Genomic DNA, 57,671 nt, shown 5'->3' on the forward strand with positions numbered 1-57,671 from the left:
TAGAGGTGGACAATGATAATCCGGAAGCCACCTTTACAGCTACAGGCATTGCCGCAGAGCCTATGCCTATCAATGTAACACCTTTCCCAGCGTCTGAATTTATGAGCTGGATGAACACCAGCTTAGATAAATCCTGGATCAACAATGGATGGTTTGCATCTGCTGATGGTCGATTAATAAGTGCTAGGATGGGCAATGGAGTGCATAGTAAATTCTCTTTGCCTATAGGAGCCGAAAATATGGATCTTGATCCAAAGGAGATTAAATTACCGTACGGTGGGGCCATGCCATACTATTATTTGGGTCAAGGAGAATATGTAAGTAGCGCGACATCTGCAGATACAAATTATGGTGTGCATTATCTTCTATCTGATACGCACGATCCAATATCACTTAGCCCCTATGCAGTTAATGGTAGCGCTCCATCGATGTATGTGCGCAAAGATTTAGGAGAAATTATGTTCCGAACTACAGTTGCACCGAGAAATGTAGCTGGGGATAGGTATCTATATAATGAATATTGGTGGAGGTACCGTATTGATGATCTGCTTGCATTGAAAACATCGGCATCGGCATCTGGAAGTTTTGTGATAGAAATCAATGCAGGTAGACCAACTTATACGGGCGCACGAGGCACATTTAGTAATGGGGATGAGCTTGGTCGCTATGCCCGTATGCGGTTTAATTCAGATTTTAAGGAAATTAATCTTACTACCAGGAAAATAAAATCGTTTAAGCCTGACAATATGGCGGTTCCTTATAAGACGGAATCATTTGACAATATTCCTGCTGAGCCCAGATCAATTCCAGCTAACTTGTCACAGAATGGCTATATCGCGTATCTACCTGACGGCTTGGATGCTATCTTAGGAACGTACAGTGGGGCTAAGCGAAGTTTTGATGACGAGGATATCGGGTATTGGGCACCTGCTGGAGATCCGAAAGGCAACTATTATACTTTAAGCAGTATTAACAATAAACCCCACTTAATTAGATGGGATGCTGAAACTGGATTTCCTTCTATTGTTAAACAAATTGTAGCTCATGATAAAATCAATGGATTTATCAGTGGTGGAGTGTCAGCTGATCAAAAATATATCGGTTTATCCTATTGTTGGCCATATGATTCTGAATATGAGACACCTGCTGGATGTAATTACTACTACGAAAATCTGAGTACAAGTGCGGTAACGACAACCAAGCCTGCAGATTTCTTCGAATGGTCGGAAGGCACAAGTACCTCTGATGGTTACAAAGACTATACAACCTATAGGAATGGCTATGGAACAAACCAGATTACTAGCAAGACAATTGACCTTCTTTCTGGAGTTGAAATTAATCCACAGCCACGAAGCAATCAACTGCCTACTAGCAGCACAAGGTATATTGGAGGTTCCACGACTAAAGCTGGAGTCACATATTCGATATCCTACGGCTACAAGCCAAGCACAGGACAATCTCCATACAGCAACGAACCTATTACATTCGGCCAACTGTTCAATCCTTCATCTCAACAGGTGATCAATGGTACGATTTCATGGACGATGAAATTTGCCAAGCTGGACGGTCCCGATTATCATGCGGGTTTGGGATTCCGAATTCAAAATCACCAAAATATGTATCGCGTCGAAGTATATAAAGACACTGTACAGTTAATCCGTATCGTAAACGGCAGGAAAACCTTAATTTCCCCACCCGCGAGTCATTACCTGACGAATGAACAGCAGGTAGCTTTCAAAATTAAAATAACCGGCACAAATATCAAGGTCTATGAAAAAAATGGACTCATCATCGATGCGGTAGATAACACGTTTACATCCGGTACGCTCGGTCCCTACTCAACAGCCGACAATACCGAATTTAAAGGCATTAGTTATATGTGGTCAGATTCGGATCTGAGCTACGATACACCGGGGGCTGCGATCGTCAACACGCCCATTATCTATGAAACCACTTATGATGATCCGGAAAGGGATGTGATGTTCGCACCCGGAACACAGTGGTACATTGACCACGTAGATCCTAATCGATTCCTGCCGTACACCTGGGCACCTTATGATGCGGATTATGGCTTATCTTCGATGCACGGTCAAACCGTCACCAATCCCGTTCCACAGTTCGATAAGGTTGGTTTATATAAACTCAAATACCGGGTACCGGATAATCCAAGGCCCGACAATGCCGCTTTTGATTCGTACCGCAAGTATTCGGAGGATTACGAGCAGAATTTAATTGTCCATCGAATACCGGAAGGGCCATTTACCCTCTATATCAATCCTGATGGAACGGTAGGCTGGACGGACCTGAGCTTTGATCCGGATCGCTGCTACGCACACGGCAATTGTCAGGCACCCTTTGCAGCCAACAACGGCATTTATGCCAAGAAGTTTTATTATATCACCCCTTCGGGTGTGAAAAAGGACAGTAAGCTTGTCAAACCTTTAGAGAGTGGGGAATATACCGTTGCTATGGCCGTACAAGACGAGAATAAAGCATGGTCAGACTGGTACGTTCAAACCATCGATATCGACCAGCCAGTAGCGCCAAATCATCCACCGACGGTATACCTAACATTCCCGAACGGATCTTATGCGGAGCCTTCACACGTTTCGCTGCAGCCTACCTTGACTTGGAATCAGGCCGATATTGATCCGAACACGATATTTTCTACATTCAATTTATGTGTATACGATGTATCGAACAATCCGGTAGAATGCGTCAAGAATCGTGACATGAGCACGCCTTTAACAAGCTGGGCATGGACAATGGAAACCGAACTCTCGATGGGTCAAAAATATTGGGTACAAGTACAAATCAATGATGGAGAAGATTGGTCGGATTGGAGCAATATTGGCTGGATGTCAACGAACAGCCCACCATCTGCCTATATGACCTTTCCCTATGGAACGCAAGCTGCTCCAAACATCATAAATACGCTGCGGCCCGAGCTAACGTGGTATCAAACCGATCCAGATATCGGGTACGTGCTGTATTGGTATGAGATCCAGATTACCAATGAGGCCAATGATGTGATGATTTACGATTCAGGGAAAACATGGCAGAATACGACCTCTACAACCGGGAGAATGACGGTTCCCGTTGATCTGCCAACCGGACAGAAGATGAGAGTGCGCGTGAAAATTTGGGATCAATATGGAGCTGAATCGAATTGGTCGCCGCAAACATGGTTCATGATCAATCGGCCGCCACATGCAGATTTCGATTGGACACCCAAGCCAGCTTTTGAAGGGGATACCGTTACACTGATTAACCAATCGACCGATCCTGATGGGGACCCGCTCACTTTTCAATGGCAGATCGCGGGACCAGATTACCATTCCATCCAAGTCACAACGAATGCATTGATTCCAGCCGTTGTTACGGATAATCATCCTGGCGATTATGTGGTGACGCTGACAGCAACAGACCCTTATGGCGCTTCCGATACAGTGACCAAAATTGTGCAGGTTGGCGATTTGACCGTGGAAGGATTTGTTCGTCATACCGCGCAGTGGGAGCTGAACCGCAAAGCCTATAACCGGTTGAAATCTGGAGAGGATGAACGTCCTCGGCCGGTGGAGGTGTTTTGGTCAGGAGAGGCTTTTGTGCTGGAAGCCAAGACGAATGAAAAAGCATCGCAGGTTCATGCGTCTATGACCTATACAGAATTGCAAAGCGTGCTGACATCTACTAATTTAACCGATTGGACAGCACAAATATATCGGAGTGATTTTGAAAGCTTGCCTGATCAGGAATATATATTTCAATTCAGGGCGGTTTGGTCGAATGGACATGTGGAAACAGCAGCTCGTACAATTAGGGTGAGCAATCCATGGACGGAATTCACCAGCAGTGTGAGGAAAGAATAGACCCTAAAAGTTATTGTAGTCGGAAGTTCATTTTGTTGCGTTGTACCGTATGAAATTGAAATGATGAAGCTTAGTTCCAGACAGGTGTATGGTGTATAATGGAAAGAGCGCGATTGACGGAGGGAAACAAGATGCCACTGCCTGCCCAAAGACACGTATACGAACAAGAATATGCTTTATCACGAGACAAAGTGTGGGAGCTGCTGAGCAACACAGAACATTTAAATCGGGTCATTGGACTCTTTCCGATTCGTTCTACCTCTTTTCATTTTCACAATACCGATTTTTTTCAGGAGTTGTCTGCCAAGGTAGCAGGGGTTGTCCCCATGCGCTGGAAGGAGCACCCCTTTCAATGGGTGAAACATGTTCGTTACGATGTAGTCCGCGAATATCGCGGCGGGCCGCTGAAGCGGTTTTGGGGTGGTATTGAGCTGGAGGATGCGGATACTGTGCTGCCTGATGGCTCGAGGGCTACCAAGGTTAAGCTGTTTGCTGAATTTATACCTGCGAATGTGCTTGGACTTGCAGCTATACCGATTGTAGGAGTCAGCTCGATGCGCAAAACATTAAAATATTTACAAAGCTACTTGCAGTTAAAGGAGCACGAAAAGGACCATTTGCTGCCCCAGCAAGCTGCAGGCTATAAGGTAAATACGGAAGAGCTTGACCGTCTGCTCACTGAGCTTCAGAAGGTATCAGGGGATTTCGTTATGAATGAGCGCCTTCGGGAGCATCTGCTGCTTAGCGGAGACGATCAGGTAATAGATATGCGTCCCTTCGAGCTGGCGAAGAGCTGGGGTATGGAGCGGGAAGCGCTGCTGCGCATGTTTCTTTATGCGACGAAGCTCGGCATTACCAATCTAAGCTGGCACCTGATCTGTCCGAATTGCCGAGTATCCAAAGCTGGTGCAGAAACGATGTCAGGAATCAAGCCTCAATATCATTGCGATTTTTGTGGAATTAATTATGAGGTTAATTTTGACAAATATGTGGAGCTGTGCTTTTCCGTACATCCTAACCTGCGTCGTGCGTATAAACAAATATTTTGCGTTGGCGGTCCGTCGATTACGCCTCATATTCATGTACAACTGGAAATAGCTGCTGGTGAGGACGCCGTGTTCGCCTTTCCTGAGGTACCTGAGCTGTTAAGACTGCGGGTATTACGCTCGAATCAAATGGTCTCGATGGTTCGTCAACAAGTGCGATCACAAGGGAAGCAGACCAACATTGCCTATACGGAGTCTCATGAAAGTTGGAGGGAGCATACAACCAATCTGGCTAGCCGTCGAGCGGCTGCTGCTCGTACTGATGATGGACCTGCTCAATCGCCGCTGCAGATAGAGCTTCAGTATGACGAACATGGTTGGGCGATTTCGACCTTAGAGCAGCCGCTACCAGGTACTCCAATAAAGCTTGTAAATCGCAGCAGTGAAAATGTGATCGTTGCGTTGGAAAAGGCTGATTGGGAGGACACTACAGTAACGGCATCCAAGGTGACGACCATGCACGAATTTCGCAGTATGTTTTCATCAGAGGTTTTGGCTCCTGGTCAGCAGGTCGGGATTGAAAACGTAACGATCCTGTTCAGCGACCTGCTGGGCTCAACAGCATTTTACGAGCAGGTCGGGGATGCGCATGCTTATGGACAGGTTAGAGATCATTTTGATTTTCTGATAAGCTGGGTTAATGAAAACAAGGGTACGCTCGTAAAAACGATTGGTGATGCAGTGATGGCTGTGTTCGAGTATCCGGAGAATGCCGTCAAGACGGCACTCGATGTTCAGACACATGTGGACGAATTTAACAGGAAGCACCCTTCGGAAACACCGATTATCATCAAGATGGGCTTATATCAAGGCCCGGCAATCGTCGTGAACTCCAACCAGCTGCTTGATTATTTTGGTCGGACGGTCAATTTGGCAGCAAGAACTCAAGGCCTGAGCGTAGGGCGAGACGTCGTCATCAGCAAGGAATGCTCGGAACGACCAGGTGTACAAGCGTTACTATCCTCTTATCAGGTTCAAATGGAGCAGTTCGAGCAAAAATTGAAAGGGATCGATGAAGTCATCCAGCTCACGCGTGTGCAAATTAAGGCAAAAGCGTTGGAGGTCTAGAGGCTTACGTTGAAAATGTAGCCTACATACGTAATACCTTATATGGAGATAAAAGCTAAAAAAGTGAGTTGAATGTGATGTCCTTTGGCAAGCTAAAGCTATTGGCGATTATGGTGCCACCGCTAATTATCGGCAGCTTTGAATATATTCGTCATGATTTTTTATTGTCCGAATTATCGATGGAAGCGGGCAACCTATATATTACGTTCCTGACGCTGCTGCTATCCTATCTATTCGCCACGTGGATGTTTCACCGTATTGACCGCACCAATGAGCGTTTGGCTGCCGAGCAATCGCGGCGGGCTGTTTATGAGGAGCGTGAACGGCTTGCGGAAGAACTGCATGACAATATTGCGCAAATATTGTTTTTTCTGAACGTACAGCTGAAACAAGGCAATGTTCAGGAGGCACGATCGGCTGTCACGGAAATCGATCAGCATTTGCGTCAGGCTATTTACAATCTTCGTACGACACCAGAGGAGGGGGCCACCTTCATTCAGCGTTTGAGTACGTGGCTTGAAGAATGGAGTGCGCTGAGTGGTATCCCCGTGGAGCAGCTTGTCGATATACAGGAGCAAAGTGTGCCCCCATCCGCGGAAGTGCAGCTGTTTGCGATCATTCGCGAAGCGTTTACGAATATTCGCAAGCATTCACAGGCTGATCATGTGGTGATCGATTTGCGAATGACGGGCCGCGAGCAAGGCTGGAAGCTGGAGATTCGTGACAATGGGATCGGAATCAGTCAAAATTACGACGATACGGACAATCTGCAGCAGGAACAGAATCGTTATGGAATTAGCCTTATGCGTAAGCACGCGGGAGAGTTGAACGCGGAATTGAGCGTAAGGAAGTTGGAGCAGGGAGGAACGGAGCTGTGTGTCACCGGACCTCGAAGACGTGGGGGTAAAGCTGAATGAACTATCGTGTATTGATTGCTGACGATCATCCGTTGGCGCGTAAAGCGATTCGTTTGCTGTTGGAGCAGGAGGCTGGTTTTGAGATTGTAGCTGAGGCGCTGGATGGTGAACAAGCCATTGAAATGTGCAGTAAGCATCAGCCTGACCTTGTTCTGATGGATATTCGAATGCCCGTAATGAGCGGTTTGGAAGCAACCCGTAAAATCAAACAGCTGTATCCGCATACGCGAATTGTGATGCTGTCCGTTTCCGATGATGTAGCAGATCTATTCACGGCGATCCAGAATGGTGCACAGGGCTATCTATTAAAAAATATGGACCCGGATGAATGGATGGTTTATTTGAAGGGGCTGTTGGATGACAATAGTGAAATTTCACGCGGGATGGCGGATCGGTTATTTCAATTGTTTCGTTCCTCCTCCAGACAGGCGGAATCCTTGGCTAAGCCAAGCGGCCTTTCACCTCGGGAAGTAGAGATCTTGTCCTGCGTATCAAGCGGGCAGAGCAATAAGCAAATCGCCGAACAGCTCATCATCACTGAAAATACAGTCAAAAATCATATCAAAAATATATTGGCCAAGCTGGAGCTGGACAACCGGGTACAGCTAACGGCTTATGCGATCAGGCACGGACTGACACAGTTTAGCCAAAATAATGATAACAAATAGCCCAGTTGAGTCATACCCAGGATATCTTAGATAGATTACATTGATACTAAGACAAATGATGCCTGAGGGGACGATACGAATGATGAAAAAATGGAATGTCATGCTATTAACCGGACTGTTGATCTCAATGCTGGGAGGCGGGGTTGCGAGCGCTCATGTAACCGTACAACCACCTACTGCCGTACAGGGCAGTTACGAAAAGTTTGCCGTGCGAGTGCCTTCCGAGGATAAAGAATCGCCAACCACCAAGATTGAAGTCAGATTTGCAGTAGATGCGGTGTCGATCTCTCGATTTGAGCCAAAGCCTGGCTGGAAGTATGATTTGGCCAAGGATGCATCCGGTAAAATTACAGGCGTAACCTGGACGGCAACAGGAGATGGATTGTCTCCTACGGAATTCAGTGAGTTTTATATGCAGGGTAAGGTAGCCGACAATGCCACCCAAATCGTATGGAAAGCCTATCAAACCTACAAAAACGGTACCGTTGTTGAATGGATAGGTGCTGAAGGTGCTGACAAACCGGCTTCGATCACCAAGGTTAGTGCCAAGCCGTCCGGAGCGGCTGCAGATAGTCATGGGAATACGACGGCAGCTCCAGAAGCGAATAGCACAGCGGCTCCGGCTGCTGCAAGCCCGGCTGTGGGTGCTTCACAAGCACCGCTGTATGTATCCATCGCAGCACTGGTGCTTGGACTTGTCGCATTGATTCTTGCCGTATCGAAAAGAAAAGCTTAATTACTTCCAAATAAAAAGCGAATAATTAACCATTATATGTAAATAAACTCCCAAACCACTGAATAAGTAGTTTGGGAGTTTATTGTTTATGGGGCTGTGGTCATATACATCCTGAGTTTCTCTGTAGGGTGGTCTCAATCAGAGATTGCTCGACCTTCCACGAAAAATCAGTTATGATAAAGAAAAATGTCGTGGAATGAGGAATACGTAAATGGCATCCAAAATTATTAAAGAATTTAAAGAATTCGCACTAAAGGGGAATATGATTGAACTGGCGATCGGGGTCATTATTGGGGGTGCTTTTGGTAAGGTAGTCACTTCCATTGTGAACGATATTGTCATGCCGCCTATAGGACTATTGCTAGGCAGAGTAAACTTTAGCGATTTGTTTATCAGCTTGAATGGCACTCATTATGAAAACTTGGCCAAGGCGAAGGAAGCGAGTGCGCCTACTTTAAATTATGGACTTTTCATCAACAATGCGCTAGATTTTCTTATCGTGGCAGCAGTGATTTTTATAGCTGTGAAGCAGTTAAACCGTCTTCGCAAAAGGCAGGAGAATCAGCCCGCACCGAAAAAGCAGACTAAGGATTGCCCTGAATGCTTATCGGAAATCCCCGAAAAGGCTGTTCGCTGTAAGTACTGTACGGCTAAACAGGAAGTACCTATGTCCGATAGAAGACCCGAGCTAACCAACTGATTGCGATCCCCTTTGAACTTCGATTCCTATAGGAGGAACGCGCAGAATGATTAGTTTAAGAGATTCTCAGCTGCAGCTGCTGTGGACGGCACGGATTGATTACGCCGAGGGCAGTCGGGTGGATGCTCATCAGCATGCGGATTATGAACAGTTGTTTATTGTACTTTCGGGAGCGGGAGTTGTCCAAACTGGTGCTGAAAGCAGCGTGATCAAGGAGGGTTCGGCTTTTTTGTTCAGGCGGGGCGTTTCGCACAGCTTTCAATTTACGGATGAGACCGTTACTCTCGACTTTAAATTCAGGCTGCTGGACCAGGCAATACTCGATGCCTTAAGGAGTGTACAAGCCTGCTGCTTATGCCAGGGAACTCATTTGTCAGAGATCAAACAATGGTACAAAATGTCGCTGCAACGACTCAAATATCCGGATTCGGTACTGCCGCTGCGGATCGAAGCTGGTTTTAAGAGCACATTGGTGTCACTATTATTGGGGAATGCAACGGCGCAGCCTCTTGATTCCACAGTGCTGGCGAATATAGATGATGATGAACCGATAGCCGCTTATTTGCGATTAAATCTTGCCGAGAAAATAACGCTTGAACAGCTATCCCGGCGTTTTGGCTATAATCCTAATTATTTAATCCGCGTTTTCAGTGTCAAAACAGGTCTCACCCCGATCCAATATTTACAGGAAATTCGTTTGGAGAAAGCTACCGAATATTTGGAATTTACAGCGCTGCCGATAACCGAAATCGCCGAGAGGGTCGGCTGGTCGCTGCCTTATTTCAGTAAAATGATTAAACAACGCGTAGGACTTTCACCCTCACAATACCGCAGGTCCTTGTTGAATGAGGTAGGTAAGGATATTGTTCTGGAGCAGAATTTTGAAAATATTTGGCGAGTTGAACACTAATCATCAATCATCGCTCCTTCCGTCTAAGACGGAAGGTTTTTTGTGCAAAAGTGAGGATTGTTATAAAACTGCTGAGGATCTGCCATATTCGATCTGAGTGGACTGCTCTATAATTTATAAGAGAAGTAGAGGTGAATCTGCAAGACAAAAGGAGAATGGACAGATGGTTAGAAAAATGACGGTTCCACCAATGAAGCTGGTCGATTATGAAGGCGAGGGTACACAGCTGTGTGCTGTTGTAGAAGAGATTGGCAATATTACGCTAAAGAGAGCGTTGATCCCGGAGCCCGCAGAGGGAGAAGTCAGGGTTAAAGTGAAGTGGGTCGGGATTTGCGGCAGCGATGTGGAGGTGTTCCGCGGAGCCCGTGAGCCTGAATTTATATCGTATCCAACTCGGCTTGGACATGAGGTTGCAGGCGTAATTGATAAGGTAGGCCCAAATGTAATCGGTCTCAAGGTTGGTGACCATGTAGCGCTGCGCTATATTTGGGGTGCTTTTGCCGAATATGTATGCTGCACGCCATTTTCGGTAAAGTCGCTGCCCAAGGAGCTGCCTTTAATCGAAGGCTCTTTAATTGAAGTGCTGCCAGGTATCCTTCACGCAGCAGAGCTTGGGGATATATCCCCGCACAAAAACGTATTGATCACCGGTCAAGGAGTCAGCGGCTTGGTAATGACACAAATTATCAGTTTGTACAGTCCTCGTAATTTGGTCGTAACCGATCTGTTTGACGAAAAGCTGGCACTGGCGCGCAAATATGGAGCGACTCACACGTACCGAATTCCTTCGCCGGATACGAATACGATGGATATTGTCGGCAAGGATTTCCCTGATGGCTTTGATGTTGTGATTCCTTGCCTGCTGGAGGGAGATGGGATGGTGGACGCCATTAATGCTGCAGGTCAGAACGGGCGTATCGTGATGTATGGCTGTATCGGTACGTGCCACAAGCCGGTCGACTTTTTCAAGGTCCACAAGAAGCGGCTGGACATCCTTTCGACGGAGCCTAAGCGGGATATCGATAACCGAAATTATTTTGACAGAGGCCTTCAGTTAGTGCTGGATGGATTGGTGAATACGGAGGAAATGATCACGCATGTCGTGAAGCTGGAAAATATAGCGGAGGCTTTCAAGCTGCGCAATGAGCATAAGGGTGATACGATTCATGTGATGATTGACTGTGAAACATCACCCCAATAACACAGAGGTCGGCTGGATGCTGAGCTAGCTCATCTTATTTAATTACTAAGGAGTGAACAAAAGCATGACGATAAATAAGTTAAGTGCTTCGGCTGCCACCAAGAGTGAGCGACTCTCCCTGTTTGATCTTGCATGGATTACGCGGCATGCCGATCAATCTTTACAGGCTGACCCGATTCATCTTACAGCTGCTGTTGCCGAGAAGAGTGAGGGCAGCATTCATGATTATTATTCGAATGGCGACTATTGGTGGCCAAACCCTGAGACTGCGAACGGGCTCCCTTACATACGACGTGACGGAGAGAGCAACCCGGATAATTTTGATGCGCACCGGTTGTTACTGCGTCAGATGAGAACCCATACTGCCAATTTGGCTGCAGCCTACGCGGTGACGGGTAACGAAGCTTATGCAGTGAAGGCGGTTCAACTTCTTAAGGAATTTTTTCTCGATGAAGCTACACGTATGAATCCTAATCTCTTGTATGCACAGGCCATTCCCGGGATTTGTTCAGGTCGAGGGGTGGGGATTATTGATACCTTGCATATCATCGATATTCCGCCTGCGATCGAAGCTTTGAAAGCTTCACCTGCAATGACGGATTCCATTTACGAGGGTTTGAAACAATGGTTCGCGGATTATTTGAACTGGATGACCACACATGAGAACGGCATTCAGGAAATGAATGCAGATAATAATCATGCGGTATGCTGGTTTGTACAGGCAGCAGCTTTCGCATGGTTTACCCACAATGAAGAAGTGCTGAACTTTTGCAGACAAAGCTTCAAGGAATCGCTGCTTCCCGATCAGATGGCGCCAGATGGGAGCTTTCCACGCGAATTGGCCAGAACGAAGCCTTATGGATATGCGATTTTTGTGCTGGATAACCTCGTAACCCTGTGCCATATTCTTTCGACACCGGAGGATAACCTGTGGTCCTTTAAGTTATCTGACGGACGTGGAATCAGCAAAGGATTGTCCTACTTATATCCATATCTGAATGACAAGGCATCATGGCCATATCCTCCGGATGTCGAGCATTTCGAAGGCTGGCCAGCCAAGGTCTCATCGCTCTTGTTCGCTGGACTTGCACTTCATGAGCCCGCATATATTCAGCTGTGGGACCGTTTTGATCCTGACCCGACCGACATGGAGATCCGCCGTAATATTGCCATTCGCCAGCCGCTGTTATGGTTGATATGATAAACATGTGTCTGCAACTCGGTGTGTATATGGGTTGAATGTAACCACTAAATATGTAAAAATAGCGATCCTTGCAGCCACTTTGGCTCAGGGTTCGCTTTTTTGTGACAAATTTATTATTTATAGCCGAAAATATAAACTTTATTTCGAGTTCATTCGTCATATGAAGGGATCACATTATGGCCGGTGAACGGTTGAAGGAAGGTTTATTCGAATGGCAGTGTCGCTTTTTAAGGAACGCAAGCAGCAGTGGATTGTCGGTATATCTGTTTGCAGTATGTTTAGTATGGCTCTTATTAATTTTACCGTAACCGGCAGTGTGCTGCCCATGCCTGAGAAGAACAAAATGAATCAGGTGGAAGAGGCGCCCGAAGCTCATTTGAAAGCGCAGCAGTCGTCATTATCCTATGATCAACCGAAAACGGCTGACGAACAGCCGGCAGTTATTACAGTTCAACAACCAACACCACTTGTTAGTCAAGCGACATTACCTGCCAGTGATCAGCCAGTACGGACAGAATCGAAGAATCCGCTTCCTGACACCCAGCAAAAGCAGCAGTCGGAAATCAAACCAGAGCCTGTCCCAGCAGCAGCCCCCAAAACGGTTCCTGTCACTTCCAAACGGATAGCACTTACATTTGACGATGGGCCTGACGAGCTGTATACGCCGCGTATTCTGGATATTTTGAAGGAGAATCAAGTCAAAGCGACCTTTTTTGTAGTTGGCATTCAAACTGCCAAATACCCGCACATCTTAAAACGGATTCACGAGGAAGGACATGCCATTGGCAATCACTCCTGGGATCATGCAGATTTATCCAAGCTTTCTCTGGAGCGTATTCAGCAGGAAATCAAAGATACGGATGTGTTGATCGAAAAGACTATTGGGGTCCAATCGACGATGGTTAGAGCACCCTATGGTGCCGTATCGGACAAGCTGAAAAAGCTGCTCGCGCAATCCAATCGGCCCTTAGTTGGCTGGAACATCGACCCCAGGGATTGGGCAGGGACCAGTGCAGCCGATATTTTGCAAAATGTAAAGTCGCATACGAAGCCAGGTGCAATCGTGTTACTGCACAGCTTTGGCGGTAAAAACGGTAATCTGGATCATACAGTTGAAGCACTTCCCGAGATGATAGCCCAATTGAAGCTGGATGGCTACCAAATGGTTACTGTGCCGCAGCTGAACGAGACTCGTTGAAGAAATCCTTTTCCATTTGCCCACAAAACTGTAAACTGATAATAAGAGTGGACGTCGGGATGCTTCACTAGGAACCGAACGGTGAGAGCAGATCGTCTAATAATTGAGGTGGCAGTAGTGGACTCCAAAATGAATTTCGAATACTTAAAATATTTGTCCGAAAGCTCGGATAAAAAAGCGATTTTGGAAGAACTGATGACGGCATATGGGAAAGATGTATGGAATTATGCTTTCAGTATGACCCGGCAATGGGATCAGGCAGACGATATTACACAGGAAGTATTTATTAAAGTATATCGTAATTTGTATACATTTCGCAGTGAGGCATCCGTGAAAACCTGGATACTCACGATTACCCGCAATATGACATTGGATTTCAAACGAGCTGCCTTTTATCGCAAGGTGACCTTAATGGAATTTATTCCATCAAAGGGGGAACAGCCTTCTACGGAACAGATTGTAATAGACAAGCTGGCGACCAGCGATATGTGGAAGCTGGTGCTCAGATTGCCTGCCAAGTACCGTGAGGTGCTGCTCCTGTTTGCCCATCATCAGCTTTCGATGAAGGAAATGGCACATATTCTCGGGGTAAGCGAAGGCACGGTAAAGTCAAGATTGTTTCATGCCCGCAATAAAATATCCAAGTTAAAGGAGACTTTAGAGCCATGAATCCGATGGATGACGAGTTGAAAAAAAGCTTGGCTGACGGACCGCTCATCAGGAATGGGTTCTCCGATAAGTTGCAAAAGCGTATTGTGGATCGCTTGGAGCAAAAGAATAGCAACGCAAAAAAAACGATGCTTGTGTTCGGATGTGTGAGTACGCTGCTTATTGCTGCTTCTATTTTATTGACAGTGGATGGGGTGCCGTCTGTCGGGCACGATGAAATCGTTGTACATAAGAACGAGATGACGGCCTTTGACGCAGAAGCTGCACAGCCCTATTACAAGAATCAAGCTGAGCATGGAGTCCGTTCAGCCGTTCTGATTGGTCTTCGCGAGGATCATCCGGCGGCCGGGAGCAGCCCTGCTCACAGTACTTACCGTACGCTGCTGCTTGCGCCAGAGGATGGGGAGCTGCGGACTGCCTCTGAAGGTGATGGAATATTAATGCCCTACAAGACAGGTTTCATGAGGATTGCATCCGTCACCCCGCTGAACGCTAATGAAGATTCACAGACGCTTCAGGCCGTGACTGCCGAGGGGGCAATGCCCTTAACGCAGCCATCCTCCTATTATAACAAGTCATTGAGAGTGGCGGAGAAGCTTCATTTTGCAGGTAATCGTTATGTAGCGTTATCACAAACCATTCGGCAGCTGGATCAGAATAAACCTTCTGTCTATGAATATACCTGGGTTAAGGAAGTGGAGGAATTAGCTTCCTCCTCAATAAATAGTACGGGCATCATACGCCCTGTGCAGGATCCGCACATAACCTTGAAGCGATTATATGGGGAGTCGATACAGTCTTCACTGAAATCACTCAATACCAAAGTTCCGCAGAACCCGGGCTCGCGTCTTACTGCTGCCGAACCCATGGATGATAATGGAGAAAGCTGGACGATTGCCCGCAAGAACGGCGAATGGACTCCGCAAATCGCTTCATATAGTGAACGGGCCGCAGATAGTAGTTATGGATATCAGCTGAAGGCGCTTCCGTACAAGCTTCCCCAGTCCGTAGTTAGCTACGACTTGCTCCCGCTGAGCTGGGATGAAATTCGCAAGCTGCAGCCAAATGCCAAGGATGCATTCTCTTCACCCAATAAAGAAATCGTGGGTGTCGTATCTAACGACAACATTGTCATATTTCCGTTTGAAGGCAGTTTGATTCCCAGACCGCTGTTGAAAATTAAGCTGGCGCCGGATGAGTCGATCGTCATGCTGCAGTGGGCAGTGAATGAACCCTATATTGAACAGTGGAAGCAAAAAGGCAAGCTGCTGCTTGGAGAAAGCTGAATTTCCACTCTTAAAAACGACAAATCATACACATGTGACTTGCTGCTCTTCTTCCCAGTAAGACGTAGAAGGGCAGTAACTTCACAGGAGCATGTTTACGACAAAAAAGTTGCTAAATGATGGATTACAAGGTACAATAATTTAGCAGAAGTAAGCGCTTCCTCGATATGTTTACATTGCTTGAAAATATATGGAATCAGCACAACAGCAAATACATAATCAGGAGGTGAGCGAGTGAGCTATACCATCATTGATGTTGCCCAAATCGCGAACGTGTCCAAATCTACCGTTTCACGTGTTATTTCAGGTAAAGGTTATACGAGTCCCGAAACCCGGGAGAAAGTCATGAACGTCATACAGGAATTGAAGTACCGACCGAATGCAGTGGCCAGGGCAATGGTATCGCATCGAACGTACAATATTGGCGTCATTATTTATCGAAAGGATTTCCCGATTGTATCGCACCCGATTTATGGTAAAATACTCGATGCTATATTGGCAGCGGCGGAAAGCCTGAATTATTCGGTATTCGTCTCGACGGATAAAGAGATGTCGCTCCGTTCTGCTGATTACATGCTGGAAAAGAGAGTTGACGGACTTGTGTTAGTCAGCCGGCTGAGCCAGGAAATGATCGGATACATAGACAGCTTCGATATTCCTTATCTGATGGTCAACGGCACCGCTGAAAACAATCAAGTGATTCAACTCGTGAATGATGATCGAAAAGGCGGAAGGCTCGCTGCAGATCATTTATACAAATTAGGCCATAGACAGATCGGTGTTATTGCCGGGCCGCAGGAGCACAGGAGTCATCATCTTAGATATGAAGGTTTTTATCAACGTTTGGTTGAGCTGGGTTGTGAAATTCACGAGGAACATATGTATTCTTCACCTACCTCCTTATTTAATGATGGCTGCGCTGGCTGTTTATCTATATGGGAACGTTCCCATAATAGTGATCAAGGTTTCCCTACAGCAATCTTCGCTACGAACGATATGCTGGCTTTGGGAGCTATGCGCGTAATGGTCGAAAAGGGCATGTCGATACCGCAGGACATATCTATCATCGGATCTGACAATATTGATTTTGCCAATCTTTCCAATCCACCCTTGACAACAGTCCACACGGAGAAAGAGAAGATGGGTCAAGATGCGGTTTTTATGTTGAACCAATTGATACAAAAATTAGAGTTGAATCCAATGAAGGTGGAATATGAGCCGAAGCTTATCGTACGCGGGACGACAGGTCCGGTTAGCAGTGGAAGAAGGATTGCTTGGGAAATCGACACTTGAAGCCGCATTAGAGAAAGCGCAAAAAGAATCGACAGCCTGGCTTGCAGCACAAAAATAAAGCACAAACAAAGGTGGAATTATGAATCTATTACTTGAAGTTGAGGAGAAGCTGGCGATTGCCCAGACTCAGACTCATATCACGTATTCATTTGCCGTTTCCGATTCATGCAGCAAGCTGAACATAGATTTTAACTATTCTCCCAAAACGCTGGACAACGATGCTTTATCCAAGGAGATCATCGAACATAGCTTGCGGAAATACAATGACGGTAACGATCCGATTATGGAGGACAGCTGGACTAGATTTCTTCCATTGAAAAATTTAATTACAGTTTCCGTCGACGATCCGAACGGTTTCAGAGGGGCATGTCACAGGCATGATTCAGAGCAGCATTTGTTTCTGGCTGCCGGTTCGGCTTCCCCAGGTCTTATGCCGGGACTATTGATTGAAGGGAATTGGTCAATTACACTAAGCTTACACGCGCTCGTTACCGAAGTGTGCAGCTTTGAGCTGCGGGTATGGGAAGGTGAGGATGCTTCATGAAACAATGGCTTCCTTATGAGCTCCACACCCATACGTTTCACAGTGATGGCGAGCATTCACTGCGCGAGCTTGCGAACAGCGCCAAGGAGCTTGGTTTGTTTGGAATTGCTATGACCGATCACAACACGATGTCACCTCTCTTGGAGAGGGAGCAGATCCAGTCGGAAACGGAGCTGTCAATCATACGTGGCATGGAGTGGACCACGTTCTTCGGGCATATGCTGGCGATTGGCATTGTTAACTATGTAGATTGGAGAGATCTCGGCGTTAAGGATATTCATAGAGGAATTGAAAGAGTCCATCGACAAGGCGGAGTCGTCGGCATTGCTCATCCGTTCCGGGTTGGAAGTCCTCTATGCACGGGCTGCTACTGGGAATATGAAATAACCGATTGGAAGGACATCGATTATATTGAGGTCTGGTCCTATACCTTCCCTTCGATTATGAACAGCAACCAAAGAGCCTTCCAGCTGTGGACAGACATGTTAAACCAGGGATATCGGATATCCGGGGTATGTGGACGAGACTGGCATGTATCCTCCAAGAAAGTAACGGAACCAATTGCTGTTACCTATTTGAACTTGGCAAACAGCGGAGCTTTGGCTCCAGAACATACGGATTTGGAAAATGCAGCTGTCGATGCGCTCAGAAACGGTTCAATCAGTGTAACGATGGGACCCTTGCTGCTATGCACGATTCAATTAGACCCGTCAGATCCTGTATTCGGTATCGGGGAAGAAGTAAGAGTGAACGGGGCTGCCGATACCGCACAGGTGCAGGTTGAGGTAGACTTTACCGCAAGGGAAGAGCATTGGCAGCTGGCTGATCAGGAGCTCAGAGTTGTACTTATGAGCAATAAAGGACAGATTGCCGAGCTTAATGTATCACGGAACGCTGCAACAGCTTCCTGTTGGGTTGAGATTAAGGAGCTCATTTGGCTCCGGGCAGAGCTTCATGGAGCTTTTCATAACTGCATCACGATGATTGCTTTTACGAACCCAATCTATTTTGCACATCACAAATAATCGTTGGAGGGAATGAAGATGGAGAAACCGCCGTTTCCAAAAATTGCTGCACATACAGGGTGCGGAAATGCGCCGGACAATACCATGGAGTCCTTTATGGAAGGAATTCAATCGGGTGCGGATATTGTAGAGGTTGATTTACGAGTAGCAGGAGACGGTACTGTCATTTTACTGCATGACGATTCCCCCTATCTACGTGAATGTACCTACGAGCAGTTGAATCAATATGAAATCAGAACGAAGCTCAGCTCTGTATATGAAAATTATGAAATTGTAAAGCTGACGGAGATCCTTGAAATTGCCAAGCAGTATGATATCCAATTAAATTTGGATATTAAGACTGTGGATACGATTGAGCCTGTCATACAACTGGTGAGGCAATACAACATGGTTGATCGAGTTTATATTACAGGCTGTAGTGAGAATATTACTAACCGTCATCATGATATTCAGGTTGTGTTCAACACGCCAAAGAAATTCACTCCCGAAGAGAGTGACAACTATTCGTTATATGCGGCTAAAGAATGCGAGGAAGCCGTGCTCCGTTCTTATTATGGTTTGAATATGGATTATGCAACATGCCGTCAAGAAATTGTGGAGCTTGCTCATGCCTCTGGTCTTGCGGTATGGGTATACACTGTTAACGATTCGGAGGCCATGCAGAGCTTTATCCAGATGGGGGTAGATGCAATTACCACCAGAGATGTCACCAAGCTGACTGAGCTGCAAAAGCAAGGTGGAATCTAAACTAAAGAATTGATTCACTGCTGCCGTAAGTATGGGTTGTATTAAAGCGGCTGTGTGCTGTATGAGATATGTATTGTAAAAGTATGGGTTAAGTATGGAGTATGGTTCAGCTTTATTCAGGGCTTATCGGTGATGTCATGCCGAAGGTCCTTTTTACTTTTCTACACGCTTGTTCATGTAAGCAAGAAGCCTATATTGGGGTTAGGTGCCTATACATTGGATGTGAGTTTCCCGCGATAGTAACGATGAAGCAAACGGTAAGCCCATTTTTCCGCGCCACTGCACCATTAATTGCTGTACTTCATAAACTAACTTGACTGTATCCCTACACCTTGTAATGATACAAAAACCCAAGCAAGGAGGGGTGACACTTTGAAGGGCAGCGACCACAAAAGTAAGTTTTTGTTAACCAATCGTGAACGCGAAGTTTTCGAACTGTTAGTGCAGGACAAAACAACCAAGGATATCGCGCAGCAGCTGTTTATTAGCGAGAAAACGGTGCGTAATCATATATCCAATGTCATGCAAAAACTAAATGTAAAAGGTCGTTCACAAGCAGTAGTTGAGCTGATCAAGCTTGGGGAAATCACGATTTGATCGGTTTACCGGTTTCGATTCACACTGTCTGATCCTGTAAAGCCTTCTAATGCGCTTTTTCCTTTAGGGGAATAAGCCAGAGAGGGCTCTTTGGTTTTACATGGCTTTCAAGAGAACGACTTATGAATGTATAATGATTTTAGTACGCTAGCCAAATACACTGCAAAGCCCTCGATCTTAAAGAAAAGAGGAGCTCTTTATGTTAATTTAACTTAATTTCAATATCGTGTTCTTTCAAATTATCTTTCGTAATACTGGGGCTCTTGCCGATATTTGCTCTCCACTTTAGTTTGATCCAGATGATATCTTCGACGTGACAAGTTCTTAAAAGACATGATCGTAAAGTTGATTCCAAAATATACTTTTAATCAACCGAGTAAGAAGGTTACAGAGTAATGATTGAGTAAGTTTTTGTTAACCAATCGTGAACGTGAAGTTTTCGAGCTGTTAGTGCAGGACAAAACAACTAAGGATATCGCGCAGCAGCTGTTTATTAGCGAGAGAACGGTGCGTAATCATATATTCAATGTAATGTGGTTTGAAATACAACCATTAAGAAGTAACTCAATGCCTTGATACGATTAAGTTTTGTGTTGGAGATTGTGAAAGAATGACGAGTGGAAGTACTCTATGTCTATGGGTAAATCTAAGCCTTATGGGTACTTTTTTTATAAGCAAGTATGAAACGAATATGATAAAATGGGAACATATGATGCTATGGAAAGTTATTGAAAATGGGAGTTGGTGTTATGGACAATCGTACAGATATTTTAATATATCAGACGGAAGATGGGAATACAAAGATCGATGTGAAGCTAGAAAATGGAACAGTATGGATGACACAAAAGGCGATTGCAGATTTATACCAGACGACAGCCCAGAACATTACGCTCCACATCAAACACATTTACGAAGAAGATGAGCTAATCCAAGATTCAACTTGTAAGGAATACTTACAAGTTCAATTCGAGGGTTTAAGAGAAATTAAACGAAATGTAAAGCACTATAATCTTGAAATGATCATAGCTATCGGATACCGTGTTCGTTCCCACAGAGGCACGCAATTTAGACGCTGGGCGACAGAAAGATTAAATGAATATCTCGTCAAAGGCTTTACGATGGATGATGAGCGCTTGAAGGAAATGCGGAATTTCGGACAAGACTATTTTGACGAGCTGCTCCAGCGTATCCGCGACATCAGAGCGTCAGAGAAAAGATTCTATCGCAAAATTACGGACATCTATGCACTTTCCGTTGATTATGACCCTCAGGTGAATTTGTCCAAGGAATTCTTCGCTACGGTTCAGAACAAACTGCATTTTGCTATACACGGTCAAACCGCGGAGGAGCTTATAGTAAAACGTGTAAGCGCCGATAAGGATAACATGGGATTGACGACATGGAAGGGCGACAAGGTACGTAAAGGCGATATTACAGTATCGAAGAATTATCTGACGGAGAAGGAAATACAGTCATTGAATCGGATTGTGACCATGTACCTTGATTATGCGGAAGATCAGGCTGAGCGGCAATCTCCGATGTATATGAAGGACTGGATCGAGAAGCTGAACTCTTTCCTAAGATTTAATGAACGAGAGATTTTGATAAATGCAGGAAGCATCTCCCAAGAGGTAGCTGAAAAGCTGGCGATAAGTGAGTATGAAAAATACAATCGAAGGCAACTGACAGAGGATAGGAGTAAGGATTTCGATGAATATGTTAAGAAAAATCGGTTAGATTAATGATATTGTGCAAAAAAATGAAATCAATAGAGTTATATTAAATGGTTTTTTGGATGTAAATAGAGTAACAAATTCTGGAGTGGGATGCTATGGAGGCATTTATAAAAGAAAGCAAAAGAAGCATTAAACATGCAATGGAAAATAATAAGTTAATTATCTTTGTAGGTTCTGGAGTTTCAACAAATTCTGGTTTACCTTCCTGGTGGAGCTTAGTTGCAAAATTGGCTGAGGCTATTGGCGTAGAAACAGCAGGTCTTAATCAAGATGATTACTTGAAAATCCCCCAGTATTATTATAATGCTAGAGGTCATAAAGAATATTACGATTTGATAAATAAAGTATTTAATATGTCTGTAAAATCTAATCCAATCCATTCAAAACTAATAGAAATGAAGCCTGTTCATTTTATTACAACTAATTATGATGAACTTATAAAAGATTCTGCAAGGGAAAAAAGGAATATTTTATGATGTTGTTTCTAAAGACGAAGACCTACCTTATACATTAAACAATAATGTGATTATAAAAATGCAGGGTGATTTAATTAATAAGAATATTGTTTTAAAAGAAGATGACTATCTATCATATTCCACTAAATTTAGGCTTATTGAAAATTACATAAAAGCCTTATTATTCACACATGTAGTATTGTTTGTAGGTTACTCAATAAATGATATAGATATTAAGCTAATTTTCCAGTGGGTTATAGATATTCTCAAGAAGGATTTTCAACCGGCATATTTTTTGAATATTGATTCAAAATCCTCACTAGATTTAATTGAGTTAATTATTATAAAAATAGAGGAATTAACATTCTGTATTATTCTGCAACGAAAAATATTACTGATTTTGAGGAATTGACTCCAGCGGGGTTAATAGATAAAAGAGGACAAAGTTTGTATTCTTTTTTGCATTATCTTAATAAACCAGATGTATCAGAAGAACTGAATTTAACCTACTTTTGTCAGAGACTGTTATTACTTAATCAACTTAACAAAATAAGATTTAAAGATATTCTAATGGTACTCAACATAAAAAGAAACCACATTACGAATGTCATGCAAAAACTAAATGTAAAAGGTCGTTCACAAGCAGTAGTTGAGCTGATCAAGCTTGGGGAAATCACAATTTGATCGGTTTACCGGTTTCGATTCACACTGTCTGATCCTGTAAAGCCTTCTAATGCGCTTTTTCCTTTAGGGGAATAAGCCAGAGAGGGCTCTTTGGTTTGGATAGGAGTCCCAGATGTTATTTTCCTCTTTTATTGTCATTTATATAGTGTCCTGAATAAAATGAAACAGCTATAGGCTAATGGACCGACAAAAATTATTTGAAGAAGAAAGGACGAAGAAGCATACAATGAAAAAAACTTATAAGCTTTCTGAGATCGCCAATAAACTTGGGAAAACGCGTACTGCTGTTACTGGTTGGTCAAACCAATATCGCGAATATTTTCCGACTGTCGTTATGAATGGTTCTCTCAGATACACAGAAGAAGCACTGAATATTTTCGAGATCATCTCCAAGATGAGGGATGCCAATAAATCAATTAAGCAGATAAAAGAACATTTACAGGAAATACGCCAACAGGCTGTTACCGAGATTAATGAAAGCGAAACGCCTGAAGCCGCTGAAATGCCAAATATTCCTAACCTCGACATACAGTTGAGTAAGGAAACGACGGAATTACGAAATGTTGTCGAGATACTTAAACAAAAATTAGCAGCTAACAGACAACCCAAGGATGTTAAAGACCATTTACAGGATTTGGTTCAAAAGGTTACTATAGCGTCTAGCACGCTGTTGTCGCCAATTATAGATAACTCAAACGTTCAGTTAAATAAAGAAGTAATTGAGCTGCGTAATATTATCCAAGCACTCACAGGGAAAATAAATGAAGTTTTACAACAGGATGTTACAAATGAAATTACTTCCAAGATTGATTTACTGAATACACGATATGATGGAGTGTCAGAAGAAGTCGCAGAACTTCGCAATGTAATGCAGACACTAACCGAAAACGTAACTGAAATTGTTGAGCAAGACATCAAAAGTGAATTAATTGCCGTCGCAGAATCTCAGGACACGCGATATGATGGTGTGTCTGTTCATCTAACAGCACTAGGCAATGTGATGCAGACACTTACCATACGTTCTGAGAGCGTTTCTGAAGAAGTCACAGAACTGCGCAGCGAGATAAAGACACTCACAGAAACTGTAACGGAAATTGTAGAGCAGAATATCCAAAAGGAATTATTGACCGCAGCAGAATCGTTAAATACGCGGTATGACGATGTGTCTGAAGAAGTTACAGAACTGCGCAGCGAGATAAAGACACTCATAAAAAATGTAACCGAAATCGTAGAGCAGGATATCAAAAAGGAATTAATATCCACAACAGAATCGCTGAACAAACGGTATGACGATGTGTCTGGAGAAGTGACGGATTTGCGCAGCGAGATACAGACACTTACAGAAAAACTAACTGAAATTGTTGAGCAAGGCATCAAAAATGAAGAAGCGCACAACAAACGATATGACGAAATTCACCAAATGATGATTTCACAGCAAGAACTGGTTGGCAAAATCGCAAAGCTATTAGGATTTCCTATTCAATAATACGTCATAACCTATGCATTATATTTCTGTGCACTAACAGAAAAAAGATTGGACAATTATCCAATCTTTTTTTGCATACGGACGTGCATGATACCAGCGTCTTCAAAGGGTTGCTCTGAAACCGTGTTATATCCAAGCTGCGAATAAAACGACTCGGCATGACATTGACTGTCCAATATACACCATGTATACCCTGCCAATTTCGCGTGCTTTTCCAGTCCAAGAAGCAATACCTTGCCGAGTCCCTTACCACGAAATTCGGATAACACAGCGACGCGTTGGATTTTGGCCGTCTGTTGGTTATAGGCTATCCAGCGTCCTGTTCCTGCCGGCTCTCCGTTATACGTCAATAATATATGGTCACAAGCATCTGGTGATGCATCGTACTCATCGTTTTCCAGCTCCTGTGGGACCTTCTGTTCCTCGATAAAAACTTGATTTCGAATCTCAAGACACTGGGCTAATTGTGCAACTGAATCTACCAATGTGATTTCCACCAATAATGCCTCCCAATACGGCCTCGGCGCAGCCAGACTATCTGTTATTGTATCATTGGTGCTGGGCATAATCTAGGAAGCAGCAACCGAATAGATCAACCATTCTGTATCCGAAACTATAGCTGAAGTAGTTTCACCCAATACTCATTACTTCGTCTGCCATTTCTCGCAAACCGGGCTGTTTTCTCGAAACTTTAAAGCTAAAAATCGGCAGCAGACAATCCAAAGTAACTGGTGTTGTCTATCTAATTATTTCGAATGTCTTTCGTCCAAACGACTGATGAAAATAGGGTCTTAGCTCCCCGGCCCTATAGCCTATTTGCCGAGTTCCTTCCGCAACTGCATCTCAATCATCAATACGGTCTTATTCGCCTTCGCGACGGGCAATAGCGTGAAGTTCTTTAGCCGCATCAGGATACTTTTTTAAGATTCCGGCAGTTTCCTCTAACCTTCTCAACAAACGCACTCTTTTCTTTATGAATTCTATAGCTTACTGGTTTATACATTCGGTTCTAAAAAAGTCGCCCCCGCAGCGGAGACGACTTTTTGTATGTTTCTATTGTTCAATTAAATTGTGCAGAGGGACCGTACATTCCTTCTCTGGCTCGTCCAGCGTATAGATTCTAGCCATTTCCGTCTGTTCATCAACGTTTTGAATATAGATCTGATCCCCCTGATAGGTCACGTTAACCATGGTAGGTGAAGCGATGATTTCTTGTGCTCTTTGAATGTTCATGTAATAGCCTCCACATTTTTGAGTGACAACATTATAGTATGACACCAAAATCTAAAGCTATTCTAAGAGAAGCTGTTGTAGGGGGATTTTTTGAATTTTGACCATCCCAAGCACATCAGAAGTCCTTTAACCTTGCTATGTGATTACTATTCCAAAATAGGTTTGCAATGCCTTCGCATACTCTTCTTGTGTTTGCGGTATGTATATGTGAACGCCGTTTTCAGAAAAACTGCGAAATTCTGATCCTGCTAGTGTATGACGGCCAGCTGCTGTACGCATGGCGGCTTTTGCTTCCTTGGTGAAGGGAGAATCAGGGGCGTTCTCGCACCAATATGATGCCATCAGGTAATCCTTGGGCAGCTGGGGTTCTTCAGTGAACGTATAGATCCGTCTCCATTGATCGCCTTTTTGTTCGCACAGCTCCCAGCCATAATACGCATCACGTTGCAGCTGATAACACTCATCACCTTGCTGATGCTCCAAATTTTCTGTCATTTGGATCGGTCGGCACGGAACGGCTCCACCTACCCCTACATCGCATAGATAGCGACTTTCCGCAACATCTACCTGAAGGACATGGTGTCTGCGTTTGGGCGGCTCATTCGGTTCATCACGCCAGAAACGGGCAAAGTAATCGGTCACGGAATAGCCAAGCTCGCGTAATAGCCATCCAAACAGTGCATTAAGCTCAAAACAGTAGCCACCGCGATGACGAACTACGATTTTGTCATACAGATCAGGAATCGCAAGTGAAAGGGGGAGATGGTTCACAATATCCAAATTTTCATAAGGCACCGTATGAAGATGACACTCCTGAAGCTGGGACAGCATAGTCAGACTTGTATCCATCGGGCCGTTGTACCCAATTCGATCTAGATAAGCCAATACCTCAGATGATAGAGCATTAGATTGTTTGTGCACCTCTATCGACTCCTTCTATAGTGGATGGAAGATTACAGCGGATTTTGCATATATAGTAACATGCCGTCAGATGATATACTAGTAGGAAATACTTCATAGCATAGATTCATAGAGAGATGATAAAAAAACACAACCCCGTTAAAGTTTTGCCATCCCGGATCGTGAAACTATTCTTTATAATAGACATACGAGGCTAGCTTTGTATGTAAGGGGTGCCAGACATGATTTCGGGAAAGAAGCTTGAAGGCGGCGCTGAACCATCACTGAAGCCTCTAAATGACTCTGTGCTGATCGATCCGCACAATAAGAAAGCCATTCGTCAAATGATTTTCAGACTGGCAGGGCCTTCCTTGGCGGAGATGCTGCTGCTCAATGTCACACAAATGCTGCTAATGATTCTGGTAGGACGTTTGGGAGCTGCTGCCGTGGCGACAGTGGGTTTGACAAGCCAACCGTATATGTTGATGATGGTTTTGTTTGCGGCCTTAAATACAGGCACAACCGTAATCGTGGCCCGTTCCTCAGGAGCGGGAAATAGGGAGGAAGCCAACTGCGCGGCGGGACAATCCCTGCTGTTCGGCTCGATATTGTCTGTAATCGTGGTTTCATTTACGTTTCTTTATTCGGATGTGCTGCTGCGTGTCATGGGAGCTAATGAAGAAGTGATTCAATACGGATTGCCTTATGCAAGGATAATTTTTCTTTCTATAGGCTTTTCTTCCATTTCCTCAACGCTTTCTGCCATTTTACGCGGGGCGGGGGATACGCAAACCCCGATGAAGATTAATGTGTTTTCGGGCGTATTGTCCATTGCTCTGGCATTTGTACTTATTTATGGCCAGCTTGGATTTCCGGAAATGGGGGTAACTGGAGCGGCGTTCGCTACTCTATTTGCCCAGGCTTTAACCCTGATTTGCTTGGTCGTGGTTATGTTTAGCGGAAGATTTGCAGTGCGAATTAGATGGGAGGATGTCACGCAGGTTCATAAAAGCGTCATGGCTCGTATGCTAAAAATCGGTATCCCGTCTAGTATCGAGCAATTAATCATGCGTCTTGGGATCATGACAGTCGTTAAGATTTGTGCAGGTTTGGGAACGGTTTCACTGGCTGCCAACCAGCTTGTGACAAGTATAATCGGGATGTCGTTTATGCCTGGATTTGCTTTTGCCGTCGCTGCCTCTACACTAGTCGGCCAGACCCTGGGTGTGCGAAATATCGAGCTTGCCGAAATGTATGTATGGCAAATTCGAAAATACGGCATGTGGATTGGTGGAGTGATGGGGGCTTCATTTGTATTGTTGGCTCCGAATATTCTGAGCTTATATACCGGCGATCAAGCGATAATCCTTGAGGGTACCTGGGCACTGCGAATCATAGGTCTTATCCAAATCTCGCAAATATCCCAATTCGTTCTGGGTGGTGGGCTTAGAGGAGCAGGTGATACGCGGTTTCCTCTGGTCTCTACTTTAATAGGCGTATGGGGCGTGAGGGTTGTACTTAGTTATTTATTGGTTTACGGCTTTGGATGGGGAATCATCGGTTTATATATAGCGATAGCTATTGATCAATTTGTACGCTCCATGCTCATTTACTGGAGATTTCAACGAGGCGCCTGGAAAAAGATCAAGATTTAATACATATGGGAGGAATAACCAATGAAAAAGCTGCGTATAAGCGATTTACGGGATATCGGGAGCGGCCACATTTTGCAGGATGTTATGCCGGGAGCGTATTTGTCTTCAGGGGGTCTTGCTTTCTCGGCGAGGGGGGAACGAAGCCATACTCATGACGGTCCGGATGGTAGGGATTATCATGTACACGGGGACTCTGAAGCCTTTGTTATTATGCAAGGTAGCGGAATGATGGAGCTCAATGGCAACCTCATTCCTGTTACCACCGGGGATATCGTGATTATAGAACCCGGCGAAGATCACCATCTGATTTCAAGTGAGGACGATCCGATTGTAACCGTATGGTGCCACGCCGGTCCAAAGCATCACAAAAATCAGCAATAAAGGAAAATCGAGGCATGCATTCAAAAGCTTCCGGTTTCCGTATCAGACATAGGAGGTTTTGGGAAACGATGAGAGCAATATTGGTTGGTTTGGGAGCTGCAGGCTTCGGTTGGTACAAGCGGCTTAGAGATCAAGGATTATTGGCTGCGGTCGTTGAGGTTGATCCAGTGATGAAAGAGAAGATGAACGATGATCCGTTTCCTTTTTACACTTCCTTGGAGGAAGCTCTTCTGAACGAACAGGCGGATTTTCTGGTTAATGTGACTTCGCCAATGATCCACACGCGAGTGAATAACGCAGCCTTTGACCGAAAGCTTGCTGTTTTGTGCGAGAAACCGATTTCTTTTGATTATGAAGAATCGATTGAAATTGTATCTCGTGCGGCGAGAGAACATATTCCATTCATGATCGCAGAAAATTACCGCAGGCTCCCTTTTATTCGCAAAATGAAGCAGCTTCTTGATGATGGTGCCATTGGAAGCATTTCCACTCTGGATGTGCAGTTCCAGCGGTTTCATCAAGTGGAGCGCAAATATACGGTCAGTGTTCTGGATGATATCGGTGTTCACCACTTTGATATGCTCCGTTATTTTAGCGGAAGAGAAGGTGTTTCGGTGCAAGCCAGGCTGTACAATCCGATAGGTGGCTGGAAAGAGGAAGGCGCTGTCCTCAATACCTATGCCTTGCTCGAACTCGAGGGTGGCTTGATAGCGACTTATAACGCCTCCATAGCTGCAAGAGGTACAGAAACCTCATGGTGGGGCAATTGGCGGATTGAGGGAACCGAAGGCGCCCTTGAATTAACCAACAAGGAAATCAGGATGATCAAGGACGGTAAGAGCACTATCGTTGATGACTTGAGCGGTATTGACGAAACCGATACATTGGCCGAATTTATCGCATCGCTGCAGCAGGGACGTGAAGCCGAAACGAGCGGCATCGATTACTTGAAAACCCAAGCACTTGTGCACTTCGCGAAGCTGGCCAGTGAGACCGGCACAACGACTGCCATCAAGGTTCCATTACTATAAAAGCACTTATTATTGAGAAGGCGGGGGATTCACATGAAGATGCAAGCATGGGAAGAAGCGGCACCAGGCGTATGGCGCCTCACGATTGGAGATCCACAAGCGATCACACCACTTACCTGGATGGGAGTTTCACCTAGAACGGATGTTTTGAGCCAGAAGCCGGAGGTTCAACCGCCATTTGCCTGGGAGAGCATTCAGCTTGAGGAAGCAAGAAGCGGACATATTCTGTCTTTTCCACTTAACCAAACGGAGAAGCTGTATGGTGCGGGGCTTCAATTATTAAGAATGAATCTGCGGGGAAGAACACGTTATTTGCGCGTTAACAGTGATCCCAAGCAGGATACAGGCGAAACACATGCTCCCGTGCCTTTTTACGTGAGTGATCTGGGCTACGGTGTGTGGGTGGATACATCACGGATCGTAACGATCCATTGCGGCTCTACCCTGAAGCAGGAGGATACAGACCGTTCAGAGATCCGCAACCGCAACATGGATAAGGGCTGGAAAGCTACACCAATTGCTTCACGAGTGGAAATCCAAATTCCAGTTGAAGGTGCTGACGTGTATGTATTTGGTGGTCCGACTCTCTCAGATGTTGTATCCAGATACAACTTATATTGCGGTGGCGGCGTGCTTCCGCCCAAGTGGGGGCTTGGCTTCTGGCATCGTGTCCCAACGATGTTTAACGAGGAAGAGGTAATGGAGGAGGCCCGACAGTTTCGTGAGCACGATATTCCCTGCGATGTGATAGGGCTTGAACCTGGTTGGCATAGCCATAGCTATCCGGTTACTTATAAATGGGAGAAATCTAGGTTTCCCGAGCCGGAGCGATTTGTCCAACAGCTTAAGCTTAACGGTTTTCACGTGAACCTGTGGGAGCACCCTTTTGTATCGCCGGAAACCGAACTCCATTCGAAGCTGCAGCCGCTTTCAGGCAGTCATACGGTTTGGGGTGGACTTGCGCCGGACTACTCCTTGCCTGAAGCACAGCAGCTGTATAAAACTCAACACGATGAGCAGCATGTTCAGATCGGTGTATCCGGTTATAAGCTGGATGAATGTGATGGCAGCGAGCTGACGAACAATTCCTGGATGTTCCCTGGACACGCCAAGTTTCCTTCCGGTATGGATGGTGAACAGATGAGGCAAATATATGGCCTGATGTTTCAAAAAATGACTTACGATCTGTACCATAGCCGTAATCAGAGAACGTATGGACTTGTCAGAGCTTCCAATGGGGCAGCTTCAACGATGCCTTATGTACTCTATTCGGACCTGTATGACCATAAGCAGTTTATTCGTGCGGTTTGTAATTCCTCTTTCAGTGGGCTGCTGTGGACACCCGAGGTGCGTAGAGCCCGTAATGCGGAGGACTGGGTTAGACGGATGCAAACGGTATGCTTCTCATCACTAGCGATGCTTAATGCCTGGGGCGACGGTACGAAGCCGTGGTCTTACCCGGAAGTAGAGGGAATTATTCGTCATTATATCAAGCTGCGGATGAAACTGCTGCCTTATCTGTATTCCAATTTTGCCCTATACCGTGAGCAGGGGATACCGCCTTTCCGAGCGATGCCATTTGTCATATCTGCTGCTGAGATTGCACAAGCAGAAGCTGGCGGACCTGATGCCGAGCCATCTATCCTGAATACGACAGACGGTGCTTACGGCAAGAAAAAAGCTAGGGAGTGGGATGACCAGTTTATGGTCGGTGATGCCCTGCTGGTAGCTCCACTCGTCGAAGGAGAATGGGAGAGGGATGTCCTTCTCCCGTCTGGAATCTGGTATGGACTGGAGACAGGTGAACGTTATACGGGCGGACGAGTTATCCGGATACATGCCAGCTTGGAGCAAATTCCGGTATTTGTCAGAAGCGGATCGGTCATTCCAATGATGCCGGACTTACCGCATGTTCCGCACGCAGGAACTCGGGTTGCACTAGAGCTCGTACATTTTGGCAACGAGCCAGGGGAAGGTCTGCTATACGATGATGACGGTGAAACCTTCAATTACGAGAAAGGCGAGTGCGGATGGTGGACAGCGACCGTAACTCAAAACGCGGACGGTGAATTCAACGGAAAACTGACAGGGCCAGACGGGGAACTACCTTCCTATGACTCTATCAATTGGCGTTTCGCGCAAACTCGTTTGGAAGCATCAGGGAAATAAGGCTACTAGAAGCACACCACGATTACGAGGCTATCCCAGAACCATGACAATGGCTGAAGGATAGCCTCTATTTTTATCAACTTTATTGTGATGGACAACTGTCACGGATTGAATTATTCTGTCGTAGGCCATGGCTGCGTTTAATTCAGAAGTGAATGAACGTAAGAAATTTCCAATTGATGCGAGCCGTTTTGAGTCGGCGTTTCCAATACGACTGGCAAACCTTGCAGGACAGAAGCATGCAAGAGCTGTTTGATCGGTGCTTCACCGATGTGCCCCTTACCGATATTGCTGTGTCGATCACGCCTTAAACCCGAAGCATACATCGAATCATTTAAGTGAACAGCCTTTAAATGATCAAAATATCCAAGCTCCGTTCCTTTCTGCGTTAAGTCATTCCAGTTATTTCCAGTCCATAAACCACTCGCAAATGCATGACAGGTGTCCAGACAAAAGCCGATTTTATCCGGATAATCCGACAGATTCCTGATCTGTACCAGTTCCTCCAGCATTGTGCCCATTCGCGAGCCTTCTCCGGCTCGGTTTTCTAACAAAATGTAAGCTTTTCCATGCCAGTGCCGCAGTGTCCTGTTGAGCAAAGATATAATATTTTTATAGCCTTGCAAAGGGTCTGCTCCGCGGTATTTTCCAAAATGCACGACCAAGCCTATCGAACCGCAGCTATTGGTAATGTCCAATCCGTTAAGAATCGCCTTCAGCATCACTTCGCTCATATCCTCTTCAACAGCCAGATTTAATGGATAAGGAGCATGGCCAATAGAAAGCACGCCTTTCTCTTCGCAGAATCTTGCACAAGCCTCGGCATCGTGTAGATTGAAGGACTTGATGGCAAGATTTCTTGGGTTTTTGGGGAAATATTGAAAGGAGGACGCTCCGATTTGATACGCCATTTTGGCCGCTTGCAAATATCCCCCCCGTGTACGGACATGACAGCCAACATAGATCATCTTAATCTCCTCATTCCGCTTCAAACGTACATTCCTCAGGTGGTACTGTAACAAAGGATTGGATGCTCGGTTGTCTTAAAATGAATTGAGGGGTCCAATCCATAAATTGAATTTTTACAGTAATAACAGGCTGGATCCATATCGCCTCATGACTCCGTTCCGGCTTATTGATAAAAGGGCGCTCCGTTTGGATAAGCGATTGTATCAAATCCGCAAATTGAAGCCATTCGTTGTTGGACAACCTGCCAGCCCCTGCATGCCCGATATAGACAAGCTTATGCTCATTGTACAATCCAAGCAGCAAGGAGTTCACGACACCAGAGCGCAAGGCTACACCCCCCACGACAGCAATCACATCCTTATAGTTCTTCTTCTTCTGCCATCTTTGGTCCTTGCCGTCCAGGGTATAGGTGCTGTTAAGGTCTTTGCATACAATTCCTTCCAGATTATGAGCTTTGACAACCTCAAACAATTGCTGTGGATCAGAATGATTTTGTACCAGCTGAATGAGGTCATTTTGTACAATAAGGTTCGTTAAAATTTGCTGTCGCTCCTGTAGAGCTTTGTGTGTAACCCATTCGCCATTTAAAAAAAGGATATCAAATATCATATAGACGACAGGGACCTGTTTTTGAATGTATTCGATGCGGTTTGCTTTACGAGTTTGATCTCTTTTCATGATTTCGTGAAACGACGGTTTGTTATGATCAAATGCAATGATTTCCCCATCCAGAATGACTGAGTGTGCATCGCAGTAGGATGAAATCGTCAACAGCTCAGGATATTGCGGGGTGCGATCGTTAAGTTTGCGATTATAGAGCTTTACCTCCAAGCCATTCGAGTAGGTGAGCATACGAACCCCGTCCCATTTGATTTGTGCAATCCATGAATCTCCCTGAGGAATTGTATCGGTCGATATGGGTTCAAATGGAACAACGGGTGTCATGATCATCATAATCCTCCGACTGTATTGAAATGCATTACGTTACCATTATCTCCGATGTGAAGTCGTTTCATGAATCCTGTTTTCAGTCCCGGAGTTCATAGTTAAAGTGAAAGGAACGCATACTAAAGGCAATTAGATCAAGGAGGGACCACCATGCAGACATTATGGAAAGGCTCGATCAGCTTTGGACTCGTTAATGTGCCTGTGAAGATGTTTACCGCTACAGAGGATAAATCGATTTCCATGCGATATATCCATAAGACATGCTCGACACCTCTTTCTTACGTGCGTAAATGTCCGACATGCGATATAGAGGTGGAATGGGAAGAAATTGCTCGTGGTTATGAGTACGAATCGGGAAGGTTTGTGTTGTTTGAAAAAGATGAGCTGGACAGTCTGAATGGCGAAGTGAATAAGGAAATCAAAATTCTGGATTTTGTCGCGTTGGATGAAATCGACCCGATCTATTTTCAAAAAACCTATTATTTATCCCCTGGTGATACGGGAGCTAATGCATACAATTTGCTGCTGGAATCGCTCCGCCAAACAGGTAAAATCGCGATAGCCAAGGTATCCATCCGCTCTAAAAGCAGCTTATCCTGCATACGTGTAATTGACCGTTGTTTAGTTATGGAAACTATTTACTATCCCGATGAGATTCGCTCCATCGCCCAGATTCCTAATTTGCCTGAACAAATTCAAGTGAATGATAAAGAGTTAACGATGGCCAAGATGCTTATTGAACAGCTGACATCCCCTTTTGAGCCTGAAAAGTATAAAGATGATTACCGTGCCGCCTTGTTGGATGCGATCCAGCACAAAATCGCTGGTGAAGAGGTGAAGATAGCGCCGGAACAGCAGCGTACCAATGTCATCGATTTGATGTCCGCCCTGCAAGCCAGTCTGGAAGCAGTCAAAACGCCTTCTGAGGACGAGGGAAAAACAGATAAAAAGCCGAAAAGGAAAGTTAAAGTGCTATCATGATTTTCAGCAGTATATGCGGAGAGGGGGACCCAAGTGGGAGCGTCCATTAAAGGTACTGTGCTTATAGAAGGGCATGAAATTACGGTCACCAACCCTGAAAAAGTATTGTGGCCAAGGGCTGGCATCACCAAGCTGGAATACTTGCAAAAGCTGACCATTCTGGCTCCCTATTTGCTTCATTATTGTAAGAATCGTTACCTGACAACAATCCGCTTTCCGAACGGTATTGAGGGTAAATCCTTTTATCAAAAAGCGGTTCCCAAACCGACTCCTTCCTTCGTTCATACAGCGACCCTACAGGGCATTACCTATGTCAATCTGGACTCTTTGCCGACCCTCATTTGGCTCGGCAATTTGGCTTGCCTTGAATTTCATTCATCCTTTCACTATACTACCGATGAATTGCCAGCGGAATGGATCGTGGATCTCGATCCTTCTGTGGAGGTCGAGCCCCGCATTATGCACGCGGCGCTTTTGGTTGGTGAAGCTCTGGGTACGATGGGCATTGAATCCATCCCCAAAACGTCAGGGGCAACCGGCATTCAAATCGTAATCCCGATTCAGCACGGACGTTATACCTTTGAACAATTGCGGTTGGTGGGGCATTTTTTGGGTAATTATTTAACTAAGAAGCATCCTGACTTGTTCACGATAGAGCGACTGAAGAAAAATCGCGGAAATTTAATATATGTGGATTATCTGCAGCACTGGCAGGGTAAAACGATGTCAGCTCCTTACACACCGAGGGCTCGTGCATGGGCTACAGTATCCACACCCCTTAGATGGGAAGAGCTGCAAAACAATTGCCGAATCGAGGACTTCACGCTGCACACAATTGAGCGGCGGTTAGCGGAATATGGTGATCTTATCCAGCGAATTGAGCCGCAGTCGCTTGAAGCCGTGCTTTCCATCTTGCATTAATTTACAGGGTTTTTCATTAATTTGACATCCCAATGATGTGAATAAGCGTCCAAAATGGTCAATTTGGTTAAAATCATAATAAAAACAGGCATAAATGCGGGAATTTTCTATCAAAAGTTGAATGTTTGGTGATTTTTCAGTGTATAATGTACTTATATCAGTGTTTTATAGTAAAATACTTACAAAGATAATGGTTGACTATAAGGAGGAAAAAGAATGGATACGATTTCATCTCTGTCAGAGCTTTTGGCAGGGCAAAAGACGTCCTCGTATATCGAGATACCCGGTGCAGCATCGAGGACATTTGGTCAGACTACGCTAACTACGACATTACCGATGAGCAAGCTGTTTTCCATATACGAAGTAGATTTGGAGGTTCAACGTTCGTTGGTACCCCAAAATTTGTCAAAGCTAATTGACTATATCATGCTCTTTCTGGAGCACAAGCAAGGAATTTATTTTCCGGGTATTATTCTTTCTGCTAGAGGTGCTGGAGAATATGATGCCGAGAATAAGGTTTACCGCTTACAAGCAATTGAAAAGCTGTATGTGGTAGATGGGCAGCATCGTCTGGCCGCTTTCCGTCGTTTAATGGAAACATTGCAAAGCAACATGACTCGTGCGAAGGATCGCCGCGAATATGACCGTATGGAGGAAATTTCCGAGAAGCTGAGCAAGCTGTATTCGTTCCCGATGTCAACGATGATTTATCTCGATATTAATGCGCGTCAGGAACGTCAGCTTTTCTCTGATATTAACAAGCTTCCACGTAAAATCGGCGGTAATCTGGCTGTATTGAGAGAGCAGCGTAGATTCTATCACGTTCTGGCTACTCAAATTGCCGAGCAGGACCCTGCGATGAAACGGATTTCAGTAGATATGTTTACTGAACGCGGCAAAGGACCGGAGTTTTTGTTCTCTTATCATTTGCTTGTTGAAATTTTGGTAGGTTTATTTGAAGGTCGATTGAAATCGGCAGCACGTAACAACGGATATTATTTCCAACCGAAGGACATTGAGGATTTGCAGAAGCTGGCTTCTTTTTATTTTGATGCATTGCTTCGTTATTTGCCAGAGCCTGAAAAGGGTGAGCTGTGTTGGACGGAAAATATGCAAATCGCGATGGCTATGGTGTTCCATGGTGAAGCAACCAAGACGGGAAGCTTTAACCGTTATGCGCTGGAGTATGCGATGAAAATATTGCCTCATATTGATTGGAACGCTATTTTTGTGGGTGATGAGAAGGACAGATTGCCAAGACGTTCACGTATTATGAAGGCTTACCAATACATTAAAGACTTTTATCAGGAGCATCACTTATTTCTGATCCGCGAGGATGAGCTGTTGGATAAAGCTAAGGAGGATGCAATGTAATGGATGGATTGTGCTTGAATATGACGATTTTCCCGTTCTGTGAGAACTTTGGACTCGCGACGGTTGCAATACAGGTTCAAGATATACTGAACTACACATCGATTGATCCCATGGTACAGCGGAAGCTGAGCGGGGGACAGCGGAGAAAGATAGCTAATTATTTGCAGGAAAGAGATTTGGACCGTGTGTTTTTTGGTCCTGTCACCTTGTCGTTGCGTGAGGTTAGCTCGCTGGCTAAGGCAGATAACGGGCTATACCTGCGTCCTGGTTCCAAACTGAGCATTTTGGATGGACAGCATCGGATTCTTGCCCTTGGATATGTGAATGAACAAATGATCAAAGAAGTGCGCAGTCATGAAAGAAAGATTACTGCTCTTCGTATCAAACAACGCCGTAATCCCGACAACGAGGAAATTACTTTGGATTTGGAGCAGCAGCAAGGTCTTGTCGAGCAAATAGAACGTCGTCGGCTGGAATTGCTGGAGAGCGAGCTCGCCGTACAAATCTATATTGGTTTGAGTGAAGAAGAAGAGAAGCAGCTGTTCGGAGACATTAACTCGAAGGTACAGCTGGTAAGTAAGGAGCTGGGTCATTCGTTTGACAGTATCGATCCATTGAATCTGGTTATTCAGCAGGTCGTCGATCATAACGTGTTCCTGAAGGGTGCTGGCGTGGAGCGCCGTGCGAATTTGACCTCCTATAATAAAAATTTCACTTCCTTCAGCTGGTTGTATTCCACGGCAACGATGCTGCTGACAGGTAAAATGCAGCCTTCTTACGAGTTGGCCCGTAAAATTCGTCAAGATCCGTCTACCTATATCGAGATTTTGCACCAGTTCTTCACCACACTGCTTCCGCTAATGCCGGAGCAACCAGGACTGCCGCAATACAGCTCGTCCAGTCGTGCTATGCAGGAAAGTATCGCATTGTATGCAAATGGATATCTGTTCCAGGAAGGCAAATATGTGAAGAACTGGACTACATGTCTGCGCGTATTTGACGGCTTCGATTGGTCGCAGGACAATGAAGAGCTTATCGAGCGCTTTGGTCAATTGGACAATGGCAAGCTGAACCTGATTCATGAAAAATCGCTGCGCAAGCATGCCAAGTTCGTCCAGCTGTTTCAGGAGCTGCACGGGGATGTTAAGGATGACGAGGCTTCGACAGCCTAATTCGTTCTAAATAAATGATTTCTAGTGTAAAAGGAAGAAGCCTGTTACGAGTTCATGTAACAGGCTTCTTCCTTTTTTAATGTATACTTCTTCTCTAGATTGCGATGAAGTATGGGCGCAGCGGCCGAGGTGTTCTGCAGAAGCGGAGCGCTCGCCTTTGTTCCCGGAATTTTACCGATAAATATTTTATTCAATCAAAATCTCTGGGAACAACAGCGATCGGAGGAACACCTCGGCCGCGTAGCAACACGTACTCAACGCAATCACCTTCACCCAATCTCCTCATCAACCAATATAGAAACCTCCAGGAAGCTGACGAACTGTCGCAGCTGAGTAGCAAGGCCACGATTGATTTCGCCTTTTTGAAACATGCTCTGAATATGATTGCGATTCAACTGAATCGCCTTGAATTGCAGTTCTTTTTTATGCTTTTTAAAATCTTCGTAGGAAGGCGCGGGTTTGAAAATACTATTTAATTTTTGCATACCTTGTCTGTAGTTCGAAATAACCTCTTGCGCTGCATCTCTGTTAACGGTATTGATATGATTTTGGATGGCGGTGATGGCGGCTTTCGAAGTTAACAGCTTGGCAGCTTTTAGGATTTCAAACTGTTCGATGGGAAGGGCTTGTGACGGTTTTCTGCCCCCACCAAATAACTTCCAGATCCATCGCTTCACCATAACTAGAAACAGTCTGAGAACATATTGCAAGCGACGGGTTACAAGCATTTCCGAACGGTTCAAAAGCAGGCTTATTGTATAAGCAGCCTCCTGGTTAAGCGTACCTTCATCTACCAAACGCTTGACTTCATGTCGCTCCGCATTCAAGGCGATCAACCGAATTTCACGCTCCATCTTACGGAATTGGATTTGGCTTGCCAGTCCATCGCTGCGAATTTGCTGGATATGCTTGTTGTAATCCGAGATGAGCGACAAAGCTGCATCCTTATTTTCCTCGTTAATTTCTTCTTTGACGATATGTATGCTTTCTTCCAATAATTGGATTTTGGCATCCTGCTCCAAACGCTGCTTATCGCGTTCCTTGCCTGTATCAGGTTTGTCTGAAAGCAGGGGCAGCAGCACACTTGCAGTTATAAGCGAGATAAGGATAACGCCTGCGGCCAGAAAAATAATCACATTGCGTTCAGGAAAGGCGGTTCCGTCGTCCAAAAATAAGGGAATCGAGAAAGCTCCTGCCAAGGTGATCGTTCCCCTGACACCGGATATCGCTATGAGCAGAGCAGGACGGAGCTGCGGCTTCCCGATGTGCTCTTTTTTGCTGAAAGATGATTCCGCTCGCCAAAAGCCATATACCCAAACAAACCGAAGTGCGACTAGCGTAAGTGATATTAACAGAATATAGATAAGCATCTGAACATTGCTGATAGTTAAGTCCTTGATGACAATTTCGGCCACATTCGGAATTTGCAGACCAAGAATGAGAAAAACCAAACCATTTAAAATAAACAGAATCATGCTCCAGGTACTGACCGATACAATTTTTAATTCCATCAGAGAGGATTCGGAACGATCCCGTTCAATCGCATGAATGATTCCGCCCGCTACAGCGGCAAGTATGCCGGACAAGCCTAATTCCTCGGCTGCCAAATAGATCAGGAACGGGGTCAAAATTTGGATCAGCATATGTATGGTAGTATCTTCCATGCCGAGATGACGAAGAAATACACGTATGCGAATAATGAGCAGTGACAGGAGACAGCCGCATAGCAGCCCGCCAATGGAGATCAGGAAGAAGCTTGCTGTCGCTTCAGGTAGTGAGAATACACCGCTGACCGTTGCTGCTACCGCAAACTTGAAAGCTACCAGTCCGGAAGCATCATTCATTAAGGCTTCGCCTTCAAGAAGATGGGTTATTTTTGAAGGCATTCGGATTTTGCCTGATAAGGCCCCTACCGCCACCGCATCCGTCGGTGATAAGATCGCTGCCAAAGCAAATGCTGCGGATAACGGGATTGCCGGAAGCAGCCAGTGAATCACGTAGCCGCCAACAAACACGGTTGCAAATACAAGTCCGAGGGACAGCAATAAAATGGGGGCTCGCAGATTCCATAGTTCCTCACGCGGGACTCGCTTTCCATCATTAAACAGCAGTGGAGCAACGAATAATACAAAAAACAGTTCGGGATTCAAGGTAAAATGAACACCCCATGGAAAAACAGCTACGAGGGAACCCAGAGCTACCTGAATTAACGGAACAGGGATGAATGGCACAAAACGATTGAGAATCATCGATACGCCAATTAAAGCAAGAAGCAGCAAAACAATCAGAAAAAGTTCCATACGGCACGAATCCCTCCTACCCTATAGATTACCCTTTTTCACTTAGAGTAAACGGATTGTCCATCGGCAGCACAGCGGAAGCCCATGTTGCCGCTTGAGCTATCAGGAGTATTGGAGCTGCGTGCAGCTACGCGGTAACGGTTACAATACGATTTGTGGCATAAATACGAGCCGCCTCTCATGACACGATTTGTTCCCTGCTGTGGCCCTTTAGGATTCACCCTCGTGCCAGTCAGGTGCCATGTAGGACTGAACCAATCACCGCACCATTCCCAGACATTGCCGGATACATTGTAGAGTCCGTAACCATTAGGAGGAAACGCATGTACAGGTGCTGTGCCGGCATAACCGTCGCTGCAGTTATTTTTGTCGGGGAATTTACCCTGCCAAATATTGCACAGATGCTCACTTCCAGGCTTCAGCAGATCGCCCCATGGATAACGTTTTTGGACCAATCCTCCGCGGGCTGCATATTCCCATTCTGCTTCGGTAGGCAGTCGCTTGCCAGCCCAGCGGCAGTAGGCGACAGCATCGTTCCACGAAATATGTATCGCTGGATGATCCAGTCGGTCTTCAACAGTTGAATCGGGACCCTCGGGGTGCGCCCAATCGGCGCCTTCCACATTCCACCACCAAGGTGTCCGCTGTACGACATGCTTCACTTTAGCAGCGGTTTCAGGAGATACGAACAAATGAAATACGAAAGACCAGCCAAACTGCTCCGCTTCAGTCCTGTAGCCGGTAGAGCGAATAAATTCGCCGAACTCAGCGTTTGTAACTGCATAGGGATCGATGTAAAAGGGCTGAATAGTAACAGCGCGTACAGGGCCCTCTCCATCGTCAGGGAAGCCTTCCCGGTCGTCTGTACCCATCATAAACTCGCCTCCTGGCAAGTACACCATGGATTCAAACCCGACAGGGCTGTTATGCCTGGCTTCAGAATTGTCCGGTTGGGACGGTGTGGAGGAGGCTGCCGAGCTGATGTGCGCATCAGGTGAATTTGAGACTGAGTTCGTTTCTCCATCCGATCGGCTCGTTGAGCAGCAGGATGGCTTCTTAGGTTCATTCATAGGATATGTCCTCCTTGGTTGTTAATCACTGCATCAGATGTCAGTTAATTGGTTGATCACGGATATGGCCGCCCCTGTAACGATGGCTTCCTCACCCAGATGGCCTTGACTAAAAACAACCTGATACGTTGGATAATGATATGTATTTTGGATAGCCACCCGGGTTGCCGTATGAAAAAAGCTTGGATGACTGCTGACCAGCGATCCACCCAAAATGACCTTTTCAGGATGCAAAATATTGAGCAGATTGGACAAGCCAATCCCAAAATAAGTCGCTGATTGCGTGAATATTTCCACAGTTAACGGGTCCTGTTCCTGCAAGGCTTGTGCTAAATGAGTAAAGCCGATAGCCTCAGGATCGGATTCAAGCCTGCGTAACGAGCTTTCCCGACCTTGCTTTAAACGTGATTGTGCTTGCTGCTCCAAGGCATGTATGGAAGCAAAGGTTTCCAGAGCCCCATAGTTCCCACGCTTACCCAGTCGGGGACCATCGGTCTGAATAATCATTTGGCCGATAGAGCCCTCCATATCAACAGCGCCGTATACAACTTTACCGTTAGACATCATGGCCGAGCGAATACCGACACCCAGATGGACATACAGCAGATGCCGATAATCCCGATTACGGTCTGACCACGATTCACCGATAATAGCCATGTTGGCTCCATTATCCAGCCTGACAGGAAATCCAAGCTGCGCCTGCAAATAGCTGCTGATCTGCACATCCTGCCAGCCTTCAGCCGGAAAATACAGCGTTTCGAGAATAACCCCCGAGAATCGGTCCAACGGACCCACAGCCCCAATCCCCATACCCAGCACAGAGGCTGCAGCAATGTCGTGTTTAAGCAGCATGGCGGATGCGGTCTTGGCAATTTGATCAAGCAGAAGCTCAGGTGTCATGGTTTCATCCATCGTCCAGCTGCTGCTATCCAGCTTGTTCATATGAAGGTCACACAGAACTAATTTGGAGATCATTCTTGAAATATCAAGACCAAACACATAGCCTGCTGTTGGATTGGTTTGATATAGGATCGGCCTCCGGCCCCCGGTGGATTCCCCAAAGCCTGCTTCGAGCAGCCAGCCTTGATCGGTCAGCTCCTCCAATGTCCGGGTTAAGGTGCTTCCGGTCATTTGACTGTGCTCTAATAAATCTATTTTGGAAATCGTATCCTGACGTCGTATCCAATCATAAATTTCCTTATGTTTACGACCGTTAATTCGCTCTTCAATTGCATGAAGCTGCATCATCATCCCATCCAATCCCAAGTATCCCAAGCTTATTTATAGGCTTATAGTATACAACAAATTGGAATCCACAACCAAGTAATTTACATACAGCTTTTCTGACGTTTCCATCGTTAGTATAGCATTCTTTATTTCATTTTAAAATAAAGTATATCCAGAACGAATTTTTGCTTTGCAGCTTACTTTTTTTCAGTATATTGTGACTCGCTAATAAAAATTTGGTAAGATTGAATAAGGTCAAGCAGGATGATGAGGAATACCTCCCATAGAGAGCCTGCAGCAAAGGAGAATATACATGTCAGATTGGTATAAAAATAGCTTTGGAGATGACTATTTGCTCGTTTATAAACACCGTGATATGCAGGGTGCCTATAACGAGGTCAAAGGAATGATTGAATGGCTTAAGCTTGATCAAGGTGCTGAAGTGCTTGATTTATGCTGTGGAATGGGCAGACATTCGATGGCTCTGACTGATTGTGGTTATAAGGTTACGGGAATTGATTTGTCTGGCGTCCTGCTGAAGGAAGCTGTTCGATTGGATACACAGCAGAAGGTTCAATGGATTCAAGGGGATATGCGCGATGTGCAGATCAACCAGCAATTTGATGCCGTCGTTAATTTATTTACTTCGTTCGGCTATTTTGAAGAGGATGCCGAGAACGAAAAGGTGCTGCAGGAGATTTATCGTCTTCTGAAGCCGTCTGGTCAAGGCCAGTTTATTATCGACTTTTTGAACCCGGAATTTGTGGAACGGAACCTCGTCCCTTTTTCAAAACGAACAGAAGGAAGCAGCACGATTGAAGAAACTCGAAAGATCGAGGACGGCTTTGTTCGTAAAACCATCGTGGTGAGTGAGCCGGGAGCCGAGGATCGCTCCTATCTGGAGCAGGTTAAGCTGTATCATCAGGAAGCCTTCCTAACCATGCTGGATCGTGTTGGGCTTGAGGTCCTGCATGTGTATGGTGCTTATGATGCTTCTCCTTACGATAAGACTGAATCGAAACGCATGATATTTGTGGGACGGCGGAAAGGATAGGAACGCATGGGGCTCATAACGTTACATAATGAAGCGATACATCAAATCAAAGTTCCGCTGCCATTCCCGCTTCGGTGGGTGAACAGCTATCTTATACGCGGTAAGGACGGATTTACGCTGCTCGATCCCGGTCTTCATACTGAAGCCTCTGAGCAATGCTGGGAGCAGGTGCTGCAGGAGCTTGGGATCGTGTATCGCGATATCGAGCAAATTGTGCTGACTCATCACCATCCGGACCATTATGGGCTGGCTGGCTGGTTTCAGGAGCGCTCTGCTGCGCCTGTTCGCATGTCGTCCATCGGTTATGAGCAGGTACGACTGCTGTGGGGAGAAGGGCAGCCAATGACGAATTCGCTGCTGACTTTGTTCCAAGCACATGGGCTGCCTGCCGAGCTTCTGCAGCCTATGAAAGCACATATGGAAGAATTCGTTGCTATGGTATCGCCACAGCCGCAGGTTACTCTGATCCCGATAGGAGAGCTGATACGGCTCGGAGACCATGACTATGAGACGATACATACGCCAGGTCATGCTGCAGGTCATGTGTGCTTCTACCGGGAGGAAACGAAGGAGATGCTGTGCGGGGATCATGTGATTCCGCAAATATCTCCGAATATCAGCTATTTGCCTGGAGGGATCGATGAGAACCCGCTTGGGAGTTTTTTGCAGAGTCTTCATCAGATGAGCAGTTATGACGTTGCCTGGGCCTATCCTGGGCATCGTGAGCCGTTTCAGACGTTTTCCCGCAGGACACTCGAGCTGATCGATCATCACGAAGCAAGACTTGCAACGATGCGACAAGCCTTAATAGCTGAGCCGCGGACTACATACGAAGTTTGCCGGGAAGCCTTTGGCGAGAGACTTACGCTTCATCAATTGCGTTTCGCCTTGTCTGAAACGTTGGCGCATCTGATTTATTTGCTGGATACTGGAGATTTGAAGCGTTCAGACCAGGAAGGTATCGTTCATTTTCAGGCGATTCGCTGATAAGGACGAATAATGAGGTGACAAAGCTAATGACAAAGATTCATACCTTTGAAGAAGCGGTATCCATTGTAAAGGAAATGGGAGTTGTACCGTTATCCAGCTTTATTCCGGAGCATCCTTCTTTGGAATCGATAACAGAGAAAGCTGCCTGGCATACGGGAGAGGCCAGTGATCCGTGGCTGTGGAGAGATCGTTTTGCTGGTGAAGGGATTGCGGCCTACGGTCGCTTTTTCAAAAAAAAGCCGATGCTGATCGATTCCCGACTGTTTCCACTATGGTGTCGTGCACTGGAGTCATCGATGGAAGTGGAAGAGCGTTACCAGGATGGACTGGCGTCGCGACATACGGTACGACTCTATGAGGTAATACGTGATAATCCCGGCATTGATGTGAAAACATTACGTAGAGCAGTCGGTTTGGCGAGTAAAGAAGATAAAGCTGAATTCGATAAAACGTTAATTGAGCTTCAGAGCTCAACAGAGGTGGTCATTGCGGGAATCTCTGATCGTTTGAACGAGCAGGGCAACAAAAATGGCTGGAACAGCACCTGCTACGTATTGTCCGAGGTTTGGATCGACCAGCATGGGCTGAATACGGTACGGATTTCAGCTGAAGAAGCGAAGCAGGAGCTGCTAGCTGATTGTAAGCAGCGCTGGAGTGAGGCAGCTTACAGCTATGTTGTCAAAGCGTTAAGCATCAGATAACTGTGGCAATTATTAGCAACTACATATGGCAACCAGAGGTTCAAAAGCTCAATCCAAACAAACACAGGTAGCATCTCCCAATCGGGAGGCGCATCCTGTGTTTTTTGAGTTACGGTAACGAAAGCGACAACGCAGTCCAGTACCTTATGTTTAAATCCGGGGAGTAAATTAATTGCCGGCCTGTTGATCGATTTCCTTCTCTGCCTGCTTACGGTGTGCAATTCGACTGCTCGCCGCGGAGGCAATAGCACCTACGATATCATCGAGAAAGGTATGCTTGTGTTCTCCGTGTTTATCATTAAGCATCTTGAGAATGCCGGGCTTGAGCTTATCGATATATCCGAAATTTGTTAAGCCGATGCTTCCATATACATTCACAATGGAAAGGGCCAGAATTTCATCGCATCCATAAAGTCCTTCATCGTTCTCGATCATCTCCTGCAAAGGAGGCAAGAGCTTGCCTTCCTCGGCAAGCATATCTAATTGAATGCCAGTCAGGATCGCATTTTGCACCTCACGTTTTTCGATGACGGCATTAACGCTTTCGATACATTGTTCCATCGTCAGGGTCGGATAGTAGTCCTTTTGCAGAAAATAAGTTAATTCTGCCATATCTGTGACTTTTACGCCTCTTTGGATCAACCAGCTTTTGGCCGCATTGGCCACACTGGCTGAATTTAAGTTATAGGGAACGGGTACGGTCATGATGATCTCTCCTATTCTTGTGCGCGTATTGAACAGCATTTATAGCTTTATATCGTTTTTACCGCTTCTTTTGGCTTGATACATGGCGGCATCCGCGATATCGAGCAGCTCATTGCCATCGCTACCATCATGTGGATAGTAGGCGGCTCCCATACTACAGGTGATGAAAATATCATGATGTTGGATGACAAAACGGCTGCTAATGGCATCCAGCACTCTTTCGGAGACCTTCACGATATCCTCCTTTTGTTCAAACTGTTGCAGCAAAATAACGAATTCGTCACCACCCAAACGGCAAACTGTATCGGGGTCTCGAACACAGTGAGATAAGCGGGCTGCTACCATTTTGAGCAAATCATCACCAACCGCATGACCGTAATGATCATTGATCAGCTTGAAATCATCCAAATCCAAATAGAGCAGGGCCATCTTTCGTTGATACCTTTTGGCAGCCAACAAAGACTGGTAATAACGATCCTGAAACAGTCTGCGATTGGGCAGTGTGGTTAAGGAATCATAATAAGCCATCTGGGTAAGGTTTTCTTCAATGCTCTTGTGTTCACTAATATCTCGTGTGATAAATCCGACACCGGCCAGATTGTGTTCGATTTGAACGAGTGAACCTTTGCTTTCCAGCCAAATCAAGGAGCCGTTCGCCTGCACATATCGATATTGGAGATGAAAAGGGATCTGCTCGTGAATCAACTGCTCAACTGCTTGTTGAAATCGTATGAGATCGTCTTCATATATATGACTGTAGCAGGGCTGTCCAAGCAGGTCCTCTGGAGAGCGCTTAAGCAAGGTTGAGCAGGATGGAGAAATATAAGCAAGATTATAATCAAGTGTAATGCCTTGTATCAGGTCAGTGCTTTGATCAAATAGCTGACGGAAAAACACGTCATGTCCAGAAGGGCTCGGCTGCATCGTCATCACCTCGTTATTATGGGAGAGACTCATACTCTTATTACTTTGGAACTACGAATGAGCTGTACAAATAGATCATTATAATCATAACCTATTATAAAAATAATCAATACATAAAATCAATACAATACTCGGTTCGGTCTTATATTTCACAAAACAGGTTGTCATAAAAGCAGGCTGTCCTTCGTATAGTGGGAATAAGAGAATTGGACAAACAATTATATTCGTAGGAGGAACTATCATGAAACAATATCCATGGATTCGATTGGCAGCTGTGACGAGCGCAATTGTACTGCTGACATCGGGCTGTTCCCTGCTGGGTACGAAGGAACAATCGCAGCCGATTGACCCTCCACCGACGGGTGTCGAACCTGCTGCAGCACCCACGATAACCCAACCCGTCAGCGGCACAACTGCCCAGAATCTTGCGGCTATTACCGTCTATGCCAAGGATGAGAATGGTTTTATCGCTCCCATTGCCCTGCAGGTTGAAAAATCGGTTGAGGTGGCCAAAACCGCATTGGAATCGATGGTTGAGGGAAGTGCAGCCTCCAAAAACATGCCTTCCGGTTTTATAGGAATTTTGCCTAAGGGTACAACAGTCAAAGGTATCAATATTGTGAAGGATCAAAAATTGGCGGTTGTCGATTTGTCCAAAGCCTTCACGGATTATAATCTACAGGACGAAAGAAAAATATTAGAAGCCATCGTATGGACGCTAACCGGGTTTCCTTCGGTGGAAAAGGTGCAGCTGCGGGTGGAAGGGAAAGCATTGACGGAAATGCCACAGGGCGGAACACCGCTCGATGAACCGCTTACGAGAGCGTTTGGCATTAATCTGGAGAAGCAGGATGGTGTGGAGTATGGGCAGTCTACACCGGTAACCCTATATTTTCTGGGGCAAAATAAAGATCTGTACAGCTATTACGTTCCTGTTACACGAATGATTAAACGTACAGATAATGTAGCGCAGTCTGTCATTGAGCAGCTTATTGTAGGGCCCGATCAGAAGAAAGGACTTTCTGCCGTCATGACGCCTGGCTCAGAGCTCAAGCATATTCAAAAAGCTGGTGATTTGATCACCGTAGATTTTTCCGATAAGGTATTGGGACCTGACAAAAAAGCTCCTGGCAATGCGATGAGGGCAGTTGTATTGTCGTTAACGGAAAATGCAGGAGCCGCAACCAAGGTTCAAATCACAGTTAATGGAGATGCTAAAGTCAGCACCACTGATAATCAAAGCTACAGCAAGCCCGTCAGCAGACCCTCCGAGGTCAACCCATCCAAATTATAAGGAAGCAAAGCATAAGGGAGCTCACGCTCCCTTATTTTGTTGGAACTGCATGTTGGACTCTGTTACAATGGGTAAGGTTAATTAGGGTATTTTAAGGAGGAACCAAGTTCACAATGAGAAGCGATGGCAGACAGCATAACCAGACAAGAGTTACTGCGATTACTACGCATTATAATAAGCATGCCGAAGGATCGGTATTTATCGAGGTCGGGGAGACCAAGGTCATTTGTACGGCAACGATTGAGGAAAGAGTCCCTCCCTTCATGAAAGGGCAAGGGAAAGGCTGGATCACGGCGGAATATTCGATGCTCCCAAGAGCAACCCAGGTTCGTAACCAAAGGGAATCGGCTAAAGGCAAGCTTGGCGGACGCACGATGGAAATTCAACGTCTGATCGGACGTGCACTTCGGTCGGTGGTCAGCCTGGAGGCGCTTGGAGAGCGTTCGATTACACTGGATTGTGATGTGATTCAGGCGGATGGAGGTACGCGTACTACCTCAATAACCGGCGCGTTTATCGCGATGGCTTTTGCAATCGACAAGCTCGCCAAGGATCGTAATCTCAAATCCTATCCGATCCGGGATTTTCTGGGGGCTGTCAGTGTTGGAGTTGTGAATGAGAAGTCTTGTCTGGATCTGAACTATGAAGAGGATTCCAAAGCCAAGGTGGATATGAACGTCGTCATGACCGGAGAAGGTAAGTTTGTAGAGGTTCAGGGAACCGGTGAGGAGTCACCATTTTCCCGGGACGAGCTTAATGAGCTGCTTGCACTTGCAGAGACTGGCATTCAAGAAATGATTCTTGCTCAGGAAGAGGCGTTAGGACCGGAGATTTCAGCCCGGATCAGGAGGATTTCCCATGCGACGGCAGCTCGGAACTGAAATTGTAGTCGCCACCAGCAATGAGGGTAAGGTGAAAGAGCTGGCGGCGATGTTTGCAGATGAGCATATTGTCATCAAGAGCCTGCGTGATTTCAGCGGCTTGCCCGAAATTGTGGAGGACGGAGCGACATTTGCTGATAATGCTTATATTAAAGCTCGTACGATAGCCTTGTCCTTGGGAGTTCCGGTAATTGCTGATGATTCCGGATTGTGCGTGGATGCGTTGAATGGCGACCCAGGTGTATATTCGGCTCGTTATGCCGGAGAGGGAGCAACGGATGAACAAAATAACAGCAAGCTGCTGCAATCTTTGCTGGCATTATCCGAACCGTCTTCGATTCCTGTTAATAGCCATAGCCCCCATATTTTAAGTCGTGCACGATTTGTATGCGCGTTATGCCTTGTTGATGCGAACGGACACAGCATCGCGCAGGCGCAAGGTGAATGTGAAGGTCAAATTATAAGTGCTCCCCGAGGGAATCACGGCTTCGGCTATGATCCGCTGTTCTACATACCGGAGTACGGTCAAACGATGGCGGAGCTTACGAGCGAGCAAAAGAACAGAATTAGCCACCGCGGCCATGCGCTTCAATCCCTGCGTCATGCGATTGAAGCGAAGTCTTGAGCAGTAAATCCGAATCTACATGATTTTGATTCCACTCAAATGAATGGGCAGCAGCCGATTTAACTCCGGCTGCTGCCCTGTTTTTGTTTGTCCCTGCTCTAGTGCGAAACACTCACTTGGCCGCTCTACCTACCGAATCGATACCTTATAGTGCCTTAACCATGTATCTGCTTGTGCCAAATAGGCAAACAGCTGCGGACCTGTCATGAGCTGCCCGAACCACGGCAAATTGAACTGATCGGCATCACCTTCGGCCAGAGCGCGAATTTTATCGACATCGATAAAGGTGAGCAGCGGAGAGTTAGGGTCATTCAGAATGTCGAGTACCCAAGTACGCACAGCCTCCAGATAGCTTGGATTGTGCGTCTTGGGGTAAGGGCTTTTTTTACGTGTTAAGACGTCCTCCGGCAAGACGCCGCGAAGCGCTCTGCGTAGAATGCCTTTTTCCCGATCACCAGCCGATTTCATTTCCCATGGAATATTCCAAACGTATTCAACAAGTCGATGGTCGCAAAAGGGTACTCGTACCTCCAGCCCTACAGCCATACTCATTCGGTCCTTACGATCAAGTAAAGTCGGCATAAAGCGGGTAATATTCAAATAAGACATTTCGCGCATCCGGTTCTGATCATGATTTTCTCCGGATAGCCGCGGTACCTCGGAAAGTGCCTGACGGTAACGCTCCTGTACATACTGCTCAGGCTTAACCCAATCCAGAAAATCAGGCGAAAGCAGATTGACCCGATCCTTGGTAGCGAGGGACCATGGAAACGTGTTGGCTTTCAGCGTTTCTTCCTTATGAAACCATGGATAGCCACCAAAGATTTCATCGGCCGCTTCACCTGAGATGGCCACGGTAGCTGCCTTTTTAATTTCACGGCAAAACAAATATAAAGAGCCGTCTACGTCGGCCATACCGGGTAAATCACGGGCAAAAACGGCGGTTTTTAGCGATTCCACCAGCTCAGGCGTATCGAATTCAAGATAATGATGCTCGCTGCCGAGAAACTCCGTCATTCGTTTAATCCATGGCGCGTCAGAATTGGGTTGGAATGCATTCGATTTGAAATATTTGGCATTGTCCACATAATCAATCGAAAACGTATGGAGCTGCCCCAAGTCATTCTCTTTGTTGTAGTTAGCTGCAAATGCGCTTAGAGCGCTTGAATCGAGTCCTCCGGACAATAATGTGCAGATGGGGACATCAGAGGCCATTTGACGTTGTACGGTGTCCTGCAGTAATTCATGAATCCGCTGTGCAGTCGTATCGATATCGTCCTCATGCGGCTTGCTTTCCAGCTTCCAGTAGGGGCGTATGCTCAAGCCATTACGATCCATATTCAGCCAATGACCAGGCTTCAGCTCCGACATATTGCTGTATATGCCGTGGCCAGGAGTACGTGCTGGACCCACAGCGAAGATCTCGGCAAGACCCTCTCCGCTGATTTGAGCAGGAAAATCGGGATGGGCTAATATCGATTTGGGCTCGGAGCCGAACAGCAGTCGACCATCCGTGTAAGAATAAAATAACGGCTTAACACCCAGCCGATCGCGGACGAGAAATAACGATTGGTCTTGCGAATTCCAAACGCCAAAAGCATAAATTCCATTCAAGCGATCCACGCAGGAGCGGCCCCATTCGATATACGAAACGAGCAGCACTTCCGTATCGCAAGTCGTATGAAAAACATGTCCGCGCAGCTCAAGCTCTTTTTTTAACTCGGGAGCATTATATAATTCTCCATTGTACACAATAGTAAACACGTTTTCTCCGTAATGGCGCACCATGGGTTGAGCTCCATTGGCTGGGTCCATAACGCTAAGACGTCTGTGCCCGAGCGCACAATGCGGGGTGATCCAGGTACCGGAAGCATCGGGTCCCCGATTTAGCAGCGTATACGTCATTTGCTCCAAAACGGACGGATACTGCGTTAAATCTTTTTGCCAGTCAATCCATCCTGTTATTCCGCACATAGCCTTCATCCTCTCTTAGAGTGTTTGTGTTGGCGAATGACCAGCCATTCGGCAGCGACAGCAGATGATAAAGGTTATGCGGTATAAAATCAGAAAATGTCTGTCCTTGCAAGAGGAAAAGATAGACAAAAAACAAAATACCGTTTAAACTATGCGTTAGTGCTTTATTATTGGTTTCGTTCCGCATGAATAGAACGAGTGAAATTATCCCACTCTAACCGTATGACGGATAGTACAATTACACAGGTTTTTCAGTTTATGCTCCGATATGCACATGCTCAACGGGCGAACTGATTCGATCAAGAATGATGAGGTGGTTACTTATGAGGAAAACAAAATTCTCCAAGGCACAAAGCGAATATAAAGAAGCCAAAGAACGCTTTGAGAAAGCGAATGAGGCGTTTCAAAATAAGCTGGCAGTTGTCAAAGTCCTTGGTGTAGTTAATCAAGAGAAAATTGAAGAGCTCATTGAAGAGACAAGCCTTCATACTGCACTGAATGATTTGGGAGCAGCGGAAAAGCTGCTGCTGGAATGGTCTCATGAAGCGATTCAATCGGAAAAGGATTATTTGCAAAATAAAGAAACCATAGACAAAATGTATGCTTTTATTGATCGAGATCCCGATATTAAAGCCAAATTGATTCAAGCAGCGATGAAAATTGTATAAGGCTTTACCAGGACAGCGGAGGATTCCTTCCGTTGTTTTTTGTTGCTTCTTGGTGTCGAATATTCAATTGACGCGATAAGGGGTAATGACAACATGACAAGAAGCTGCACAGCCATGAAATTATGGTATACATAATGAGGCATACTTAAATTCATAAGCATTCAACAGATTTTGCATTCCATCGGCCAATCGGTTAAACTGCTCTCAACATTAAAGCCGAGGAGGAGGTGATGGGCTTTTGTCCGAGAAGCCGAACGAGAATGTCATTCTTTTTCCTAAAACCGTCGAGTTTTACCAATTCGAGCTCACCCGAATGCTGGAGACTGAGCGCTATGGCGAGGCCATTCAGCTGCTGGGCTTTTTATTGACCTGTCACCATCAGGATGCAAGGATTGAAGAAGAATGGCAGGCGCTCTTGGAGTGGCTGCAGACGATGTTTCCGGAAGAAATCTTTGCTACCGGGGAAGAAGAGGACGATCTGACTGAAGCGGATTTGCTCAGGCAGCATTTGTCGATTAAAGCAAAGACGGATAGTGGGTACGCAGAGAAATTGCTCGCTATGCTTCAACAGCCGCAATCGTTAGAAAATCAGCTATTGGCGTTGGATCAACTGGCCTTCATTGACCATCCCGCGATCGATACCAGCATTTCTGAATGGCTGACGGCTCATGAGCAGCATCCTTTAATTCAATATAAAGGACTACAAACACTTAAGCTCCGTGGAGTTACAGGCCCGCTCACGCTGGACAAGCATGGAGAGAAGATTGTAGTGGACGTGGAGGATACCCCCAAAAGCTTTGAGGATTTTCCATCGCCCATAAATGAGATTATGGAACGTTTTCAGGAAATGAGCCAGATCAGTCAGCCAGCATTGTTTTATTATGCTCAAGAGACCTGGAATGAATTTCTTGCTTATATTTATGGAACATCATCCTATAATCAGATTCTTCGACAGGATCGGGACGGCGTTGATGTCTGGGCGGCCGCGCTGCATTTTGTATTGCTTGATAAGGTATTTAACAGCGGCACGAAGGACGAAGTGCTGGAGCTTTACGGGATCACGAACGACCTGATGTTTCAATGGGAACAGTCCTATCGGATCATTCTCCAATTTGCCGCAGAGTTTTTTTCACAAAGACCTGTTAAATGATTTTATGGACATTGCTTGAAAAAAGAAAAGTATATGTTATAATAGAATGGTTATATTGCCGGAACAACATTTCGTGTTTACCTTAAAGGAAACATCGATTTGTAATGGATAATTTTTGGAGGGGAAAGCATAAAATGAAAGCAAGCTGGGAAAAAATAGAGAAGAACGTAGGCGTTCTTGATGTTGAGGTTGAAGTAGATCAAGTGGCTGCGGCTCTCGACAAAGCATTCAAAAAAGTAGTTCAAAAAGTAAATGTACCGGGCTTCCGTAAAGGGAAAGTGCCACGCTCGATCTTTGAAGCGAAATTCGGCGTAGAAAGCTTGTACCAAGACGCTCTGGATATCGTTGTTCCCGAGGCTTATGTGGAAGCGGTTGAAGAAACTGGTATTCATCCGGTTGATCGTCCAGAAGTTGATGTGGAGCAATTTGCTAAAGGCCAAAACCTGAAATTCAAAGCAAAAGTTATTGTAAAGCCTGAAGTTGAATTGGGCGAATACAAAGGTCTGGAGCTTGAAGTTAATGAGGCTGAAGTTACAGAAGAAGAAATTACTGCTGAGCTGGACAAACTGCAAAAGCGTCATGCAGAATTGGTTCCTCTTGAAGAAGGTTCAGCTGAGAATGGCGATGTAGTTTCCATCGATTTCGAAGGATTCGTTGATGGAGTCGCATTTGAAGGCGGAAAAGCCGAGAAGTATTCCCTTGAACTGGGAAGCGGCAGCTTTATTCCGGGCTTTGAAGAGCAAGTTGTAGGGTTGAACAAAGGTGATTTGAAGGATATTACTGTAACTTTCCCTGAAAATTACCAATCCGAAGATTTGCAAGGCAAAGAAGCGATCTTCAAGATCGAATTGCATGACATCAAACGCAAAAATCTTCCTGTTCTGGATGACGAGTTTGCTAAGGATATCAGTGAGTTTGAAACATTGGAAGAGTTCAAATCCGATCTTAAAAACAATCTGAGTGTTCGTAAAGCAGCTGAAATCGAGCGCAAAAAAGAAGCGGATGTTGTTGAAAAAGCGGCTGAATCAGCACAAATCGACATTCCTCCTGTGATGATCGACAACGAAACCACGCAAATGGTTAAAGAATTCGAAAATCGTCTTCGCACTCAAGGCATGAATATCGAAATGTACTACCAGTTTACAGGTCAAAACGATGAGGCTCTAAGAGTCCAAATGCGTGATGACGCTGAAAAACGCGTTCGCAATAACCTGGTTCTGGAAGCTATTGCCAAAGCAGAAGGTTTGGACGTTACGGAAGCTGAAGTCCAAGCTGAATTGGGCAATCTTGCTCCTTCATACCAACGTACTCCTGAAGAGCTTCATGCGATTCTGAGCGCGAACGGCAACCTTGAAGATCTTAAGCATGATTTGCTTGTTAGAAAAACAGTTACTTTCCTTGTTGAAAACAGCAAATAACTATAGCAGTCAGGCACGTATAACTATGCGTGCCTTTCTTTATAGGTATTGCATGTATTTCTGCTTTTTAAAATGTTAACTACATAAGGTCATGGCCGAATATGGTAGAATTACCCGCGTTCGTCTAACATAGGCGTCCCTTAGCAGGGACGCCTATGTTAGAAATGTAATACATAGAACACCTTAAACAATCAAACATAATTGCAGTAAAGAATCACTAAGTAGCAAAGTAGTAAAGTAGTAAAGTAGCATAATCCCTTACACCCAAAGTAAAGCTTGTCCCGAAGGGGCCAAAGCGACCCGAGAACACCACAGCCATCTAAGCGCACCTATGCACCCAAAGCCAGCGTGTTCCGAAGGAACGAAAGCGGCCCGAGAACACCACAGCCATCTAAGCGCACCTCTGCGCCCAAAGCCAGCGTGTTCCGCAGGAACGAAAGCGGCCCGAGAACACCACAGCCATCTGAGCGCACCTATGCACCCAAAGCCAAGCGTGTTCCGCAGGAACGAAAGCGGCCCGAGAACACCACAGTATCTCCCCCGTAAAGGGAGTCCAGAGGGCAGCGCCCTTTGGGGCCCTCCCTGCAGGGAGGGTTTGGGAGGGTAATCGATCGATTGGTGTAATGTTTTCTTTTCTGATACAATAAAAAACGAACCACATTTTGAAGTAAAGGGGTTGGAACAATGGGTCTGATACCTATGGTTGTCGAGCAGGAAGGACGCGGAGAACGCTCGTATGATATTTATTCCCGCCTATTAAAGGACCGGATCATCTTTATCGGTAGCGGCATTGACGATGATGTTGCCAACCTCGTTATTGCTCAGCTGCTATTCTTGTCTGCAAGTGATGCGGAGAAGGATATTCATTTGTACATCAATTCTCCTGGTGGTTCTGTTACTGCCGGATTGGGTATATATGATACGATGCAGTTTATTAAGCCGGATGTTTCTACTATTTGCGTAGGCATGGCAGCCAGCATGGGATCTCTGTTATTAACAGCAGGCGCTCCAGGCAAACGTTTTGCACTGCCTAATAGTGAGGTCATGATTCACCAGCCACTCGGCGGTGTCAGAGGCCAGGCTTCAGACATTAAGATTCATGCGGATTGGATTGTCAAAACCAAGCAAAAGCTGAATCAGATATATGTAGACCGGACAGGGCAGCCATATGAAAAAATTGAGCGCGATACCGACCGTGATAACTTCATGAGTGCAGAAGAAGCCAAGAATTATGGGCTCATTGATGCGGTCATCACTCGTAGCGAATTGAATGGATAAGGAGTGATCCCATGTTTAAATTTAACGATGAAAAAGGCCAACTCAAATGCTCATTCTGCGGCAAATCGCAGGAACAAGTACGTAAGCTGGTAGCCGGGCCGGGAGTTTATATATGCGATGAATGTATCGAGCTTTGCACAGAAATCGTTGAGGAAGAATTGGGTCACGAAGAAGAGCTTGATCTGAAGGATGTACCAAAGCCAAAGGAAATTCGTAATATTTTGGATCAATACGTCATTGGTCAGGAACAAGCTAAGAAATCGTTGTCTGTAGCGGTTTATAATCACTACAAGCGGATCAATTCACAGCAAAGCAAATCAGAAGAGGTTGAATTGCAAAAGAGCAATATCGTTCTTCTGGGACCAACAGGAAGCGGTAAAACGCTGCTTGCTCAAACATTAGCCAAAATTTTGAACGTACCTTTTGCTATTGCGGATGCTACTTCTTTAACGGAAGCTGGTTATGTGGGCGAAGATGTTGAAAATATTTTGTTAAAGCTGATCCAGGCTGCTGATTACGATGTGGAAAAAGCAGAGCGCGGCATCATCTATATCGATGAAATTGATAAGGTAGCACGTAAATCGGAAAACCCATCCATTACACGGGATGTTTCCGGTGAAGGTGTTCAGCAAGCTCTATTGAAAATCCTGGAAGGTACAGTAGCTTCGGTTCCACCGCAAGGCGGCCGTAAGCATCCACATCAGGAATTCATTCAGATCGATACAACCAACATCTTGTTTATTTGCGGTGGTGCCTTCGATGGTTTGGAACAAATCATCAAACGCAGACTCGGCAAAAAAGTGATCGGTTTTGGTACGGATGGAGTTAAGGTTGATTTGAAGCCGGGCGAGTACTTGTCCATGGTGCTGCCAGAGGATTTGCTTCGTTTCGGCTTGATTCCCGAATTCGTTGGACGTCTTCCGGTTATCTCAACATTGGAGCCGCTTGACGAGCCCGCACTGGTTCGCATCCTGACAGAACCCAAGAATGCGCTTGTTAAGCAGTATCAAAAGCTGCTGGAAATGGACAGCGTGAACTTGGAGTTCAACCCGGAAGCGCTCGAGGAAATTGCTCGTGAAGCGATCAAACGGAATACGGGTGCCCGCGGCTTAAGAGCCATTATTGAGAGCATCATGCTTGAGGTGATGTATGAAGCACCTTCTCATACTGAAAACTCAAGCTGCGTAGTAACCAAGGAAGCTGTACAATCCAAGGTCGCTCCCGAAATCACTGCAGGCAGCAAAGATGGCAAGGCATCGTTGAAGAAAAAAGAAGAGAGCGCCTAAGCTTGAGTATATACTAACCATAGCAGCCTCCAATCCATTTACTGGCCGATCCGGCTTGAATCGGAGCGGAGGATGTTTGGTATCATGGGAGAGATATATGTTATGTTTCACAGAGCGGAGACCATTCCCGTTAAAGTAGGGAATTTGACAATCGGTGGAAGCAACGAAGTCATTATGCAGAGCATGTGCACAACCAAAACGGCTGATGTCAAAGCAACGGTGGCGGAAATTCACCGTTTGGAAGAAGCCGGATGTCAGATGGTGCGGGTTACCGTTAATAACAAAGAGGCAGCAGAAGCGATCAAAGAGATCAAGAGACAAATTCACATCCCTTTGGTCGCTGATATTCATTT

At 45.6% G+C, this 57,671-nt stretch carries 55 protein-coding genes (2 of these 55 only partly in view); 43 read left to right on the plus strand and 12 right to left on the minus strand.

Annotated features, from left to right (window positions below):
- The 23 genes from NST47_RS09870 to NST47_RS09975 form a co-directional block, all read left to right on the plus strand.
- Positions 1-3,869, plus strand: the 3' portion of a protein-coding gene (locus NST47_RS09870; RefSeq protein ID WP_341154985.1) for a glycoside hydrolase family 78 protein. 124 nt of this gene lie to the left of the window's left edge; only the last 3,869 of its 3,993 coding nucleotides appear in the window; the start codon falls outside the window, past its left edge; it ends in the stop codon at positions 3,867-3,869.
- A 131-nt stretch (positions 3,870-4,000) separates the two neighbouring features.
- Complete coding sequence (locus tag NST47_RS09875) at positions 4,001-5,983, plus strand: adenylate/guanylate cyclase domain-containing protein (protein WP_341154986.1); 1,983 nt, start codon at positions 4,001-4,003, stop codon at positions 5,981-5,983.
- Between the two features lie 77 nt (positions 5,984-6,060).
- Positions 6,061-6,900: a sensor histidine kinase gene (locus NST47_RS09880; protein ID WP_341159642.1), complete on the plus strand. Its 840-nt coding sequence runs from the start codon at positions 6,061-6,063 to the stop codon at positions 6,898-6,900.
- Complete coding sequence (locus NST47_RS09885; RefSeq protein WP_341154987.1) at positions 6,897-7,568, plus strand: response regulator transcription factor; 672 nt, start codon at positions 6,897-6,899, stop codon at positions 7,566-7,568. The genes NST47_RS09880 and NST47_RS09885 overlap by 4 nt, the downstream gene beginning before the upstream one ends.
- An 82-nt stretch (positions 7,569-7,650) precedes the next feature.
- A complete protein-coding gene (locus NST47_RS09890) occupies positions 7,651-8,304 on the plus strand; it encodes a YcnI family copper-binding membrane protein (protein ID WP_341159643.1) in 654 nt (217 codons plus the stop codon).
- A gap of 223 nt (positions 8,305-8,527) precedes the next feature.
- Positions 8,528-9,004: a large-conductance mechanosensitive channel protein MscL gene (gene mscL / locus NST47_RS09895; RefSeq protein ID WP_341159644.1), complete on the plus strand. Its 477-nt coding sequence runs from the start codon at positions 8,528-8,530 to the stop codon at positions 9,002-9,004.
- Positions 9,005-9,050: 46 nt separating this feature from the next.
- Complete coding sequence (locus NST47_RS09900) at positions 9,051-9,914, plus strand: helix-turn-helix transcriptional regulator (protein ID WP_341154988.1); 864 nt, start codon at positions 9,051-9,053, stop codon at positions 9,912-9,914.
- Positions 9,915-10,077: 163 nt separating this feature from the next.
- A complete protein-coding gene (locus NST47_RS09905) occupies positions 10,078-11,115 on the plus strand; it encodes a zinc-dependent alcohol dehydrogenase (protein ID WP_341154989.1) in 1,038 nt (345 codons plus the stop codon).
- Between the two features lie 64 nt (positions 11,116-11,179).
- Positions 11,180-12,316 (plus strand): alginate lyase family protein, encoded by a 1,137-nt coding sequence (locus NST47_RS09910; RefSeq protein ID WP_341154990.1) that lies wholly within the window; start codon positions 11,180-11,182, stop codon positions 12,314-12,316.
- 214 nt (positions 12,317-12,530) lie between these two features.
- On the plus strand, positions 12,531-13,517 hold the full coding sequence (locus NST47_RS09915) for a polysaccharide deacetylase family protein (RefSeq protein WP_341154991.1): 987 nt from the start codon (positions 12,531-12,533) through the stop codon (positions 13,515-13,517).
- Positions 13,518-13,646: 129 nt separating this feature from the next.
- The gene (locus NST47_RS09920) at positions 13,647-14,186 is read left to right on the plus strand and encodes an RNA polymerase sigma factor (RefSeq protein WP_341154992.1); all 540 of its coding nucleotides are present in this window, start codon (positions 13,647-13,649) and stop codon (positions 14,184-14,186) included.
- Entirely contained in the window at positions 14,183-15,472 is a 1,290-nt protein-coding gene (locus tag NST47_RS09925; protein ID WP_341154993.1) for a hypothetical protein, read from the plus strand. Before NST47_RS09920 ends, NST47_RS09925 begins: the two co-directional genes overlap by 4 nt.
- A gap of 234 nt (positions 15,473-15,706) precedes the next feature.
- The gene (locus NST47_RS09930) at positions 15,707-16,765 is read left to right on the plus strand and encodes a LacI family DNA-binding transcriptional regulator (protein ID WP_341154994.1); all 1,059 of its coding nucleotides are present in this window, start codon (positions 15,707-15,709) and stop codon (positions 16,763-16,765) included.
- 79 nt (positions 16,766-16,844) lie between these two features.
- A complete protein-coding gene (locus NST47_RS09935; protein WP_341154995.1) occupies positions 16,845-17,309 on the plus strand; it encodes a hypothetical protein in 465 nt (154 codons plus the stop codon).
- Positions 17,306-18,334 (plus strand): CehA/McbA family metallohydrolase, encoded by a 1,029-nt coding sequence (locus tag NST47_RS09940; protein ID WP_341154996.1) that lies wholly within the window; start codon positions 17,306-17,308, stop codon positions 18,332-18,334. The genes NST47_RS09935 and NST47_RS09940 overlap by 4 nt, the downstream gene beginning before the upstream one ends.
- A gap of 18 nt (positions 18,335-18,352) precedes the next feature.
- Positions 18,353-19,081, plus strand: coding sequence for a glycerophosphodiester phosphodiesterase (locus NST47_RS09945; protein WP_341154997.1), 729 nt, complete (start codon positions 18,353-18,355; stop codon positions 19,079-19,081).
- A gap of 372 nt (positions 19,082-19,453) precedes the next feature.
- The gene (locus tag NST47_RS09950; RefSeq protein ID WP_076236846.1) at positions 19,454-19,678 is read left to right on the plus strand and encodes a helix-turn-helix domain-containing protein; all 225 of its coding nucleotides are present in this window, start codon (positions 19,454-19,456) and stop codon (positions 19,676-19,678) included.
- Positions 19,679-20,077: 399 nt separating this feature from the next.
- Positions 20,078-20,254, plus strand: coding sequence for a helix-turn-helix transcriptional regulator (locus tag NST47_RS09955; protein ID WP_341154998.1), 177 nt, complete (start codon positions 20,078-20,080; stop codon positions 20,252-20,254).
- Between the two features lie 173 nt (positions 20,255-20,427).
- Positions 20,428-21,420 (plus strand): virulence RhuM family protein, encoded by a 993-nt coding sequence (locus NST47_RS09960; protein WP_341154999.1) that lies wholly within the window; start codon positions 20,428-20,430, stop codon positions 21,418-21,420.
- Between the two features lie 89 nt (positions 21,421-21,509).
- Entirely contained in the window at positions 21,510-21,890 is a 381-nt protein-coding gene (locus tag NST47_RS09965; RefSeq protein ID WP_341155000.1) for a hypothetical protein, read from the plus strand.
- Positions 21,880-22,281, plus strand: coding sequence for an SIR2 family protein (locus NST47_RS37165; protein ID WP_445667452.1), 402 nt, complete (start codon positions 21,880-21,882; stop codon positions 22,279-22,281). The genes NST47_RS09965 and NST47_RS37165 overlap by 11 nt, the downstream gene beginning before the upstream one ends.
- A 110-nt stretch (positions 22,282-22,391) precedes the next feature.
- The gene (locus NST47_RS37170) at positions 22,392-22,553 is read left to right on the plus strand and encodes a LuxR C-terminal-related transcriptional regulator (RefSeq protein ID WP_445667453.1); all 162 of its coding nucleotides are present in this window, start codon (positions 22,392-22,394) and stop codon (positions 22,551-22,553) included.
- Between the two features lie 178 nt (positions 22,554-22,731).
- The gene (locus NST47_RS09975; protein ID WP_341155001.1) at positions 22,732-24,039 is read left to right on the plus strand and encodes a MerR family transcriptional regulator; all 1,308 of its coding nucleotides are present in this window, start codon (positions 22,732-22,734) and stop codon (positions 24,037-24,039) included.
- Positions 24,040-24,095: 56 nt separating this feature from the next.
- Here NST47_RS09975 and NST47_RS09980 read toward each other — a convergent pair whose 3' ends face one another.
- From NST47_RS09980 to NST47_RS09990, 3 genes are all read right to left on the minus strand, one after another.
- The gene (locus tag NST47_RS09980; RefSeq protein WP_341155002.1) at positions 24,096-24,605 is read right to left on the minus strand and encodes a GNAT family N-acetyltransferase; all 510 of its coding nucleotides are present in this window, start codon (positions 24,603-24,605) and stop codon (positions 24,096-24,098) included.
- A gap of 487 nt (positions 24,606-25,092) precedes the next feature.
- Complete coding sequence (locus NST47_RS09985) at positions 25,093-25,272, minus strand: H-type small acid-soluble spore protein (RefSeq protein ID WP_240414432.1); 180 nt, start codon at positions 25,270-25,272, stop codon at positions 25,093-25,095.
- A 135-nt stretch (positions 25,273-25,407) separates the two neighbouring features.
- A complete protein-coding gene (locus tag NST47_RS09990) occupies positions 25,408-26,193 on the minus strand; it encodes an arylamine N-acetyltransferase family protein (RefSeq protein WP_445667372.1) in 786 nt (261 codons plus the stop codon).
- 221 nt (positions 26,194-26,414) lie between these two features.
- Between NST47_RS09990 and NST47_RS09995 the strand changes: the two genes are divergently transcribed.
- The 4 genes from NST47_RS09995 to NST47_RS10010 all read left to right on the plus strand — a co-directional run bounded on the left by NST47_RS09995 (position 26,415) and on the right by NST47_RS10010 (position 31,408).
- Positions 26,415-27,827 carry an MATE family efflux transporter gene (locus tag NST47_RS09995; protein WP_341155003.1) on the plus strand — a complete coding sequence of 471 codons (1,413 nt, stop codon included), beginning with the start codon at positions 26,415-26,417 and terminating at the stop codon, positions 27,825-27,827.
- 21 nt (positions 27,828-27,848) lie between these two features.
- Positions 27,849-28,208 carry a cupin domain-containing protein gene (locus tag NST47_RS10000; protein WP_341155004.1) on the plus strand — a complete coding sequence of 120 codons (360 nt, stop codon included), beginning with the start codon at positions 27,849-27,851 and terminating at the stop codon, positions 28,206-28,208.
- A 68-nt stretch (positions 28,209-28,276) separates the two neighbouring features.
- Entirely contained in the window at positions 28,277-29,239 is a 963-nt protein-coding gene (locus NST47_RS10005; protein ID WP_341155005.1) for a Gfo/Idh/MocA family protein, read from the plus strand.
- Positions 29,240-29,272: 33 nt separating this feature from the next.
- Positions 29,273-31,408 (plus strand): TIM-barrel domain-containing protein, encoded by a 2,136-nt coding sequence (locus NST47_RS10010; protein WP_341155006.1) that lies wholly within the window; start codon positions 29,273-29,275, stop codon positions 31,406-31,408.
- Between the two features lie 140 nt (positions 31,409-31,548).
- On the opposite strand, the gene NST47_RS10015 is transcribed toward NST47_RS10010, so the two are convergent.
- On the minus strand, positions 31,549-32,373 hold the full coding sequence (locus NST47_RS10015; protein WP_445667454.1) for a deoxyribonuclease IV: 825 nt from the start codon (positions 32,371-32,373) through the stop codon (positions 31,549-31,551).
- 13 nt (positions 32,374-32,386) lie between these two features.
- The gene (locus NST47_RS10020; protein WP_341155008.1) at positions 32,387-33,328 is read right to left on the minus strand and encodes an ATP-dependent DNA ligase; all 942 of its coding nucleotides are present in this window, start codon (positions 33,326-33,328) and stop codon (positions 32,387-32,389) included.
- Positions 33,329-33,475: 147 nt separating this feature from the next.
- On the opposite strand from NST47_RS10020, the gene ku reads away from it, so the two are divergent.
- The 4 genes from ku to NST47_RS10040 all read left to right on the plus strand — a co-directional run bounded on the left by ku (position 33,476) and on the right by NST47_RS10040 (position 37,773).
- The gene (gene ku / locus NST47_RS10025) at positions 33,476-34,306 is read left to right on the plus strand and encodes a non-homologous end joining protein Ku (RefSeq protein ID WP_341155009.1); all 831 of its coding nucleotides are present in this window, start codon (positions 33,476-33,478) and stop codon (positions 34,304-34,306) included.
- Positions 34,307-34,339: 33 nt separating this feature from the next.
- Positions 34,340-35,227 (plus strand): non-homologous end-joining DNA ligase, encoded by an 888-nt coding sequence (gene ligD, locus NST47_RS10030; RefSeq protein WP_341155010.1) that lies wholly within the window; start codon positions 34,340-34,342, stop codon positions 35,225-35,227.
- Positions 35,228-35,443: 216 nt separating this feature from the next.
- Entirely contained in the window at positions 35,444-36,601 is a 1,158-nt protein-coding gene (locus NST47_RS10035) for a DGQHR domain-containing protein (RefSeq protein ID WP_341155011.1), read from the plus strand.
- Positions 36,601-37,773, plus strand: coding sequence for a DNA sulfur modification protein DndB (locus NST47_RS10040; protein WP_341155012.1), 1,173 nt, complete (start codon positions 36,601-36,603; stop codon positions 37,771-37,773). Before NST47_RS10035 ends, NST47_RS10040 begins: the two co-directional genes overlap by 1 nt.
- A gap of 269 nt (positions 37,774-38,042) precedes the next feature.
- Here the strand turns inward: NST47_RS10040 and NST47_RS10045 are convergent, their stop codons facing one another.
- From NST47_RS10045 to NST47_RS10055, 3 genes are read right to left on the minus strand one after another with little or no spacing between them, the layout of a single operon-like run.
- Positions 38,043-40,073: a Na+/H+ antiporter gene (locus tag NST47_RS10045; RefSeq protein ID WP_341155013.1), complete on the minus strand. Its 2,031-nt coding sequence runs from the start codon at positions 40,071-40,073 to the stop codon at positions 38,043-38,045.
- Positions 40,074-40,111: 38 nt separating this feature from the next.
- Positions 40,112-41,143, minus strand: coding sequence for a formylglycine-generating enzyme family protein (locus NST47_RS10050; protein WP_341155014.1), 1,032 nt, complete (start codon positions 41,141-41,143; stop codon positions 40,112-40,114).
- Between the two features lie 33 nt (positions 41,144-41,176).
- On the minus strand, positions 41,177-42,388 hold the full coding sequence (locus tag NST47_RS10055) for an ROK family protein (protein WP_341155015.1): 1,212 nt from the start codon (positions 42,386-42,388) through the stop codon (positions 41,177-41,179).
- Positions 42,389-42,683: 295 nt separating this feature from the next.
- Between NST47_RS10055 and NST47_RS10060 the strand changes: the two genes are divergently transcribed.
- Genes NST47_RS10060 through NST47_RS10070 form a run of 3 tightly spaced genes read left to right on the plus strand, consistent with a single transcriptional unit; the run spans position 42,684 to position 45,115 of the window.
- Positions 42,684-43,424, plus strand: a complete 741-nt coding sequence (locus tag NST47_RS10060) for a class I SAM-dependent methyltransferase (protein WP_341155016.1) — start codon at positions 42,684-42,686, stop codon at positions 43,422-43,424.
- Positions 43,425-43,430: 6 nt separating this feature from the next.
- A complete protein-coding gene (locus tag NST47_RS10065) occupies positions 43,431-44,411 on the plus strand; it encodes an MBL fold metallo-hydrolase (protein ID WP_341155017.1) in 981 nt (326 codons plus the stop codon).
- Positions 44,412-44,440: 29 nt separating this feature from the next.
- Entirely contained in the window at positions 44,441-45,115 is a 675-nt protein-coding gene (locus NST47_RS10070; protein WP_341155018.1) for an AlkZ-related protein, read from the plus strand.
- Between the two features lie 168 nt (positions 45,116-45,283).
- On the opposite strand, the gene NST47_RS10075 is transcribed toward NST47_RS10070, so the two are convergent.
- Together NST47_RS10075 and NST47_RS10080 are read right to left on the minus strand one after the other, a co-directional pair.
- Complete coding sequence (locus NST47_RS10075) at positions 45,284-45,820, minus strand: phosphatidylglycerophosphatase A family protein (RefSeq protein WP_341155019.1); 537 nt, start codon at positions 45,818-45,820, stop codon at positions 45,284-45,286.
- Positions 45,821-45,859: 39 nt separating this feature from the next.
- Positions 45,860-46,744, minus strand: a complete 885-nt coding sequence (locus NST47_RS10080; protein WP_341155020.1) for a sensor domain-containing protein — start codon at positions 46,742-46,744, stop codon at positions 45,860-45,862.
- A gap of 241 nt (positions 46,745-46,985) precedes the next feature.
- Between NST47_RS10080 and NST47_RS10085 the strand changes: the two genes are divergently transcribed.
- From NST47_RS10085 to NST47_RS10095, 3 genes are all read left to right on the plus strand, one after another.
- Positions 46,986-48,038, plus strand: a complete 1,053-nt coding sequence (locus tag NST47_RS10085; protein ID WP_341155021.1) for a GerMN domain-containing protein — start codon at positions 46,986-46,988, stop codon at positions 48,036-48,038.
- Between the two features lie 113 nt (positions 48,039-48,151).
- Positions 48,152-48,919, plus strand: coding sequence for a ribonuclease PH (gene rph, locus NST47_RS10090; protein WP_341155022.1), 768 nt, complete (start codon positions 48,152-48,154; stop codon positions 48,917-48,919).
- The gene (locus NST47_RS10095) at positions 48,897-49,544 is read left to right on the plus strand and encodes an XTP/dITP diphosphatase (protein ID WP_341155023.1); all 648 of its coding nucleotides are present in this window, start codon (positions 48,897-48,899) and stop codon (positions 49,542-49,544) included. The genes rph and NST47_RS10095 overlap by 23 nt, the downstream gene beginning before the upstream one ends.
- A 129-nt stretch (positions 49,545-49,673) precedes the next feature.
- On the opposite strand, the gene asnB is transcribed toward NST47_RS10095, so the two are convergent.
- Together asnB and NST47_RS10105 are read right to left on the minus strand one after the other, a co-directional pair.
- Positions 49,674-51,518, minus strand: a complete 1,845-nt coding sequence (gene asnB / locus NST47_RS10100; RefSeq protein WP_341155024.1) for an asparagine synthase (glutamine-hydrolyzing) — start codon at positions 51,516-51,518, stop codon at positions 49,674-49,676.
- Entirely contained in the window at positions 51,493-51,705 is a 213-nt protein-coding gene (locus NST47_RS10105; protein WP_341155025.1) for a hypothetical protein, read from the minus strand. Before NST47_RS10105 ends, asnB begins: the two co-directional genes overlap by 26 nt.
- A gap of 136 nt (positions 51,706-51,841) precedes the next feature.
- On the opposite strand from NST47_RS10105, the gene NST47_RS10110 reads away from it, so the two are divergent.
- From NST47_RS10110 to ispG, 6 genes are all read left to right on the plus strand, one after another.
- Positions 51,842-52,186, plus strand: coding sequence for a hypothetical protein (locus tag NST47_RS10110; protein WP_076231446.1), 345 nt, complete (start codon positions 51,842-51,844; stop codon positions 52,184-52,186).
- Positions 52,187-52,424: 238 nt separating this feature from the next.
- Positions 52,425-53,336, plus strand: coding sequence for a hypothetical protein (locus NST47_RS10115; RefSeq protein WP_341155026.1), 912 nt, complete (start codon positions 52,425-52,427; stop codon positions 53,334-53,336).
- A 134-nt stretch (positions 53,337-53,470) separates the two neighbouring features.
- Positions 53,471-54,754 (plus strand): trigger factor, encoded by a 1,284-nt coding sequence (tig, locus tag NST47_RS10120; protein ID WP_341155027.1) that lies wholly within the window; start codon positions 53,471-53,473, stop codon positions 54,752-54,754.
- Between the two features lie 684 nt (positions 54,755-55,438).
- Positions 55,439-56,032 (plus strand): ATP-dependent Clp endopeptidase proteolytic subunit ClpP, encoded by a 594-nt coding sequence (gene clpP / locus NST47_RS10125; protein WP_341155028.1) that lies wholly within the window; start codon positions 55,439-55,441, stop codon positions 56,030-56,032.
- An 11-nt stretch (positions 56,033-56,043) separates the two neighbouring features.
- Positions 56,044-57,318: an ATP-dependent protease ATP-binding subunit ClpX gene (clpX, locus tag NST47_RS10130; RefSeq protein WP_341155029.1), complete on the plus strand. Its 1,275-nt coding sequence runs from the start codon at positions 56,044-56,046 to the stop codon at positions 57,316-57,318.
- 102 nt (positions 57,319-57,420) lie between these two features.
- Positions 57,421-57,671: the 5' portion of a flavodoxin-dependent (E)-4-hydroxy-3-methylbut-2-enyl-diphosphate synthase gene (gene ispG / locus NST47_RS10135; RefSeq protein WP_341159646.1), read on the plus strand. 865 nt of this gene lie beyond the right edge of the window; 251 of the gene's 1,116 nt are visible here — the first part of the coding sequence; the start codon lies at positions 57,421-57,423; its stop codon lies off the right edge, out of view.

It is taken from the genome of Paenibacillus sp. FSL H8-0034, from assembly GCF_038000305.1.
Classification (GTDB): domain Bacteria; phylum Bacillota; class Bacilli; order Paenibacillales; family NBRC-103111; genus Paenibacillus_S.

Excerpts from the sequence above, each read along its gene's own strand:
- NST47_RS09875 (WP_341154986.1), top strand. The coding sequence starts at position 4,001 with ATGCCACTGCCTGCCCAAAGACACGTATACGAACAAGAATATGCTTTA.
- NST47_RS09880 (WP_341159642.1), top strand. The coding sequence starts at position 6,061 with ATGTCCTTTGGCAAGCTAAAGCTATTGGCGATTATGGTGCCACCGCTA.
- NST47_RS09885 (WP_341154987.1), top strand. The coding sequence starts at position 6,897 with ATGAACTATCGTGTATTGATTGCTGACGATCATCCGTTGGCGCGTAAA.
- NST47_RS09890 (WP_341159643.1), top strand. The coding sequence starts at position 7,651 with ATGAAAAAATGGAATGTCATGCTATTAACCGGACTGTTGATCTCAATG.
- NST47_RS09900 (WP_341154988.1), top strand. The coding sequence starts at position 9,051 with ATGATTAGTTTAAGAGATTCTCAGCTGCAGCTGCTGTGGACGGCACGG.
- NST47_RS09905 (WP_341154989.1), top strand. The coding sequence starts at position 10,078 with ATGGTTAGAAAAATGACGGTTCCACCAATGAAGCTGGTCGATTATGAA.
- NST47_RS09910 (WP_341154990.1), top strand. The coding sequence starts at position 11,180 with ATGACGATAAATAAGTTAAGTGCTTCGGCTGCCACCAAGAGTGAGCGA.
- NST47_RS09915 (WP_341154991.1), top strand. The coding sequence starts at position 12,531 with ATGGCAGTGTCGCTTTTTAAGGAACGCAAGCAGCAGTGGATTGTCGGT.
- NST47_RS09920 (WP_341154992.1), top strand. The coding sequence starts at position 13,647 with ATGAATTTCGAATACTTAAAATATTTGTCCGAAAGCTCGGATAAAAAA.
- NST47_RS09925 (WP_341154993.1), top strand. The coding sequence starts at position 14,183 with ATGAATCCGATGGATGACGAGTTGAAAAAAAGCTTGGCTGACGGACCG.
- NST47_RS09935 (WP_341154995.1), top strand. The coding sequence starts at position 16,845 with ATGAATCTATTACTTGAAGTTGAGGAGAAGCTGGCGATTGCCCAGACT.
- NST47_RS09940 (WP_341154996.1), top strand. The coding sequence starts at position 17,306 with ATGAAACAATGGCTTCCTTATGAGCTCCACACCCATACGTTTCACAGT.
- NST47_RS09945 (WP_341154997.1), top strand. The coding sequence starts at position 18,353 with ATGGAGAAACCGCCGTTTCCAAAAATTGCTGCACATACAGGGTGCGGA.
- NST47_RS09960 (WP_341154999.1), top strand. The coding sequence starts at position 20,428 with ATGGACAATCGTACAGATATTTTAATATATCAGACGGAAGATGGGAAT.
- NST47_RS09965 (WP_341155000.1), top strand. The coding sequence starts at position 21,510 with ATGGAGGCATTTATAAAAGAAAGCAAAAGAAGCATTAAACATGCAATG.
- NST47_RS09975 (WP_341155001.1), top strand. The coding sequence starts at position 22,732 with ATGGACCGACAAAAATTATTTGAAGAAGAAAGGACGAAGAAGCATACA.
- NST47_RS09980 (WP_341155002.1), bottom strand. The coding sequence starts at position 24,605 with ATGCCCAGCACCAATGATACAATAACAGATAGTCTGGCTGCGCCGAGG.
- NST47_RS09985 (WP_240414432.1), bottom strand. The coding sequence starts at position 25,272 with ATGAACATTCAAAGAGCACAAGAAATCATCGCTTCACCTACCATGGTT.
- NST47_RS09995 (WP_341155003.1), top strand. The coding sequence starts at position 26,415 with ATGATTTCGGGAAAGAAGCTTGAAGGCGGCGCTGAACCATCACTGAAG.
- NST47_RS10000 (WP_341155004.1), top strand. The coding sequence starts at position 27,849 with ATGAAAAAGCTGCGTATAAGCGATTTACGGGATATCGGGAGCGGCCAC.
- NST47_RS10005 (WP_341155005.1), top strand. The coding sequence starts at position 28,277 with ATGAGAGCAATATTGGTTGGTTTGGGAGCTGCAGGCTTCGGTTGGTAC.
- NST47_RS10010 (WP_341155006.1), top strand. The coding sequence starts at position 29,273 with ATGAAGATGCAAGCATGGGAAGAAGCGGCACCAGGCGTATGGCGCCTC.
- NST47_RS10020 (WP_341155008.1), bottom strand. The coding sequence starts at position 33,328 with ATGATCATGACACCCGTTGTTCCATTTGAACCCATATCGACCGATACA.
- ku (WP_341155009.1), top strand. The coding sequence starts at position 33,476 with ATGCAGACATTATGGAAAGGCTCGATCAGCTTTGGACTCGTTAATGTG.
- NST47_RS10035 (WP_341155011.1), top strand. The coding sequence starts at position 35,444 with ATGGATACGATTTCATCTCTGTCAGAGCTTTTGGCAGGGCAAAAGACG.
- NST47_RS10040 (WP_341155012.1), top strand. The coding sequence starts at position 36,601 with ATGGATGGATTGTGCTTGAATATGACGATTTTCCCGTTCTGTGAGAAC.
- NST47_RS10045 (WP_341155013.1), bottom strand. The coding sequence starts at position 40,073 with ATGGAACTTTTTCTGATTGTTTTGCTGCTTCTTGCTTTAATTGGCGTA.
- NST47_RS10050 (WP_341155014.1), bottom strand. The coding sequence starts at position 41,143 with ATGAATGAACCTAAGAAGCCATCCTGCTGCTCAACGAGCCGATCGGAT.
- NST47_RS10055 (WP_341155015.1), bottom strand. The coding sequence starts at position 42,388 with ATGCAGCTTCATGCAATTGAAGAGCGAATTAACGGTCGTAAACATAAG.
- NST47_RS10060 (WP_341155016.1), top strand. The coding sequence starts at position 42,684 with ATGTCAGATTGGTATAAAAATAGCTTTGGAGATGACTATTTGCTCGTT.
- NST47_RS10065 (WP_341155017.1), top strand. The coding sequence starts at position 43,431 with ATGGGGCTCATAACGTTACATAATGAAGCGATACATCAAATCAAAGTT.
- NST47_RS10070 (WP_341155018.1), top strand. The coding sequence starts at position 44,441 with ATGACAAAGATTCATACCTTTGAAGAAGCGGTATCCATTGTAAAGGAA.
- NST47_RS10075 (WP_341155019.1), bottom strand. The coding sequence starts at position 45,820 with ATGACCGTACCCGTTCCCTATAACTTAAATTCAGCCAGTGTGGCCAAT.
- NST47_RS10080 (WP_341155020.1), bottom strand. The coding sequence starts at position 46,744 with ATGCAGCCGAGCCCTTCTGGACATGACGTGTTTTTCCGTCAGCTATTT.
- NST47_RS10085 (WP_341155021.1), top strand. The coding sequence starts at position 46,986 with ATGAAACAATATCCATGGATTCGATTGGCAGCTGTGACGAGCGCAATT.
- rph (WP_341155022.1), top strand. The coding sequence starts at position 48,152 with ATGAGAAGCGATGGCAGACAGCATAACCAGACAAGAGTTACTGCGATT.
- NST47_RS10095 (WP_341155023.1), top strand. The coding sequence starts at position 48,897 with ATGCGACGGCAGCTCGGAACTGAAATTGTAGTCGCCACCAGCAATGAG.
- asnB (WP_341155024.1), bottom strand. The coding sequence starts at position 51,518 with ATGTGCGGAATAACAGGATGGATTGACTGGCAAAAAGATTTAACGCAG.
- NST47_RS10105 (WP_341155025.1), bottom strand. The coding sequence starts at position 51,705 with ATGCGGAACGAAACCAATAATAAAGCACTAACGCATAGTTTAAACGGT.
- NST47_RS10110 (WP_076231446.1), top strand. The coding sequence starts at position 51,842 with ATGAGGAAAACAAAATTCTCCAAGGCACAAAGCGAATATAAAGAAGCC.
- tig (WP_341155027.1), top strand. The coding sequence starts at position 53,471 with ATGAAAGCAAGCTGGGAAAAAATAGAGAAGAACGTAGGCGTTCTTGAT.
- clpP (WP_341155028.1), top strand. The coding sequence starts at position 55,439 with ATGGGTCTGATACCTATGGTTGTCGAGCAGGAAGGACGCGGAGAACGC.
- clpX (WP_341155029.1), top strand. The coding sequence starts at position 56,044 with ATGTTTAAATTTAACGATGAAAAAGGCCAACTCAAATGCTCATTCTGC.